Consider the following 57,671-nt stretch of genomic DNA (forward strand, 5'->3'; position numbering starts at 1 on the left):
AAGACTAAAGCAGAGGGGAGTCCCCTCTGCTTTAGAGCATTATCTAAAAGTACACACTGTAATATAAATTGAAACGCCGTATACGCGAACCGTACGTACGGTGTTGTGAGAGGGGCGAAAATAATACATTTATTTTCCCTCTACTCGATCTTTAACTAGCAGGGGGTATTTTTTATTGTCTATACTGCCTATTAATATGGTATAGATTGGAGAGAAACAGGTATAATCTTAACTGATGTATGGGGTTTATATAAGGCAGATAAGCAAATCCAAGGTTTATTCTCCACAAACATTAAAGGCCTATTACGTGCAATTTAACTTGTTAATCGCAAAACAAAATATAAAAATAAATGATCGTTGGGAAAATCATCAGGGTTTTAGCCATAATAAATCCAAATGATTAATTTTAAATGTCTGCGTATGAGGTGCTTTAGGTGAAGATTCGAGCTGTCTTTAAGGCAGCTTTTTCTTATGGAACCATCGAGGCAGTTTAGTTGAATATGGTAATATTTAGATTTAGATAGATATAAGTAGAAAAGTTAATAACAAGGGGTGGTGTTTTTTGAAGAAAAATATTGGGAATGTAGATTTTTTTTTTAACTAAGTAGTAAAAAGACTTTGCAAAAAAAAACAATATTTCCCCTTAGAAACCTAAATTTGAAATCATCGAGAACGTAATGGTTATTAGCATTAAGAACCATTTAAAAGATGGAGTAGACTTAGATTGTTTTAATATTGTAAATCTTATTTACCGAACAATTGGACCTTTAGAAGAGAGACGAACAAACAAGAAATAGAATTATTGAGGCTTATGCAGAGTGGCAAGGGATTTTATTTTGATTATAGCATTGAAATGAATACCATTTGGCGATTAATTATATTACTAAGTTTTTAATTTTTTTACTGATATATGCAATGTTAGCAGTACACTAATAAAGTAATAAGGTATACTTCAGTAAAATAAGGTATATTATATTTGTTGAATAGATCTCTTTAAAGACAAGAAAAGTGGTGAACAAAGTGGGAAAATATCAATTGGATACCAAAGGTAAGGTAGCTGTGACAAAGTTTCATGAAAAACAGAAGCCTGCCAAATTTGATAAAAAGCAGCAACTTGAAAAAATACGTGCAGAGTATTTGAAAAAGAAGCAAAAACAAACAGATAAATAATATGAATGAAAACATAGGAAGACTAAAATCTCCCTATGTTTTTTTATTCGAAGTTCTTTTTTCAATTGATGATAGAGTTTATTATTCCCATAAATTTCAGATTCGGTGACAAAAAACTTGTCATTTCAATTTTACGCTTAATATTCATATTTATTTACTTATCGATTTCCTTTCTTTCAAAATTTGAATAAAAAGCTTTCTATTCAAATTTTCTAGAAATATAATGAAACCGAAAGGAGGCAATATGAGCATTATGAGCTTGATGTAATTAGCAGGTGTAGCCTTGTTTGTAGCTATCATTAACCCCATTCCATCATTTTTTGTAACAATGAAGTTGTTAAAGGAATATTAGACAAAATTACTATAGGTAGCTCCCGTCAGAACATCTTCAATGAGTGGATTGTTTATATGGAGTACAAAGTCTTGGACCTGATCTCATGATGAATGGAACAAGCAAGTAAAATAAATTGGAAAGTGCAATTGAGTACCAAATAATTAAAGGCGAGGTTTGAATATGACAACATTCCTTTTAGTCATCATTTATTTGGCTTTTATTAGCTTAGGCTTACCTGATTCATTGTTGGGGGTAGCGTGGCCTGTGATGCAATCGGACTATGGAGCCCCGCTTGAGACTGCTGGATTACTTTTTATGACGATAGCTGGTGGTACAATTATTTCCAGTTTAGCTAGCGGAATGGTACTTAAACGGTTTGGAACCGGCAATGTTACATTTGTCAGTTGCTTACTGACTGCTGGTGCTTTGTTGGGATTTCATTTTGCTCCATCGCTTGTTTGGTTAATTGTATGTGCCATACCACTTGGATTAGGTGCAGGATCTGTTGATGCAGGATTAAACGATTATGTTGCTACACAGTATAAGGCACACCATATGAGTTGGTTACATTGTTTTTGGGGAGTCGGGGCTACTTTTGGTCCTATCATTATGGCTCAGTTTATCTCAGAACAACATTCTTGGAGAAATGGATATCTTGCAATCTCTGGAATTCAGTTCACGTTAACTATAATCCTTCTCTTCACTTTACCCTTATGGAATAGAGTGAAAAAAAACAGCAATATAAAATTAAATGAAGAGCAGGAAGATTCAAAAGGTGTATTTTATAATGAAGATGCTAAACATGTAAAACCTCTACAGATTAAAGGAGTTAAACTGGCTCTGATCTCCTTCTTGTTTTATTGTGGGGTTGAATCAACAGTGGGTCTTTGGGGAAGTAGCTTTCTGGTAAATGTCAAAGAGTTACCCGTAGCGGTTGCTGCACAATGGGTTTCCTTATATTACGCAGGGATAACAATGGGTAGATTTATTACAGGCTTCATTACCTTTAAAATGAGTAACCGTACTCTCATTCGGGTGGGGCAAATAATAGCTTTAGCTGGTGCCACACTTCTATTCCTACCATTGCCTTCCACTTTTTCGCTTGTAGGTTTTATTATGGTTGGACTAGGATTAGCACCGATATTTCCGTGTATGTTGCATGAAACTCCAACACGTTTTGGGAAGAAGCATTCCCAGACAATTATGGGGTATCAAATGGCTGTTGCTTATACAGGCAGTACTTTCATACCACCTCTTCTTGGCTTCATTGCATCTCATTCAACAATAGGAATCTTTCCATTTTGTATTGCTGTTTTTGTTGCAGCAATGCTCCTAAGTTCAGAAAAATTGAATACCTTACTGACAAAGAATGATTTATTAACGAGGAAAGATAAAAGCTCAAAAGCATTTTAAGTATCCTCGAAATCAATCACCTTAGATCGATTACCACCGAAGTAGTAGAAGCTGCACGAAATAGCTTAGTGCTTGGACGTATATAATAAAGAAACCCAGCTATTCTACTCATGTGAAGATAGCTGGGTTTTTAAAGAGGTATGGACTTGATTTTTGCTGGTGGCTACCCCTAATGCCCATGAGGTCCGTGGCTCTTTAAACAAACATACTGCCGCCGTACGAGCATATCGCCAGGCTTGACCAGGCCGCCGCTGCGATCTGGCCTGGTCAAGCCTGCTCACTACCCTGTTTTTAGTCCGCCCATTCAACATCGGTCGTGAACACAATTGTTAACCATCGATCAGTACTTTCCTCGCCGATGGCATTACCGATTTCATCACGGATTGCGTCCCACTCTTCAAGGCATTTTGCCGGCCACCCGCCAGGCACAATAAAGTATAGTTCAATTTGCTTTCCCCGGCCAACCTTTGCGACGTAAGCTCGGTAAGAAACGAAGCCGTAGCGCTTCACAAAGTCCTGTGCGACCTCGTCCACATGCTGCTTGAGTGATTGAGGGGTGATCAGCAGGACATCCGCCAAGGCCCGCTTTACCGTTGAAATCGGCAGCGGAATAATTACCAAACAGATCAGCACAAGTACTGCAGGATCAATATAGGGTGTAAGCCATTCCAAATTCGTTCCTTCAAAAGCGTATCCGATGCAAAAAGCGATCAAGAGCGCAGCGGTGATGCCACCGGTCATCATCCAGGCCTTAGCGTCAAGGGCAACAAAATCCGAGCTAAGTGTCTTGTTTAAGCGTGTTTCGAAAATCGCCATAAAACAGCATGCGATCATCGTCACAACGGCATAGACGATGGCGAAACCGAATTCGAGATTGCGACCGCCCGTCAGAAGACTACCAATTGCATTAATCAACGCGTAAACGGCCGCTCCCATGAGCATGACACCGTTGAGACCAAGGACGATTGGCTCCAAGTGCCAAAATCCCATTGTGAAGCGTTCACTCAATTTACCATTCTGCTTATTCGGTGCAGTGGACGAGGTAATCAACTTTGAGACAATGAGCGCCAAGACACTCATGATTGCATCGGTCAGAGAATAGAACCCATCAAAGGTGATAGAGAACGAACCTGATAGCAGGCCGAAAATGATCCCAAAGCAAGCAACGAAGATGGTAACGCCAATGGAGACTCGAAGTATTCTTTGTTCGGTATTCAATTTTTTTCCCCCTAGGATTGCAGCCAGAATAGCCGTAGTAGCGTTTCCTCTACTGGACGCCTACTTTAAGTGAAAACATCGCCATTATCTGCTCTTTAACATCATAATAATCTCCCAACCTTTCAAGTATCATTTTTGTCTTAAGGTTCAGAGTTTATACACCCTAAAACTGTCGTGCTCTTGACTGGTTTTTGGTTTATAAAAATCGATTAGTCTAATTTGCCTCGAACAGAGATAACTTAAAACTACTTTAAATATGATAAACGATGTGCAACCATTGATTTAACAGTGATTGTCAATTTGGCATACACAAATTATTACATAAATGGACATAGAGTGGAAGAGTGGGTTGACTAAAAGGTACATGGTATGCAAAAAGTGCCTTGGAGCATTGAATTAGCTGAGCCTATGAAATTAAAAGACGAATTAATAAAAAAAGGAGTTAAGGTATCATGAATGGAGTTGGATTTTACTCGAGCCCCAGTTAAGGATCGTCAAGATTGCAATCTTGAAGTTGGCAATGAAATTAAAATACATTTAACTAAAACTAAGTAGGCGCGTGTGTCCTTGATTCTTTAGTAAAAAGCTTCATGTTACTAACTGTTCAAATTAGCAGTGCTGGTGCAAAGGGGCGAAAAACATTTGACTCGATGATAAACAGAAAATGTGTATGAAAATGGTAACGAAGCCACAATTAAATGGGATATTTGGACATAGCAGACCATAATAGGTAACATCAAGCTGGTATTAGCCAATCGCGTATATGGTTAAGCCAAAGTTGATATGTCGTTATCTTGTAGATAGGGGCTATGAAAGAAAAGGAAGGTAAGCGAATAGATGATCTAATTCTATATGGGAAACAGAAGAATGGAAAAGGAAATCTTATCGCTATCCCTAACAACTTAAGGATAGGCTATACTCATCTAGACACAAAATTTCAGGTCAGACTACTACAGATACAACGAGTTATACAAAAGAGGCCCGATATGCGACGTGATATACAACTGAATGAACGAGCTTTCTCTTCCAAGGAAGTGGCAGAAGAAGTGGGGATTGCAACTCAAACTGTTCGAAAGTATGGTCAAATCTTGGAGCGGAATGGATATGAGTTTTTGAAGGATGAAGATCGACGTATCTTTGTTCAATCTGACATCGGAGCGCTTATAGCGCTACGCGATACGGACAAACCCCTAGACGATACAGCTAAAGACCTTGTATATCAACAAAAAGAAAGATTAGAAGGATCCAGTGAAACACAGATAGCGATACCCGATACATATGAAAAAAATTCATTTGCAAGTTATATCGTACAACGATATGAGACAAAAAAAGTGCCGGTCAATCCCTGTTCTGGAGGAACTCTAGTAAGGTTGACTCTTGTTTTTGAGTATAAGTTCTTAACCTTCTCAACTCCCATTAACCCATGTTCTCATTCAATTAAAAGAGAGCTAGATTATTAACCAATAAACTTGCAGCTACGTGTGAAATGAGCATCTACCTGACAAACGATATGTCACATTCAAATTTCAACAATTTCCCGAGAAATAACTACAAATTCTGAGCGGATATCGACAAAATTAGAAGCGCTTATTGAGTAAAATTGATATCTATGGAGTTTTTTAAAAAACTTATATACAAGTTGCAAAAGAGGATTCCTTATCGAGCATAACGAAGAGTTTAATATTTATGAAGTTAACGCATTGGTGTTACCAATTGAGCTGTTTTTTTCATTAATACTGTGGGATAACGGTTGTGAAAATGGGGAAAAATTGAATTGGGGATTCGATTTACATAATACTCACTATCGGATTTTTGCAAAAAGCCAGCCTTAGCAAAAATTACTGCATTTAGCTTCTATATTATTTAGCCTTATCAATTGACAGGCACCCGAGCCTCTAGGGTATAAGAAGTTTTCTTTCCTGCTCCTTTGAATGACAAAAAACAAAGCAGTGATCCCAATTTTCGGGTGCACTGCTTTGTTTTTTGTAGTATTCTACGCATTCATCATTAGCTCGATAACTTGTTATCATTCGTTAAATCAAAATCCGCATAATCCTGAACCCTTTCGATTTTACCAACCAAGAAAATGTAGGACATGGCTCCAGCAAAGGTTATACAAGCAATAAAGGTAAGTGCAGGAGCAAAATCACCGCCCTTTGCCAGGAAGCCAATCACAATCGGTATAATAATTGATGCTGTACCACCAATGAAGTTGAAGGTACCTCCAGCAATCCCAATCAGCCTTTTTGGGGCAAGCAATGAAACAAACACCCAGGTGATTGAAGCGAAACCGTTTCCAAAAAAGGCGATACACATGAATAAAATAACTAGATTAGTATTGTCAACGAAATTCGCTCCAATGATTGAAGTGGAAAGCAATAATCCTGATATTACAGGAACTTTCCTTGCAATATCTGCAGATACTCCTTTTTTAACAAGGAAATCAGATAGGAAGCCTGCTAGTAAAACTCCGACAAATGCCGCTAAGAATGGTAAGGAAGCCAGAAGACCAGACTTAATGAATGTTAAGCCCCTGTATTCAACAAGGTAAGTAGGGAACCATGTTAAGAAAAACCATAGTGTGGAGGCTACTGCAAACTGTCCTATATATATTCCCCATAGTTTTCTGCTCGTCAGAACAGCCAAGAAATCTTTTTTACCTATTTTTCTGACAGGTGAATCATCTTTTCGAGAAGAAGATTCAATGATTGCTCCACCTTTTTTGATATAATCCATTTCAGCCTTGCTTATGCTCTTACTATGCTGTGGATCTCTATATAAAACATACCATAAAATGGACCAAGCCACCCCTATGATCCCTGTTATAATAAAAAGCCCACGCCAGCCTACGGACTGCTGGAGAAACACTAATGTTGGAGTTAAAAAAGCCAGGCCTACAAATTGACCAGATGTGTAGATGGAGATGGCTCTTGCTCGTTCATTTTCTGGAAACCAGCTTGCCGCAACCTTACTGTTGGTCGGGAAGGCTGGAGCTTCGAACGCCCCAAGTCCGACCCGTAACAAGAAAAACCCTGAAAACCCGCTTGCAAATCCCTGTAGAAGCGTTGCGATGGAAAATCCCGCAATTCCGTATGCGTGAGTTCTGCGGTTCCCTAGTTTTTCTAAAATCCACCCGCCTGGAATCTGCAAAGCACAATAAGTCCAGCCGAACGCAGAAAAGATTAACCCCATACTTACGGAATCCAATCCTAGTTCTTTTGAAATAAAAGGTGCTGCTATGGAAATATTGCTTCGATCCATGTAGTTAATAATTACGGTGAAAAATAGCATCATTACAATTCCGTAACGAACTTTTGTCATTTTCTTATTCACTGTACTCACCTTTTTCATTTGGGATTTTCTTTTACCACTCCGCGATACTACCGTCCTTGTGTCTCCAAACAGGGTTTCTCCAATTATGACCAATCTCCGTCATTTTTCTCACATGGTCCTCATTTATCTCAATTCCCAGTCCTGCCCCATCTGGAATTTTCACATAGCCTTCCTCGTATTTGAACACTTGATTATCAACTATGTAATCCAGCAAATCACTACCTTGGTTATAATGAATGCCTAGGCTTTGTTCTTGGATAAATGCGTTATGGCAAGTAGCATCCACTTGTAGACAGGCTGCCAAAGCAATCGGTCCTAATGGACAATGAGGAGCAGCTGCCACATCAAAAGCCTCAGCCATCGAGATGATTTTCTTACATTCTGTTATTCCCCCAGCGTGCGATAAGTCAGGCTGAATAATATCAGCATATCCATCTGTAAGCAGCTTTTTAAAATCCCACTTAGAGTACATTCTTTCACCTGTTGCAATCGGAATCGCAGTATGATTCACAATATCCCGCAAAGCTTCATTATTCTCTGGTAATACAGGTTCTTCAATGAACATCGGTCTGTATGCTTCCAGCTCTTTTACAAGGATTTTGGCCATTGGTTTATGGACCCTTCCGTGAAAGTCAATTCCGATTCCAATATGAGGGCCTACCGATTCACGTACAGCAGCAATTCGCTCCATCACCTGATCAATTTTTTCATAAGAGTCCACATATTGGAGTTCTTCAGTCCCATTCATTTTAACCGCTGTGAATCCCTTAGATACAACTTCCTTAGCTGCTTCACCAACATCGGAAGGGCGGTCTCCGCCAATCCAAGAATAAACCTTAATAGAATCTCTGGCTTTTCCTCCAAGTAGCTGGTGGACCGGGGCGTTATAATATTTCCCTTTGATATCCCAAAGAGCTTGATCAATCCCGGAAATCGCACTCATTAGGATTGGGCCTCCACGATAGAATCCTGCTCTGTACATGAGATTCCAATGGTCTTCAATATCAAGTGGATCTTTACCAATTAGATTTTCCATTAATTCATCAACTGCAGCTTTTACAGTTGCCGCTTTTCCCTCAATTACGGGTTCTCCCCAGCCAACAATGCCTTCATCTGTTTCAATTTTTAAAAATAACCAACGAGGTGGTACTTGGAATAATTCATAGCTTTTAATTTTCATTGTTAATCTCTCCTTAGTAGTTTTTGCTGTGATTGATAGACATCTATGATTTTAAGATCGAATAGCAGAAACAAATGATTTAGCTTTTTGCGTCAATGCCGTTAAGTACTTTTCATTTACTTCCTGTTTTGCGTCGACAAGCGAGCTGCCAATTCCGAAACCAACAACTCCAGCTTTTTGGAACTCGGTTATATTGTCTAAAGTAACTCCCCCTGTAGGTAAAAGAGGGATATGAGATAACGGACCACGAATATCTTTAAAATAATTGGGACCGACACTTGCCGGGAAAACCTTGATAATATCTCCTCCATTTTCATATGCTGTTAGAATTTCCGTAGGGGTGAAAGCCCCTGGTATACTAACTGCACCATATCTTTTCGTCATTTTAATGGTTTCTAGATGTACGGTTGGAGATAAGATGAATTTTGAACCTGCGAGTAGGGCTGCCCGGGCTGTTTCAGGGTCTAATACCGTACCAGCGCCCACCACCATTTCCTCGCCAAGCTCTTGAGAAATTAGTTCAATAGATTCTAGTGCATTAGGAGAGTTAAGAGTGATCTCAATTAATCTGACACCACCATCCCGTAAGGCCTTTGCAATTTTTAATGTATCCTCTGGCTTTGCCCCTCGGACAATGGATATGATTTTATTTTCAAAAATGTGAGTAAGCGTATTCATTCTGAACACTCCTTTAACGGATTACATCCTCTTTATTGGTTTGGTTCATATATTCTTCAAGTGTTTCTTTATCTGGAAGCCCTTCAATATCACCATCTACAGATGTAACAATTGCTCCTATCGCACAACCACGTTTTACCGCTTCGTGAATGGGTATTTCATCCAATATTCCGGATATTACGCCGGCAGCGAATCCATCGCCAGCTCCAATGGGATCGATTACCCTTTCGACTTGATAAGGCTGAACATAACCAGAAGTATCAGAAGTGGAATAGTATGCTCCCTTTTCTCCCAGTTTCACTATTGCCATTTCGGCACCTAATTGTTTACATTCTTTCGCTATCTCTTCACAATCTGTTGACTTGAATAAGTAGTATCCTTCCGAGATTCCTGGAAGAATGATATCGGACTTTGCTGCTATTTCCAATAACGTTTCTCTCCCAGTTTTATCATCAAGAAGCGTCTTTCGTACATTGGGGTCAAATACGATTTTTTGACCATTTTTCTTGGCAAGCTCTATTGCATGTAAAACGGTGTTTTTACAAGAATCACTAAGTGCAGGTGTTATTCCAGTAAGATATAGGAACTTTGCTTTGGCTAAATAGCTTTCTTCCATATCTGCAGGGACCATTTTACTTGCAGCAGATTGATTTCGGTAATAGAAGACTCTTGAACTATTGATAGTCGTTCTTTCTCTTAAAAACAAACCCGTGGGTGCGCTTTCATCTTCTTTTACAAAAGAAGTGTCTACGCCTTCCCCCCGTATTTTTGAAAGGATACGTTTTCCAAGCTCATCCTTGCCTACTCTGCTCATCCATCCCGTTTGATAGCCAAGTTTCGCTAATCCAATAAGTGTATTTGTTTCAGCACCGGCAACTCTCGAAGTGAAATTCCGGTTGTATCGTAATTGACCTGTTTCTTCAGCAGAAAATATGATCATCGTTTCCCCTAAACTTACAACATCCATATGAACACCCCGTTTCATTAAAACTGACTATTCCCTGCATTTCCAATACTGGTTGCAACGTCTTTTGCCGTAGTAATCAATTTTTCTACGATAAAATCCTTTTGCTTAATCATCCTATCCTTTGGACCTGCAACACTGACGGCTGCTTGAATGGTATGGTTGGTTCCATAAATCGGAGCAGCAAGACAAAATAAACCGTCTTCATTTTCCTCATCATCTATCGAATAACCAAGCTCATTAAACAATGTTAGCTGCTGCTCAAGCCGCTTTTTGTCTGTGATGGTGTGCTCGGTGATAGGGTGTAATTCAAGACTATCCAGGATAGTGGTCCTTTGTTGCTGAGGTAAAAAGGCCAAAAAAGCCTTTCCGAGACCTGTGCAATATAAGGGTTTTTGACTTCCAGGCTGTGCAGTAGTTCTAATGGAACGGTTGTTATCAATTTTCGCAACATATACCAGTTCATTCTCTGATAACACGGCCATGAATACCGTTTCTTGAACATCCTCCATCAATTTTTTTAAATAAGGCATCCCTTGAGAGGAAATATCCAACGAATCCATAGCAGCGCTGCCAATTTGAATCAGCTTTGGTCCTAACTTATATTTATTAAAGGAATCGAGAGAGAGATACCCTTCATTTAACAACGTTCTAATGAGACCAGAAGTACTGCTTTGTGGAAAAGATAAGGATTCACTAATTTCCTTGATCGTTAAACCATTCTGATTCTGGCTTAATAATTCAAACACTCTTAAAACTCTTTCTGCAGATTTAACTGACATTTGTTTAATCTCCTTTAAATCACATATATGATTTGAAATCCTGTATGTGATTTGATGATTTAATATTATCATAGGGAAACTAAATATCAAGAATTAAATTTACAATTTTCTAAAAATATTAAATTTTAAGAATTGAAATAATTTAATTATTAGGTGAACAAGGATGCTTTGATCCCGAGGGGCAATGGAAGAAGCTAAGACCGTAGGTCCAAGCTTCTAGTGAGATAAAAATGGGGGCATTGAACAGCTTCAATAAATAGACTGGTCAGTTGATCGTTTATGAGATGGAGTCTATGAAAAGCAGTATTAAACCTCGAGTTGAAGGAACCTACATCTCTTTTGATGTATCAGAGGGAAGGCTTTAAAAAATTTCTGAAAAAGGAGTGAAGCGCAAGGTGGGAAATGCAGTGAAAAAAATAATACCAGGTATTCATTCATAAGTTATTTTTGCCCCAGAACCTTCTAAACTCCTAACAAACTTTGATTATATTGGCGAAAATCCGGTTGAATTCAAAAAGCTTGCATTATTTATTATTATTATTATAAAATACTTGTATACAAGTGTACTTGAACTCTATAAGAAGGTGAATTTATGGCTGAATCAAAGGAATTTCTTTATCCTGTAAAATGGCTATCAAAAGCTTCAGCCGGTGATCGCGTTACATCCGAGCTTAGAATGCGTATTATTTCGGGGATGATTGAAAGCGGTGCCATCCTTTCTGAAAATAAATTAGCTGCTGATTTCGGTGTAAGCCGCTCACCCGTTCGTGAAGCGTTAAAAATACTGGCCTCTGAAAATATCATCCGGTTAGAAAGAATGGGTGCGGTTGTCATTGGTTTAACAGAAAAAAAGTATGCGGAAATTTATGATGTACGTATTCTCATCGAAACGTTTGTATTTGAACGTCTAGTGAGGATGAACACGAATGAATTAGTAATGGAACTTAGTAAAATATTGGAAATGATGAAAGTGTCCATAAAATACCTGGATGCGGATGAGTTTTCCTATCAGGATGTTCTATTCCACGAAACGATCATTCGCTCCATCGATCATTCCTACATCCTGATGATCTGGGATAATTTAAAACCTGTAATGGAAAGTTTGATTCTTCTATCCATGCGCAGTCGTTTTAAAGAAAAGTATGAAGACTTTACACGGATCATAAATAATCATCAGCTTTATATTGATGCGATCAAAACAAAGGATCGAGACATCATGATTAAGTCGTTACATGAAAACTTTGATGATGTTCAAGGAAAAGTTGAAGACTTATGGATGGCTCAACAGATGCTTTCAAAAGGAGTCGAACAAGAAAATGACTAGCTATATGTTAGGAGTAGACATCGGTACAACAAGTACAAAAGCTGTATTATTCACGAAAAAAGGCGATGTCATCCAGCAAGAGAATATTGGCTATCCTCTTTACACACCGGATATGACAACGGCGGAACAAGACCCTGAGGAGATTTTTCAGGCTGTTCTGAAAGCCTTTTCAAATATAACGAAGCAGCATCCAGATAAAAAACCATCATTTATTTCATTTAGCAGTGCGATGCATAGTGTTATAGCTATGGATGAAAATGACCAGCCGCTAACCGCTTGCATCACTTGGGCAGATAATCGCAGTGAAGCTTGGGCCCATAAAATAAAGGATGAATTAGATGGGCATGAAGTTTACAAGCGAACCGGAACACCGATTCACCCGATGTCACCATTATCCAAGATCACCTGGATCGTGAATGATCGCCCGGAGATCGCAACCAATGTTAAAAAGTATATCGGGATTAAAGAATATATCTTTAAAAAGTTCTTTGGCCAATACGTTGTCGATTATTCCCTTGCTTCATCCATGGGCATGTTGAATCTTAAAAACTTGGATTGGGATGAGGAAGCCCTAAGAATTGCTGGAGTAAAGCGTGATCAATTATCTGAACTTGTACCGACAACAAAGATCTTTAACAACTGTGATGCGGATTTAGCCAAACAGATCGGGATAGACCCAAAAACCCCATTTGTCATTGGGGCAAGTGATGGTGTCCTTTCAAATCTTGGTGTAAACGCTATCCGGAAAGGTGAAATCGCTGTCACGATCGGGACAAGCGGTGCGATTCGGACAATTATTGACGAACCGAAAACAGACGAAAAAGGAAGAATCTTTTGCTATGCCTTAACGGAAAAGCATTGGGTGATTGGCGGGCCGGTAAACAATGGCGGGATGGTCCTTCGCTGGATTCGCGATGAATTTGCTTCTTCCGAGGTGGAAACAGCTAAAAGACTCGGAATCGACGCTTATGAAGTCTTGACCAAGATTGCCGAACGGGTAAGACCGGGCGCGGATGGATTGTTATTCCATCCATATCTTGCAGGTGAACGTGCACCATTATGGAACCCGGACGTAAGGGGTTCATTTTTCGGGTTAACACTGTCGCATAAGAAAGAACATATGATTCGAGCGGCTCTAGAGGGAGTCATTTACAATTTATACACCGTATTTTTGGCCTTAACCGAATGCATGGACGGTCCCGTGACCCGAATTCAAGCTACGGGAGGCTTCGCAAGGTCGGCTGTTTGGCGGCAAATGATGTCCGATATCTTCGAATCGGAAGTCGTGGTTCCAGAAAGCTACGAAAGTTCGTGCCTGGGTGCTTGTATATTAGGGTTATATGCAACTGGGGAAATTGATTCCTTCGAAGTGGTTTCTGAAATGATAGGCAATACCCACAAGCACACACCGAAAGCTGATTCTGTAAATGAATACAGACAGCTGCTGCCGATTTTCATTAACCTATCAAGGGTATTGGAAAACGAATATACACAGATTGCGAATTATCAAAGAAACTTAATAAATGCTGCAAAGTAAAGACATGGGGGGATTACAATGCCATTAGTCATTGTCGCTATAGGAATTGTCGCTTTATTAATTTTAATAATGGGCTTAAAATTAAACACCTTTATTTCCTTGATCATTGTATCGTTTGGAGTGGCTTTAGCACTTGGGATGCCGCTTGACGGAATTGTCAAAACCATTGAAGCTGGATTAGGCGGAACACTTGGCCACTTAGCATTAATCTTTGGGCTTGGGGCGATGTTAGGTAAGCTGATCGCAGATTCAGGCGGAGCGCAACGCATTGCCATGACCCTCGTTAAGAAATTCGGTGAAAAGAATATTCAATGGGCAGTCGTGGCAGCATCATTCATTATCGGTATCGCATTATTTTTTGAAGTGGGATTAGTATTATTGATTCCAATCGTATTTGCGATTTCAAGAGAATTAAAAGTCTCGATATTGTATCTTGGCATTCCAATGGTGGCGGCTTTATCCGTAACACACGGTTTCTTACCGCCGCACCCAGGACCGACCGTCATCGCTGGTGAATATGGCGCAGACATTGGTCAGGTTTTACTTTACGGCTTCATCATTGCGGTTCCAACCGTTATTTTAGCTGGACCGATATTTACGAAGATAGCTAAAAGATTAGTACCTGAATCATTTACGAAAACAGGCAGCATTGCTTCATTAGGGGAACAAAAATCTTTTAAACTTGAAGATACACCTGGATTTGGAATCAGTGTATTTACTGCATTACTTCCGGTTATATTAATGTCAATTGCTACGATCATCACTTTGATGCAAAAAACGATGGGATTTGAAGATAATGGTTTACTGGCAGCTATCCGTTTCATTGGTGAAGCCGGTACTTCCATGTTGCTTTCCTTATTATTTGCGGTCTATTCAATGGGAGTGGCAAGAAAGATTCCAATGAAGGATATCATGGAATCTTGTACATCAGCAATCCTGCATATCGGAATGATGCTCTTGATCATTGGTGGCGGCGGAGCCTTCAAACAAGTATTGATCGACGGCGGTGTAGGTGACTATGTAGCTGAATTATTCAAAGGAACATCATTATCACCAATCCTGCTTGCCTGGATCATCGCGGCAATCCTGCGTATTTCATTGGGATCTGCTACAGTTGCTGCCTTGACGACAGCTGGTTTGGTTATTCCGATGTTAGGTCAGACGGACGTTAATCTTGCTCTGGTCGTACTTGCTACAGGAGCGGGAAGTTTAATCGCTTCACACGTTAACGATGCTGGTTTCTGGATGTTTAAAGAGTATTTTGGCTTAAGCATGAAAGAAACATTCGCAACATGGACTTTGCTTGAGACGATCATATCAGTAGCTGGATTAGGATTCATTCTATTACTAAGCTTATTTGTATAGGCTTTCCCGGCAGTAAATCCCCGACTTATGGCAGGGATTTACTGCCTATTATTCTTACATAAGAAGGAGCAGAAATAATGTTCAATACAATTGGTGTCATTGGTTTAGGGGTAATGGGCAGTAATATCGCATTAAATATGGCTAGTAAAGGGGAAAAAGTAGCTGTCTATAATTACACAAGAGATTTAACGGATCAGCTTGTTGCTGAATTGGGCGGTCAGTCAATCCATCCGTATTACGAAATCCAAGATTTCGTTCAGTCACTGGAAACGCCAAGAAAGATTTTCCTGATGGTGACTGCGGGTAAACCGATCGACTCGGTGATCACTTCATTACTTCCTCATCTTGAATCAGGCGATATTATCATGGACGGCGGTAACTCCCATTACGAAGATACTGAACGCAGATATGATGAATTGAAATCTAAAGGATTCAGTTATGTAGGAATTGGGGTTTCCGGTGGGGAAGTCGGGGCGTTAAAAGGACCTTCAATTATGCCAGGCGGAGATAAGGACGCCTATGAAAAAGTAGCTCCAATCCTGACAAAAATCGCAGCTAAAGTAAATGATGCTCCTTGCTGTACCTATATCGGCCCAAAAGGGGCAGGTCATTTTGTGAAAATGGTACATAACGGGATTGAGTATGCAGATATGCAATTAATCGCCGAAGCATATACGTTTTTAAGAGAAAAATTGCATTTAGAGGTTAATGAAATTGCTGACATCTTTGAAACATGGAATCAAGGCGAACTGAAAAGTTATTTAATCGAAATCACAGCGGAAATCTTAAGGAAGAAAGATGAAGTGACGGGCTTACCCTTGATCGATGTGATTCTTGATAAAGCAGGACAAAAAGGCACGGGAAAATGGACCAGCATGCAAGCGATTGATAACGGAATTCCAGCATCGATCATTACAGAGTCTTTGTTTGCGCGCTACATTTCCGCTCTAAAAGAAGAACGGGTTCATGCGGAAAACATTCTAACAGGGCCTGAGAACGTTCAGCAAAAATTAGATAAAAATGAGTGGATTGACTATATTAGGCAAGCATTATATATGGGAAAGGTTTGTGCATACGCGCAAGGTTTCACTCAATATAAAATGAGTTCTGAACTTAACGGCTGGGATTTGCCTTTGAAGGATATTGCGCTTATTTTCCGCGGCGGCTGCATCATTCGGGCAGAATTTTTAAACGTCATTAGCGAAGCCTATCAAGAGCAGCCAAATCTGGCCAATTTATTGATTTCACCATATTTCGCTGAAAAGGTAGCAAAGTACCAGGTGGGATTGCGAAAGGTAGTCTGTGAGGGAATAAATTCCGGCATCTCGTTTCCATGTTTAGGCTCTTCACTTACTTATTATGATAGTTATCGAACAGGCATCTCAAATGCTAACCTTTTGCAAGCACAACGTGATTATTTTGGTGCGCATACCTATGAACGACGTGATTTAGCGGGGGTTTTCCACACGAACTGGCAGTGATGGAAAGTGACAAAAGAAATAGTCATTTGTAATACCGTTCATGAAGTTGAAACAGGTATTTTACTTCAAAAAAGAGTTGCTTTGGCAGCTCTTTTTTCTTATGTAACAAAAGGTGCAGGTAGTGGATAAAGGAATTTTAGTTAGGGAAAAAAGATTGATTGCGTTATTTCGAACCATGGGTGAACATCATAAATAGGAAAAGAGTGATGGGCAACAAATAATATTTTTGGGGGAGGTTTAATACTCAGGTTAAGTGGTATATAAATGATATCGGTTTATAGCATTTAATTCCCCTGCTACCTTAACTTTATAGTCAGGGTTCACTAACGTTTCTTGAATAATGTCGGCAAGTGGCACATATTCTTCTTTTGGATATTACCAAATTATTTCCGCGTGGAAAAGGAGTGATATATCATGAGGCAAATGTGTATTTACTGTTTTAAATGGGCTGACATAGATACGATGACACCAATTTTTGAACAAGGTAGAGAGTTCGTCAATTATTATTGTGAAGATTGTGTTAATGCTGCTATGGATAATTTGTTTAAGCTCCCATACAAACATGCATGCGAACCATCAAGAATCCACTAGCATCAAGATATGCGATTTAATAGTTAAGCGAGTGTGCTGGAACAGTATAACGAAAGGCCATCTCAAACGAGAAGGGCTTTTTTTGTTCGGATTTGTATAGGGGGAGGCATTGTAATCATCGGTGCTCACCTAGCAAGTGAATATCTTTAAAGTTGAAGGCCTCCCGCAGTTTACTGAGGGGAGGCCTTTTCTTATCAAGTAATCCGGAGGTTTACCCTAGTTATTTCAACCCACTTAAACAATATGATCATACCGAATATTATTAAGTGGTACTCATAAGGTAGTATATCGGATTGAGGAAAAATATGAATTCGGATTAGATATAAACAATAAAAACAGTTAAAGAAACTAAGCATTTAAGGGGAAGATTAACCTGTTAAAGGAATTCTATGTTTGTTATACTCTTGACGCTGATGTTAAGTGGGAGAAAATAAAAAAAGGATTGAGCAGTAAAAAAGAGGATGTTTTACAAGAAGTCTTGAAAAGGATGGAACACTGTGAGTATTTTATCGTGAAAAGTGAAAGTAGGCATCATATTATTCATACATCTTTAATACGTTATATACGTATTTTTGATAAGAAATAAGTAATCTCACTACTGATATCCTGGAATATAAGTTATGTTTGTATTCTCCTAACAGTCTATCTGGGAGGGGATTTTTCTATGGCAAAAAAGGGCAAACCTTTTCATACATATACAGAGCGAGTATGGTTGGTTAACACTTTTGAAAGGAGTGTAAAGATGAATAAAGAACGGGATGATGGTTTTATTGAGGCATTAATGGTTTCCCTTCAAGACGAAAGAGTCATTGAAAAGATACAAGCAATAGCAGAAGCGGGCTCGTTTAGTCAATTGGGGGAGCATAAGGAGCTGCTGAAAGAAAAAGAAAATGAAATAGCAAAACTTCAACAAGAGCTTGCCTCGAAAAAAACAGAAATTAGTGAGTACCAAAAAATGATCCACCATCTGAATGAGAAAATGGAATCCTATTACAATGAATTGCAAAAGAGAAGAGCGGACTATCGGGAAGCAGAAAAACTTTACGAAGCTGTTCAACAATTATCCGAAACCACTAAAAGTTCCTTGAAAGGAATCTTCAAGGGCGGTTCCGTGCAGGAATTTATAGTCTGTGGGGTGCAATATGAAAACATTTCATCTTTGTGGGATTTTATCAAAAACGAGATTATGGAAGGACGGGAGCAGGAAAGAGAGACTTTGCTCGCTCTTTTTCTGTTTTTCTTTCAAGAGTACAGTAAAACATACGATACCCCTTTATATAAAATACAGGAAGTGAAAATGAATGAGGTCTTCAGAGAGGACTTGTACATAAGGGCCCTCAATAGCAAAATATCCGGGAACATCATGGACGTCCTGCTGCCAGGATATATAAGCATTAATGGTAAAACCATTAAAAAATCCGTTGTGAGAATCTAGCAGGCGAAAAAGAGAATGATAGTAAAGGAGAAATACAATGACATCGATTATTATCCCAGAGATTGAAGAAGGCATTGAAAAAATCCTTCTTGTGCAATGGTATAAACAGCCAGGCGATTATATTACGGTGGGCGAAAGCTTAGCCAAATTCAGCTGTGAGGGCATCGAATTTGACCTCTTTTCAGAAAAAGAAGGTACCCTTAAAGAATTGAACGTAGCGGAGGACACTATAGTCAAGATTGGTGACCTGATATGTTATTTGGATTCTGGTGATGCAATTTCTGAAGAATTATTAAAAGAAGTTGAAAAACAAGAAACGATGGAAGATAAAGAGCCGATTGAGAGCGTAACAAGCTTAGCTGAAAAAAATAACATAGACAGTTCCATATACTTAATGAATAAGAACGAAGAGCAGGTTCTACTCTCACCTGATTCCCAAACTGTTCCGGTCTCTGCCATTTCAATGACTTATAAAGAAGTGAGATCGTTAATCAGCCATTTATATCAAAGTGCAGAAGAAACCTTCTTCAAGGATGAAGCGAGCTTCTTTCAAGACATTAAAAAAATGCTCCATTCCAGATGGGTTTACATGAATAATGGGAATATGATATATGATCACAATATCGCAGCGGTATTTCCTTATAGAAAATACTATGAATTAATGGACGAGGATTTTGACTACAAAAAACATCTGGACGTTTCAGGTTTTAAAGGTGATGCCATGACACGGGAAGAGGCTGCGAAAAGTTTCAATACAACCGATCACCCTGTATATAAGAGAATACTAACTTTAGACGATTATTCCGCGAGTAAAAATCCTTCCATTTCAAGGATATTTGCCAATCAAACGGCTAACTCTTCTAAATCGATAGCGTTTAAATCCAACGGGTACGACATTCAAAGCTACGATGTAGTAAATCAAAAAAACAATTTGCTGGGAAAAGGATTTTTCGTTCCCCTCTTCCGTTTAAATGGGGAAAATGCTTTTGAAATCAATGACCGAAAGGCTCTCCATCTTTGGCTGGAAAACCGGTTAGTTCCAAGCGGATTAAGCGCAGAACGCCAGAAGGAGTATGATTATTTGCTGGAATTGTATCAATTAAAGGAATTAGATCATGAAAGTTTTCTTAAAGAATTGCCATCGATCGCTATCGATTCCAACACGTTTTATGAGAAGCTTTTAAACTCTGAAAAAGTAAGAGCTGATATTGATACATATGATGAAAAGATGTTAACAGATCCAAACCGGGGACATTGGGATTTATGGCCTGTCACCTCTGATGAAAAACCTTTAACGATAAAACTGAACGAAGAAATAATGGCCAGAAACCCTAAAATGGATATTAGGGAGGACGGCATAGTCGGCATTGATTTTGGAACGAAAAGTACAGTTGTCGTTCATCAAGAAGAAAGTGATGTTACTCTTCCCATGCGTATTGGGGTTGGCTACCTAAACACGGAAGTACAAGACTGGCATTATGAAAATCCAACCGTGATAGAATTTATTGATTTAGAACATTTCCTGGAGCTATATCAAGAAAAAGAAGGAAGACCAGATACAAGGTGGCAGGATGTGACGGTTTCCCACAATGCACTTAACAACTTGATGAATGGAAAGAGTGACCATTATTATTCCATATTGAATAATCTAAAGCAGTGGGCTGGAGAAAAGAATAACGAACTCCGATTAAAAGACAAGAGAGGCTATGCCGTTGTGCTGCGTTCCTTTTTGGACTTAACCGATCAGGAAATCAACCCAATCGAGTTATACGCCTACTACCTCGGTTTGTATATCAATAACCAGAACAATGGGATTTACCTCGATTACACCTTATCTTTCCCGGTGACGTATGAAAAAGAGGTAAGGGAAAAAATTCTAAAATGTTTTGAACGCGGGTTAAAAAAGACGCTTCCCATGCCGATTCAGCAGGATGGAGAATTAATGAAAAAGTTTCGTGTCACTGCTGGGGCGAGTGAACCTGCAGCCTATGCCGTTTGTGCGTTACAGGAATACGGGTTTGAACCGGGAGAAGATGAAAAAACGTACTATGGTGTGTTTGATTTTGGTGGAGGAACGACAGATTTTGATTTTGGGATTTGGCGTGAAGCGGGCTTGAAAGAAAGCAGATATGATTATGTCATTGAGCATTTTGCAGCAGGCGGGGACCGGTATTTAGGCGGTGAGAACATGCTGGAGCTTTTGGCGTTCCAAGTGTTTAAAAACAACCAAAGAACAATGCGTGAGTTAAACATTCCTTTTACCCTCCCAGCGGAATGTGTGAAATTTCCCGGAAGTGAAACATTGATTAATGAGTCACAAGAAGCCTATTTAAATACGAAACAATTGGTGGAAAAACTAAGGCCGCTTTGGGAAAGACATGAACGGTATGAAGAACAGTTTGGAAAAGGCATGATCCGGGCAGATTTGTTTGACAAAGCCGGCCGCGCAAAACTCAATGTGGAACTATTGATCGATCAAGATGAAATGGAACAGTTGATTGAGGAAAGAATCGACAAAGGCATTAAAAATTTCTTTGAGTCTCTACGGCGCGCTTTTGCCCGGTCAGAACACAGCAAAATTAATAAAGTGAATATACTGCTTGCTGGTAATTCAAGTAAATCCCCGGTCGTCATGAATCTATTTAATAAATGGATTGAAAGGGAAGTGCAGAACACTCAAAACTGGGGAGAAGTGTCTGGTGCCCTTTTTGAGATTCTCCCGCCACTGGGGACAGAAGGAGCTTATTTAAAGCAAGAAGAGAGAAACAGAGTGGTTAACCGGGATATAATAACAGCCCCTACAGGAAAAACAGGCGTTGCCTTTGGGCTTGTACAAAGCAGAAAAGGCGGAAGTATAAAAGTTATTGACCGCGATATGGTGAATGGGGAATCAAAGTTCAAGTATTTTCTTGGCATCGGGAGAAAAGGGAAATTAAAAACAATGATTGATCAAGAAGAAGAGTATAACAAATGGCATCTTTTCATTGATGCATCAGAAGAAGATTTTGAAATTTATTACACAAGCCTGCCGGAAGCTAGTACCAACCAGCTTGATATTAAGCAGGCACAGAGGAAAAAGCTTCGGATTGAGAATGTAGATGATTCAGCTTTTGTTTATATTCGGACCATAAGCCCGACTGTCATTGAATATGTTGTTGCAGATGAAGGCTCGATTATAAGTGGGGATTATTTAAGTGAAATTACTAAAGTGGAATTAAGCTGATCTTTCGATAAAAAAATTTTTGAAAAGGTCTCTCACAGTATACTGTGGGAGGCCTTTTCATGCTCATCGTTATTCACAGCTAGGTGTTCAACCTGTGGATTCACTTCTTTGATCCTCCTGTTGTTCCATAATCATTAAGAGTTAATTTTACATCGTAGTTGATCGGAGTTTCACTAAATGTTTGGTCCCAATCCTTTTTGACCTTATTCCATACTTTGGGGTGCTCAATTCTCAATCGATTTCCGAAGCCGGCAACGTCCGTTTTGTATTCTTTTTGAATTTTTTCCAATACATTCCCCACCAAGCGTTTCACTTCTTTTTCAGATGATTTTTCTGCTTTTTTTAGAAATTCATTTTTAAAAGTATCTCCTGAAACTACCCAGTTTTCAGATAGTCTCCCCACTGATTCAATGTTTACATCAAAAGAGATGCTGTCTCCTTTAACACGTGGTATGATACTGCTTTTCATGGTCTCTATTTCATATACAATCGGCTCACCGGTTTCTTTATCAAAGCTTTTCACTACACCGCCTTTTCCCTTACCTGTTATCCATGTTACGCCCTCCAGTTCCTCTTCATTTAAAGTGCCAGTCATTTTGTGCGTCTTTCCATTGATTACGGCAGCCCCTGCAAATTTGACTTGCCCATCTGCTGATAGAACTTTTTGCATCAGAAAACTAGACCCTGATTTGATCTTGCTTTCTACTTTAATATGTGACATGGGGGGCAAAATCCTCGTTGTTCGATATTCATTTTCTACAATGCCAGCGAGACGGAACGCTGGAATTTCTCCTGCCTTCTTTGTTTCCAGTGTTTTGCTTGCTCTTCCTTTACTGATGAGCACAAGGCAGCTTGGTCTAAGCTCACTTTCCCGTAGATTTTGATCAAGTAATTGTTCCAACTTATACGATCTTGCAAGGTTTTCACCGATAACAACCACTTTCATATGGTGCGCGGTTACGGGTTGTTCACTTCTCAGTGATAATTCACGAACCATTTGATGCATGGAGTCTCCAGTTTCAGAAACATTAACATAAGATTTTTGTTGTGGTCCGGATTGTTTCGTTGTCGAACTCGCTACCTGTGGAGTGATAAATTGATAGGTTGCAGTAATCAGGTTCCTTTTTGAATAACCCCCCCCTTGTTCGTTTAACTTTTTCTCGATGGTGGACTGCTTGGCCTTATCGAATGCCAAACCTATACCTAAACTTTGCTCTTCAATTTCATGACTGCTCCAGCATCCTGTAAGGGATAAGAACAAAAGAATGGAGAGGGAAATGAAGAGGGGGCGTGTATTGCTATGTGATTGTTTCATATTTTTTCCCTCCCTTTATTCTTGAGATGATAAGCAGTAGAAGGGGGAGTAAACCAAATAAAAACATGGCGATATTGCCGACGAAATCTCCTTGCTTAAATAGGTCATTGATATTTTTCGGAATCATGGCAAGGATGTAGAGAATCGGAAGCAAACCAAACATGAATGGGTGAATGCTTTTTTTCGTAATTTGAGCTAGCCCTAAAGAGGCTGCAAAAAATGTGATCGTAAATGTGGCGAATATTTGCATGATCCAGACAACGAGCAATAAAGATTCAAACCGTTCAAAGATCAACCCGGCGACTTCAAAACTTCGGATAAGATCAAGTGTCGGCCATGTTCTCATGACCACTCCATCAACAGATAATGCCCCGATAACCATTACGACCGTTATCACGTAAAAAATCAATGGAATGGATACTCCAACAAGCAGGGCTTTTCCTGCTTTTTTTGGTGAATTCATAAATGGAATAAGCAGTAGCATGATTTCAGGCCCTGAAAAAGCGAGAGCCGTTGTTTTTACTCCTTTTAGTACAGGGACTATTCCTTCTCCTAATACCGGACGCAGATTATCGATCTCGAATATTTTAAAGCTCATGAAGGTAACAACCAAAAAAAGGATAACTGTCAAAGGTAAAATAATTTCAAAAAGACGGGCAATCGGGTTAATGCCGCCGATGATAAGATAAAGACTTACCCACATGAAAATCATAATAATTGCCCAAGTAGGCGTACCTTCCAGAAGTAAATACCTTATTACTTCCGCCATTGCGCGGAGCTGAAAACTGGAAGTGGTAAGAAAATAACATATTACAACTAAACTTAGTAACCCGCCCAGCCATTTTCCTACAATTTCATTGATGTATTGATAGAAGGTCTTTTCGGGAAACTGTTGGCTTAATTTGACCATGATCAGTCCCGCGGTTATAGTGATAACTCCGCCTAAAATAACGCTTATCCATGCATCTGGTGTTTGTACCTTCTCCGTAGATGATCTGGGTAGGGTGAGTAATCCTGTGCCGAGTATGAAGTTGATGACAATGACAGCTGCTTGTGGAGTTGTAATTTTGTCTTTCGGGCTGAGAATCATTCTTTAACCACCCTTTCACCGATAGGTTATCCTTTACGTATGGGGTTTTTTGTATGCAACATCTTTGGACGGCGTTTCATCATCATAAGTGGCATTCGCACTATCAGGTCTTTCCACTCACTTAAGCGATAAGGAACGGCTGGACTCAAGTAAGGCACACCAAAGCTTTTTAATTTCACTAAATGACTGACCATTAAAAGAAAAAAGAGAATGACCCCGTATAATCCAAATGTAGCAGCACAAATCATAGCTGGAAAACGCAGAATCCGTAATGTAATCCCAATACTATAGTGCGGAATGGAAAATGATGAAATGGCGGTTAAGGCTACTACAATGACCAAAACAGGGCTAACGATCCCTGCCTGCACAGCAGCTTCCCCAATGATTAAACCGCCGACAATTCCCATTGCGGGACCGATTGGCTTAGGCAATCGCAGTCCTGCTTCCCTCAAAATTTCGATGGCTATTTCCATGAATAATGCTTCGATAAGTGCCGGAAACGGAACCCCGGACCTGGTTCCGATAATGGAGATGGCCAGTTTGGTCGGAATCAACCCTGAATGAAATGAGATGAAAGCTATATACAAAGACGGTGTAAAAAGAGCCAGAATAGCTGCGAGGTAACGAAGCATACGAATGAATGTGCCAGGAATCCACCTTTCATAATAATCTTCCGGTGATTGCAACATCATGCTCAATGTAACCGGAACGATCAAAGCGAATGGCGTCCCATCTAACAAGATGGCCACTCGACCTTCCATCAAAGCAGCGATCACCCGATCAGGACGCTCTGTATTCTGTACCTGCGGAAAAGGACTAAGGTAATTATCTTCGATAAGTTGCTCTACATAACCTGATTCCGGCACACTATCGATATCAATTTTCTTAATTCGATTTTCCACCTCTTGCACCAATTCGGGATCAACAATATCTTTTATGTAAGCGACAACCAAATCTTTTTTTGAACGCTTTCCTACTTGGAATTTTACTAACGATAAATTCTCAATTTCACCACTGCACCTTAAAAAGGATGTATTATCACTCAATGATTCAGTGAAACCGACCCGTGGACCTCTGACTAATGCCTCTGATACCGGTTCCTCGATCGCCCTTGTTTTATGTTTTGCAGTTCCTAGGATCAGCGCATCCAATGATCCATCAATTAAAAGGGCGGCAGAACCTGTTAGCACTTTAGATGCTAACTCTTTAATGGAACGGACAGCTTCTATTTCACTAATGGATAACACTTCATTTTTTATGAATTCTTTTGAAATGCTTCCCTTGAGGTAGGGAAGGTTCTGTTTATATTCTGCTGAAAAATCAACCATCAATGATGGCATGATATGCTGATCAATGAGATCTTTATCCGATAGTCCATCCACAAAAATGATAACTGACCGTATACCGGTTCGCCCTAGATTAAATTCCCGAAAATGGACATCCCAATTATGGCCAATTTCTTGCTTGATACATTCAAGATTGAAAGGAAGATTATCGGTAAACTGACACGGTGTATCTTGTGAGGTATTTGCTTGTTCTTTGTCTTTATCGGTACCTTTTCCTTTATTACCAATCTTTGATAGCCACTCTTTCATCATCATCACTCATCCTTTGAGGTGCGAAGCAAATTAAACAATTTGCTGATTAGATACGGAATAACAAACACAATGAAAGCTTGTATAAAAACCTGCCATTCTGGAAGGTAGGAAACAATCGTTTTCCACATTTTCATCACCCTATACTTGTCTCAGATAGCAGCTGAAATTCCTTTATTTCTCAAATAGTATTAATATCTTCTGTGTTTATTATGCAATGAACTTAAAAGCCATTAGCCGAATTTTGCATCAATTTATACTTCACATTTACCTTGTGGAAAAAGTGATTTTAATCTAGTAGAGGAGAAATCGATGTCTGGGACTTATTCGAATGGCTCATTGATTATAGTGAGCTTTTATGAACATAGGCTTTACTTCTTTGAATGGGGGATGACTTATGATCAAGATTTGAAATATAATTTTAAAAATATCAAGATCAAATTGAAATGATGTTCGAAATAACATATACTGAAAATTGAGAATTATTTGTAAATATTATCCGATTTTGGGAAATATTCGCATTAATCAACTTAGAATAAGAGATCCGAATCGCAACCCGGAACATATTATCGAATTGTAAAGCCTGGTGAAAAAAGGACGGAATGAATGAGAATATTATCTTTCGGTTAAGTTTTTCTTTATTTTTTAAAGTGATTTCAAAGGAGTGGAAAATGATGAATATATGGACAAGCTGCACACTGAGTTCAATTCTGGCACTTTCCTTATTAGCACCTTCCGTGTCTTTTGCTAATGAAAACTCAAATCATGAAGCCGCTGTGAGTAAGGAGACTGCCAGTCAGTATTCAATATTAAAGAAAGTAAATAAACCGGAAGAAGCGGGATTTTCGTCTGAAAAGCTGGAAAAAGTGGATCAGCTCATTGAAATGGAAGTGACGGCCGGTTTCCCCGGTGCTGCCTTGATTGTCATAAAGGACGGAAAGATCGTTAAAAATGAAAGCTACGGGTACAAACAGAAGTTTAATGAACATACACCTCTTAAGAAGTTCCGAAAAATGGAAAATGACACGTTATTTGACCTTGCTTCAAACACGAAGATGTATGCAACCAATTTTGCCATTCAGAAATTAGTCAGCGAAGGCAAGCTGGATACCCAGGCAAGAGTGCAGCAATACATTCCTGAATTCAAAGACACGGAGGAGGATGTGATCAAAGGAAAGGACAATCTGAGGGTTATTGATGTTCTGCATCATACTGCAGGGTTTAGACCCGATCCGCAATACCATAATCCAAAGGTTTCGAAAGAACTTTATTCCCAGGAGCGGGATAAAACCATCGAGTTCATTTCCAAGACACCGCTGACATATGTACCTGGAACACAGAATGTCTACAGTGATGTCGATTATATGCTGCTTGGTGCCATTGTTGAAGAAATAACGGGTCAGCAGCTTGATGTCTATGTTGAAAATGAATTGTACAAGCCGCTTGGGTTGAAAAATACTAAGTTCAATCCTCTGCGAAAGGGCTTTAAGCCAAAGGATTTTGCCGCAACCGAATTGCTTGGCAACACCCGGGATGGCGTGATAGATTTCCCTAACATTCGCACATACACACTTCAAGGGGAAGTGCATGATGAAAAAGCCTTTTATTCGATGGGGGGCGTTTCAGGGCATGCCGGCCTTTTCTCCAATACGAAAGATATGGCCGTCCTTCTGCAGGTGATGCTGAATGGCGGGGGATACGGTAAACATACGTTGTTTGATCAAAAAACAATCGATGAATTCGTCGCACCTTCCGAGATGAATCCTACATATGGTCTTGGGTGGAGACGGAATGGCGATGCTAGCATGGAGTGGATGTTCAGTCCTCATGCAAGCCACAGTGCCTACGGTCATACTGGATGGACCGGGACGGTCACGATCATTGATCCGGAAATAGATTTAGGGATCGTTTTACTTACTAATAAAAAGCACTCTCCGCTCGTCAATCCTGTAGCCAATTCCAATCAGTTTTTTGGCGACCTCTTCAAAACAGGAAGCTATGGAAGTGTTGTAACTGCGATTTATGAAGCATTGGAAACGAATGAATAAATGGATATCTCCATAAAATCTAAGGCCTCCCATTAATGTCGGGAGGCCTTTTTTCTTGTTCTATCAGAATGTCTGGAAGCTTTATTCTATACAGTTTGGGCAAGAATCAGGTTTTTATATGCGCCGTCTTGATGGAGCAAATTATCATGTGCACCTTGTTCGATGATTTCCCCATTTTGTACAACGATGATGCGATCGGCATGTTTAATTGTCGCTAATCTATGTGCAATGACAAGTGTAGTCAGATTTATCGAGAGTCGCTCCAATGCTTTCTGCACGGCTTTTTCGGTCTCGGTGTCCAGAGCTGAAGTGGCTTCATCAAGGATTAATATCGGCGGGTTCTTCAGGAATATACGAGCGATCGAGACACGCTGCTTTTGCCCTCCCGATAATTTCACTCCACGTTCTCCAATCAACGTTTCCAAGCCTTCGGGCAATTGTTCGATCAAGTCATTTAATTGAGCATCTTCAATGGCTTGGTACAATTGGGCTTCGGTTGCCTCGGTATTGCCGTACATGATGTTATCCCGAATCGTTCCATCAAATAAAAACACATCTTGTTGTACGATCCCGATATGTTTTCTTAATGAAGTCAATTTGTAGTCCCTGATATCAATGCCATCAATTTTAATACTGCCTGACTGGATATCGTAGAAGCGGGGCAGCAGGCTGCATAATGTTGTTTTACCACCACCTGAAGCACCTACCAATGCTATCGTGTTACCTGCCGTTACTGAAAATGAGATATCTTTTAGGATCGTTCTGTCCGCTTCATAGCCAAAAGAAACATTCTCGAAAACGACATCACCTTTTACGGAATCAACTTTGATTGCGTCCTTGACATCATGGATATCCGGGAACATATCAACCAATTCCAGGTATCTTTTAAACCCTGCATAACCCTTCGGCAAGGTTTCCAGAATCGAGCTGATTTGTTTGATGGGTGCTATGAAAATATTGGAAAGCATGATGAATGCCACGAATTCCCCATAGGTCATTTTTCCATGGATGACATACCAAGCCCCGCAGCCCAGCACGGTTAAGGCGACCAATTTCATGAGAATGAAATTCATCGACGTACTCCACGCCATGATTTTATAAGCCATGAGCTTTGTCAGGCGGAATTCTGAGTTGCTGCGATTGAATAGCTGGATTTCATGAGCCTCTTTAGTAAAGGATTGGACAACACGGATGCCGCTAATATTGTTTTCGATCCGGGCATTATAGTTCGCGATATCACCAAACATCCTTTTGAACGCCCTTGTCATTTTACGGCTGAAATAAACGGATAAGACTATTAAAAAGGGAACAACCGTAAATACGATAATGGCTAATTGCCAATTAATTTGGAACATGACGAAGAAGGCGCCAAAAATGGTCATGAACGCTATGAATAAATCCTCTGGACCATGGTGTGCGATTTCCCCGATGTCCATTAAATCATTCGTCATCTTGGATACTAAATGCCCTGTAGAGGTGGCGTTACACCTGTAAAGCTTGCTTTGGCCGGCTCGGCCATTACATCCTTGCTTAGCTCACTATCTACGGCAGTAGGGATTAAATTCAATATTTCAAAGGATATAAGCTATTGGTTTGCTGGGGGAGTTTCAAGTGTGCAGCCGCAGCATATTCTATTTACGCTTCCATTTATATTGGCTGGACTATTGTTAGCTTTAGCGCTTTCCCGTTCTATTTCCATTCTCAGCCTAGGTGAAGAAGTGGCAAAAGGTCTTGGACAAAATACAGGCATAGTGAAACTGATAGGAACGATTGTAGTGTTGTTGCTGACGGGGGCTGCAGTATCGATAGCGGGAATGATAGGATTCATAGGTTTGGTCATCCCCCACATTACAAGGTTTTTGGTAGGGAATGATTATCGACTGATCATTCCATGTTCTGCAATATTGGGTGGCGTTCTATTGATTGTGGCCGATATCGTCGGGCGGATGGTGAATGCCCCGTTCGAGACGCCTGTTGGAGCGATAACGGCCGTTATCGGCGTCCCCTTTTTCCTTTATTTAGCACGTAAGGAAGGGAGGGGATTATGATGCCCAAGCATTCAGACCCAAAAGAGGGAATGTTCAAGAAGCTGCTTTTATTAACTAGCGTTTTAACCGTCATAGTCTTTTTCATTAGTATTAATGCAGGCTACATTAAGATTCCGTTGATTGACGTCATAAGCACATTATCGGGAAATGGCACTGCTCAAAACGAATTGACGATGTTGGAATTTCGTTTACCACGAATCGTTTTAGCTATTCTCGTTGGTATGGGAATCGCCATTTCAGGGGCCATTTTGCAAGGCATCTCTCAAAATCCCCTAGCTGACCCTGGGATCCTTGGCATCAATGCAGGAGCAGGGTTCACAGTTGTACTATATATGTTCTTCTTCCAAGGCACTGCATTTTTCAATGGATGGTCATCGGTATTCATCATGCCTTTCACTGCTTTAGTGGGTTCATTCCTTGCCGCTTTTTTAATTTATGCACTATCTTGGAAAAAAGGGCAGGTGACGCCTGCGAGACTATTATTGGTAGGCATAGGAATTAATGCAGCTTTCGGTGCAGGTCTGGTCATCTTCCAGATGAAAATGGAACCGAACAATTTCATGAAGGCATTAATCTGGTTATCCGGGACGATCTGGGGGACGAATTGGACCTTTGTATGGGCGTTATTGCCGTGGTTGGTCGTATTGATTCCTCTAGCGATTTATAAATCCAAAGTATTGGATGTTTTGCGCTTGGGTGACCCGATTGCCATTGGAGTTGGTGTACAGATAGAAAAGGAACGCAGGCTTTTATTGCTGATTTCAGTCGCATTGGCAGGTGTATGCGTTTCGGTGGGCGGAGGCATTACGTTCTTAGGCCTGATCGCCCCGCATATAGCCAGGAGATTAGTTGGGGCGAGACATGCAAAACTACTGCCACTGACTGCAATCTTAGGTTCCTTATTGCTGTTATCTGCCGATACATTAGGAAGAGTCATCATGGCACCGATGGAATTGCCGGTGGGGATTATCGTTTCGATTTTAGGAGCGCCGTATTTTATCTACTTACTCGTGAAAAACATTTAATTATAGTTTTCAGAAAAAAGCCCATTTTCCAGGACGCTAGTGAAGATGGGCTTTTTTGCAGGAATGGTTGTTCCTTAGAAAGGATATAGATGATGGCTGTACGGCTGCTTTCGGGAGTGATGAATCATCCCCTAAAAGAACTATTTTAAAAAATATATTGACCGAACAGCTTGTATCCGCTTACAATGATATTTAGTTATTAGTGTATTTAGAAAATTGTAAAAGAGGTACCTGCATGACAAAGGAATTCGACAGAAGAATTGGGCGCCATGCAATCATGTACGCGTTTGCGGACGAAGAGGAAGAAGTCATATTGACGAATGAACTTAAGCGGATGGATTGGCTTTATGGAAAAGGTAAAGTCGGTTCAATGGAGCTGCAGAAAATAGTTGCGGCCATTGAGACATCAGCGAAAAGACTTGGATTGGTCAATCCCGATATGTATCGTGAAATGCATGCGCTGTATCATGCGATCATCGAAGCACTCCAAGGAGTGACACGCGGCCAAGTCGAGCTTGGCGGTCTTTTGAGGACTGCGGGCCTTCGGTTTGCAATCGTTCGGGGCAGGCCGTTTAAAAACGGGGCCGAAGGTGAATGGATTGCTGTCGCCGTGTATGGAACGATTGGAGCACCGGTTCGGGGATTTGAACATGAAGCCGTCGGCTTGGGAATTAACCACATTTAAATAATTAAAAGCCTATAGTTATTTAGTGAAATAGGGGGCTGTATTGATAGACTGGATAAGTCTGTCAATATGGCCTCCTTTTGTGTGTTTTAAAAAAGAATAGGGGTGCAGGAAATGATTATGTTAACGGGTCAAACTTTAACGATTGAAGAAGCGAAAAAAGTATTGTATGGAGAAGCATTTGTCTCTGCTTCAGCCGAGAGTGTTAAGAAAGTGGAAAAAAGCCGCGAAGCGGTTGAAAATATCGTGAAACAAAAGAAAGTCGTCTATGGCATCACAACAGGCTTTGGAAAGTTCAGCGATGTTTTGATTGATGCAGAGGACGCAGAGCAGCTACAGTGGAATTTAATTCATTCCCATGCGTGCGGAGTCGGGGAACCATTTCCAGAGGTGGTTTCGAGAGCTATGGTCCTTCTCCGTGCCAACGCGCTATTAAAAGGGTTTTCCGGCGTCCGTCCTATCGTCATTGAACGTTTGATCGATCTTTTGAATGCTCATATCCACCCGGTCATCCCTCAGCAAGGTTCTCTTGGGGCAAGCGGGGACCTGGCGCCGCTTTCGCATTTGGCGCTAGTATTGATGGGAGAAGGGGAAGTGTTTTATAAAGGAGAGCGAATGGAGGCCATCGCAGCTTTATCGAAAGAAGGCATTCTTCCAGTGACACTTAAAGCAAAAGAAGGTCTTGCGTTAATTAACGGAACACAGGCCATGACGGGGATGGGCCTCGTAAATTATATTGAAGCCGAACAGCTGGCCCATCAAACTGAAGCGATTGCTTCACTGACTTTAGAGGGATTACGCGGCATTGAAGATGCCTTTGATCCGGATGTTCATCTAGCACGCGGTTACCGCCAGCAAACAGAGGTCGCTGAACGGATTAGCCGCATGATCAGCGGCAGCCAGCTCATCACCAAGCAAGGAGAATTGCGGGTTCAGGATGCTTATTCCCTCCGCTGCATCCCGCAAGTGCATGGGGCGTCATGGCAAACTCTTGATTATGTAAAAGAAAAATTGGAAATTGAAATGAATGCCGCGACGGATAATCCGCTTATTTTTGACGATGGGGAAAAGGTTATTTCAGGGGGGAACTTCCATGGCCAGCCGATTGCATTTGCGATGGACTTCATGAAAATCGCTGTTGCCGAGCTTGCGAATATTTCAGAGCGCCGGATTGAGCGACTCGTCAATCCTCAGCTGAATGATTTACCGCCATTCTTGAGTCCGTCACCTGGCTTGCAGTCTGGAGCGATGATCATGCAATATTGTGCAGCTTCCCTAGTCTCTGAGAATAAAACACTCGCACATCCTGCAAGTGTTGATTCCATTCCATCTTCAGCGAACCAGGAAGACCATGTAAGTATGGGAACGATTGGGTCACGGCACGCACATCAAATCATTCAAAATGTTCGCCGTGTTTTGGCGATTGAGCTCATTTGTGCCTTACAAGCGGTTGAATACCGTGGAATAGAGAAGATGGCCCCGTTTACAAAAGAGTTTTATACGGAAGCAAGAAAGCTCATTCCAAGCATTACACAAGATCGTATCTTTTCAAAGGATATTGAAGCAACGGCAAGCTGGTTACTGCAAATTGACTGGAATTCATTTATTCATAGGAGTTTACCTACAACTTAATATGAAGCTCGGAATACCCGAATGAACGTTAGGCTTATAGCCCTATGACTTGGGTTTTAAGCCTAACATCTTTATGTAAATGCTACATAGATCCCAGAAATCCAAAAAAGGTCTAAGCATTAGAGAAAATGACCTTGAAATAGTAATATATGCAGGAAATTACTATTGATGGAATGATCGACTTTACCTATTCGTGCTAGCTTAAATATGCATTTTTGGAGGGGAATCTAATTTGGAAAATCGGCAATTGCAACCACCTGTCATAAATGAAAAAAACCAGCCTTCAAATACTTTACAAAGGAAGCTAAAAGCACGCCACCTTACGATGATTTCGCTGGGCGGTGCAATTGGAACAGGGCTGTTTCTCGGAAGCGGGCCAGCCATTCACTCTGCGGGGCCTGGCGGTGCTTTGGTCGCTTATACCGTAATAGGCATAATGGTTTATTTCATTATGACAAGCCTTGGAGAACTGGCATCATTTATGCCGGTCAGCGGCGCTTTCAGTACCTATGCTACACGTTTCATCGACCCGGCATTAGGGTTTGCGCTTGGTTGGAACTATTGGTTCACATGGGCAATGACTCTTGCCGCGGAACTATCTGCCGCAACGATGGTTATGAAGTTTTGGTTTCCTGACAGCTCGTCTTTTTTATGGAGTTCTTTGTTTTTAGTTTTGATATTCTTATTGAATTACGTATCCGTTAAAGGATATGGCGAAGGGGAGTATTGGTTTTCCCTCATCAAAGTGGCGACCATCATCATTTTCATTGTTGTCGGAATATTGATGATATTCGGGATCATGAACGGAGAGGCGATTGGTTTTAAAAACTTCACAGTAGGTGACGCTCCGTTTGCCGGTGGTTTTTTGGCAACATTGGGTATTTTCATTGCTGCTGGATTTTCTTTTCAAGGTACAGAAATAGTCGGTGTTGCAGCCGGTGAAAGTGAAGACCCGGCAAAAAATGTACCACGTGCAGTTCGCAGCATTTTTTGGAGAATCTTCCTCTTTTATATCCTGGCCATACTGGTTATCGGATTGATCGTTCCTTATACGAATGGCAGTCTGCAGGGACACACGATCATGGTTAGCCCATTTACGATGGTGTTTGAAAAAGTGGGACTGGCATTCGCTGCTTCCGTGATGAATGCCATCATTTTGACAGCCGTATTATCCGCAGGTAATTCGAGCCTTTACGTGACAAGCCGAATGTTGTACTCCATGGCAAAAGAAGGGCTGGCACCGCGTATTTTTGGCAAGCTTAACAAACGCGGCGTTCCCATTTGGGGATTGGTTGTCACTTCACTTGTAGGGATGTTGGCCTTTTTTGCTTCCATTTTCGGTGATGGAGTCATTTATATTTGGCTTATGAATGCGGTTGGAGTCACTGGATTTATATTTTGGCTCGGTATAGCGGCAAGCCATTACCGGTTTAGAAAAGCTTATATTGCTCAAGGGCATTCACTGGACGATCTTCCCTATAAATCAAAATGGTTTCCTTTCGGGCCGATATTTTCCTTTGCCCTTTGTTTCTTCGTATTATTGGCGCAAAATTATCAAGCCTTTATTGGCGATGACATTAACTGGGCCAGTGTGTTCGCTGCCTATCTTGGCATCCCGTTCTTTTTGGTAATGTGGCTTGGTTATAAGTTCATAAAGAAAACGAAAGTAACTCCGCTAGAGGAATGCCAAATCGATTTTGATGAACATAGGAATGCTAAATAGTTTGTATCGATGATATGCATGAACCTTGAAATGAAATGGTTGTTTCAAGGTTTTTTTTCTGTATATGTGACACATTTTCAAATATGGCTGCATAAAACATACCAATAAAAAAATGTGTGAAATCCCAATCTTGCCATGTGATTTTTAAGCGGAAAATCACCTTTCCCACTTTTTGGATGATTTTAGAATTAAAAAAAACTGAAAAAAATTGCGGCCGATGTTGGGAGTTTATGATTATAGGAAGCCGAAGTGTTGGTATATCAAGGTTTTTGGAGTCTTCCGTAACCTTTAGAATCGATGGGGAAAATGGGCTTTTTAGGCAAGAATTCCGTCCCGCATCATTTGAACTTATATTCATTCTTTGTTAAGGTAATGAAGTACTTTAGGGATACAGGTTCATTCCGTGTGTTGGGACTGAACAAAACTCTAAAATAAAAAACCATTATATTTCAGTTGGTATATGCTGTGCCTGTTAGTTTCCTCAGTTGTATTGCACCTCTTTTCCCTGCAAAGCTCATTAGACCTATTGGGAATCCCATAATCATATTTCTATGCGTTTTGGTGTTATACTGCACTGCAAGTATCATTCCACCTGGTAAAGGAAATGAAGTACTTTAGAGGGTAGTCGTAAGTCCATCATCAGGACAAAACTCTAAGTGGAAATCGTTTATATTACAGTTGGTATATGTTGTGCCTGCTAGTTTCCTCAGTTGTGATTGCACCTCTTTTTTCCTACTTGAAATGCTCAATTTATCACACAAAATATAATCCAAGTAAAGAATTGCTTCTTGGGAATAATAAATATAGATTATTTTTCTATACACGTATGCCCTGTGCCACTAAATAAGTGTCACTTCCGCTTTTTTGAAGGGGTAGAATTTCGGTTATTTCAAGATACTTGTGCATTAATAATCATCACTCGCATAAAACGGGGGAATTCAGCAAAACTGAATATCATATGGGCAACTATTAGAATGAGGTGACTTGATGAAGCCGTATGTAGAAGTCAGAAATGTCTCGAAAATTTTTGGCAAATCTCCAAAAGCAGCAACAGACTTATTGAAGCAAGGCAAATCGAAAAAGGAAATCTTGAAAGAAACGGGACAAACGGTCGGAGTGAATAATGTTAATTTCGAGATTTATCCCGGCGAAATTTTTGTCATCATGGGCCTATCCGGAAGCGGGAAATCAACTTTAATCCGCATGTTCAATCGTTTGATCGATCCCACTTTGGGGGAAATCTTAATTGATGACGAAGATATCGTGAAGATGAATGCTGCCCGGTTAAGGGAAGTCAGACAAAAGAAAATAAGCATGGTATTTCAGAACTTTGCTTTATTCCCGCATAAAACGATATTGGAAAACGCTGAATTCGGGCTCGAAATTCAAAAAGTAGATCCTGCGAAACGTCATGAAAATGCGATGAAGGCTCTTGAGGCCGTTGGATTGAAAGGCTACGAAAATCAGCTGCCATCACAGCTTAGCGGCGGTATGCAGCAGAGGGTTGGGTTAGCCCGGGCACTCGCCAGTGATACGGATATCCTACTGATGGATGAAGCGTTCAGTGCCCTTGATCCATTGATTCGTAAGGATATGCAGGATGAACTGATTCAAATCCAAGATCAATACAAAAAAACGATCATTTTCATTACCCATGATCTTGATGAAGCATTAAGAATCGGGGATAGAATTGCCCTTATGAAAGATGGAAGCGTCATTCAATTGGGTACCCCTGAACAAATCATGATGAATCCAGCCAATGAATTCGTCGAGAAGTTTGTGGAAGATGTTGATCTATCAAAAGTATTGACAGCGTCTCATGTGATGATACGCCCAGAGAAGATTGCGGTGGACAGAGGCCCGAGGGTTGCCTTGGAAATCATGCGCAAACAAGGGTATTCCAGCATTTTCGTTGTGGATAGGAAGCAGAAGTTATTGGGGGCCGTGACTGCTGAACAGGCACGTCAGGCAATGAGTAATAACCAATCGATTTCTGAAGTGATGACAACTGATATCCCAACTGTAAAAGAGGATGAATTACTTGGAAACCTCATGGATGTGATGGCGACTTCAAGCTTGCCGATCTCAGTGATTGATGATCAGAACAGAATTAAAGGAATTCTTCTTCGCGGTGCCGTCATCGGTGCTTTGGCTGGAAATAAAGATTCCTTGAATGAAATGGAGAGTGAATAATTCAATGAATATGCCGAAAATCCCACTAGGAGCATGGGTCGATTCTTTAGTGGATTGGATAACTATTGTATTTGCTGGATTATTTACACTTATTACGAATGTGATTGAGGGACTACTGGATATCCTGGTCGATGTAATGAGTGCAGGGCCTTCGATCATTTTAATCATCGTCCTGACCCTTCTGGTTACCTATACAAGCAGATGGCCATTAGGATTATTTACATTAATTAGCTTACTATTGATCGATAATCTTGGTTATTGGGAATCAAGCATCCAAACACTGGCAATCGTTATATTGTCAGGAGTCTTAACGATAGTGATCGGGATACCGATCGGAATATGGTGTGCCCAAAATAACACGGTACGTAAGATCGTTACCCCGATCTTGGATTTCATGCAAACGATGCCTGCCTTCGTTTATTTGATTCCTTCGATTTTATTCTTTGGAATAGGGGTAGTGCCTGGAATCATCGCGTCATTCATTTTCGCGATTGCACCGACAATCCGAATGACCAATCTTGGGATTCAGGAAGTGCCTAATGATCTGATAGAAGCATCTGATGCTTTTGGTTCAACCAGCAGCCAAAAGTTATTCAAGGTACAAATACCATTGGCTACTCCAACAATTATGGCAGGAGTTAACCAAAGCATCATGCTGGCACTATCCATGGTAGTTACAGCTTCATTGGTTGGAGCACCCGGACTTGGGGCGGATGTCTACCGGGCTGTCAGCCAAATTAATGTTGGGCAAGGATTTGAAGCAGGATTATCCATCGTAATCATTGCAATCATACTCGATCGTATCACGCAAAACCTTCGTAAACCAGCTTACGAGCATGTCGTAAGCAGGAAAATCATTTTTACAATATTGGCCTTACTAGTTGTGGGTACTGCGCTATTCGGTACTTTTACAAAAGATACGGCTGTGAACGGGGATAAAAATAGTTTTGCTGCCAAAACCGATTATGAAATCATCGGTATTGAACCTGGAGCAGGATTGATGAAGTTGACTAAAACGGCTATAGATGATTATAAACTGGATGATTGGAAGTTGGTTGAAGGGTCTTCGGCGGCAATGGTTGCTGAATTGAAAAAAGCAATCGATAAAAAAGAACCAATCGTCGTTACAGGATGGTCACCGCATTGGATGTTCTCGAAATATGACTTGAAATATCTTGAAGACCCGAATGAATCCTTTGGCGGGGCTGAAAATATTAATTCGATTGCCAGAAAAGGACTTGAACAGGATGCCCCTGGCGCTTATAAAATCCTTGATCAATTCTTCTGGGATACTAAAGATATGGAAAATGTAATGGTCCAAGTTTCTGAAGGGATGTCTCCTTCAGAAGCAGCAGAAAAATGGATAAAGGAAAATCAGGACAAAGTATCCAAATGGACCCAAGGTGCACAAACAGGAAATGGTGAAAAAATCAAACTGGTTTATGTTGCCTGGGACACTGAAATTGCCAGCACAAATGTGATTGGCAAGGTTCTGGAGCAGAATGGTTATGATGTAACATTAAGTCAAGTTGAAGTGGGACCAATGTTTGCCGGCGTTGCAAACGGAAGTGCGGACGCCATGGTGGCCGCATGGCTCCCTGGAACACATCTTGAATACTATAATAAGTACAAAGCTGAAATGGTTGACCTTGGACCAAACTTAAAAGGAACAAAGAATGGTCTGGTCGTTCCTGATTACGTCGATATTGATTCGATTGAAGACTTAAAATAAGAAAGAAGAGGGAATTCCAGTAATGGAATTCCCTCTTTTTTAAGTTTATATGGGCCGCTGGGAATCAATGGATGGAAACGAATTTATTCCTCAATTCCTCTTCCGTTACTTCGATCTTTCCTTTCAAATCTTCTGCCAGTAATACATAACTTTTCACGCCAATGAATTCAGAATGCGATATTAAAAAGAATTTTGTTCCTTTTTTATACGCTGATGGAACATCTTCAATCAACTTAAACATTTTCATCCTTTTTCCACCTTGGATATCATAAATTCGTACGCATGTATTCATAACTAATTCGTGGTACAACTTCTTCTTTTCACTTTTTATATCATTGATATTTATGGGCGGTCAACTATTTTTACTGGGTAGATACAAGTACCGCCTGTACTTGTCATTTGTTTGTGAATTATGAGTATTCCTAACTTTCTGTGGAACTGGGCTATCGTTGAATGTTAAAATTCAGTTGGAAAACAGTGTTTCTTTATACATAAGGAAGAGATAAGAGAAGCAATGAGTTGTTAAAGCAAAAAGTGATTTTGGAAGGTGTGGAAAAATTGAAACCAATCATATTTGATGTAGATACGGGGATAGATGATGCCATGGCGATGGCATATGCTTTAAATTCCCCTGAATTGGAAGTGCTCGGATTCACCACTTGCTTTGGTAACGTGCCCGTTGTTGATTCGACCCGTAATACACTTGCCGTCTTGGAGAAATTAAATAGGCGCATACCAGTATATGAAGGTGCTGACCAAACTTTGGTACGCGGAAGGAAGAAGCGGTATCCCAAGCATGTTCATGGGGAAGACGGGTTAGGAAATACCCTTCGGTTTGAACCAACCATCAAAGCATCACAAGGAAATGCAGCAGATTTCATTATCGATCAAGTGCAAAGCCGACCGCATGAAATTACGGTCATTGCAGTTGGGCCACTGACTAACATCGCATTGGCGATCAATAAAGCGCCGATGATCATGTCGCTTGTAAAAGAGGTCGTAATTATGGGCGGTTCCGTAAACGTACCAGGAAATGTAACCCCTTATGCTGAAGCGAACATAATATCAGATCCAGAAGCGGCCCATCAGGTATTGACTTCAGGACTGCCGATCACCCTAGTGGGGCTTGATGTGACCCTGCAAACATACCTACTGAAATCGAAGCTTGATGATTGGCGTGCCACTGGTAAGGAAAGCGCCGAATTTTTAGCCGAAATGACCGATTATTATATGAAAGCATATGAAAACTCCCATCCAGGTTTGGGTGGTTGCGCCCTTCATGATCCGCTTGCAGTCGGGGTTGCGATTGATTCAAGTTTTGTCAGGACAGAATGGATGAGCGTCAAGGTGGTGACCGAGGGTGAAGAAGCAGGCAGGACAATCGGTCAAAAGGATGGCGAACCTAGAATCCGTGTCTGTACGAATGTGGAAAGTGAGCGGTTTTTGAAGCATTTTTTGGAACGGGTTATATGACTAAGCAACGTAATTGAATCATTGGGAAAAGCTGGCCTGTTTCTGTTGGATATATCGATTCTCGCTATAGGACAAGGATTCCTGTCAGAATAAAGTTGAAAATAGCATGGTACAAATGGTCTTCCATTCATTCTGATGTCCTTTTGTAAATGGTTTATATTCGATCAATTATAAAAATTGCTTTTCAGAGTTTAATCAAACGTTTGATTAATTTCGTAGAAAAGAAAGTCGAAAGTCACTATTATTATGGTGAAAACCATATTAATGGATAACGGTTCAGAAATATTGGGTATAAGGTACTTTTTTTACCATAAAAAAGTAAAATATTAAAAATTAATTAAAAAATGGGTTTAAAGGTTTGGGAAAACAGGTACATAGACTTTCATAATGCCATATTTAGGTTTTTTTGCATAATTATAATTTACCATTTTTCGACTTTGCGCTTATTTATATGGCAGAAAATGTATGGTTCTATTAAAATGTACTATATAAGATAAAAGGAGGATTTTTTCTATGTCACAAATTCGCGTAACACCTTCAGAACTGAAAGATGTAGCTAGACAATATGATAATGAGAGCCAACAAGTAACGGATATGATTGGTCGTTTAGATAGAATGAGAGATCATTTAACTGGTATTTGGGAAGGTTCCTCCAGTGAGGCTTTCGTAGGTCAGTACGAAGAATTAAAGCCTTCATTCATGGATATGGCTCGCTTGTTGAATGAAGTTTCTCAACAATTGAATAAATCAGCTCAAATCCTTGAAGACACAGATAATCAGATTGCTAGTCAAATTCGCGGATAATCATTAGGTAAATGAGAAAAAGAATTTCTAGGAAAAAGCGCCGCGACTCTTTTTGAAGATCGTGGTGCTTTTTTGCTTTAAAAGAGGTGGTTTCCATATATATTCAACTAACGATCGATTTAAACAGGTATACAGGGGAAGTATTTGATTTGCAAGTGTCGAATTACCGCTCCATCAAGAAGGTTGTGGAGATAATATGGCAGGTAAAGGATATTGCCAGTGCACCTAAAGAAGGCTATTGGGTGCGGGTTCAGAATAAAGAGTTCGTATGTTCAGGTTATGAAACCCTGCTTGATAGCGGAATTACGACGGGGGACCGCCTTGAGATCCTCTAATGGATAGGTGTGGACTCTTTATAGGAAAAAAGTCTAAAGCCCTTTAGCAGGGGTAAAGGAGTTACATAAAATGGATGAGAAACCATATCTGGAGAAAAAAACAGAAGCTGCAATGATGAAGGATGATAAGGGGCATTCGTTCGTTTTCCAACGGGCAAAACTATCGATGCAGGACCCACTGGAATTACAGCTTATTCATGAAGCGGATGATGCTCTCCAGAAACATATAGAAGTGACAGAGGACGAGGTGAAGATCAGAGTAAATCCACCAGCCTCTTTTTTTGTTTTTTCCAAAGCTAAAGATAAAAATCCATTGAGTAAATGGTTATCGTCTTATCAAATCCTGAAGAAAATAAGGAATCATGAATTGAATCGCCTGCAACTAGTCGTCTGTCCGGAAAATATCGTTTTTGATTCAAGCTTAACCCCATATTTCCTGCATTATGGCGTAAAAGACAGTTTGCCTCCTTATGAGCATAATCAAGATGAGTTATTTAAAGAAACGAAGGCAACGATTTCGGCGCTTGTGGATGGGCAGCATACATTCGAAGAGTATCTGCTTTACCATAAAACACTGAAACTATCGAACGAATCACAAAGTATATTGTCATCGGGGACCTGGGATGAACTTTCCACGGTCATTCAAAACCGGATAGAAGCTTTAGAGAAGGAAGAAAAGGCATTTGTACATATCCCTGAAAAGAAATGGAAAACGGGCCGTTATACACTTTGGGGTACGGTGATCGTTCTCGTGCCACTGCTATTGTTTACGATTTACACACTATTCTTCTCACACCCTAAGCAGGAAGCATATGTAGAAAGCGGTGAAAGCTTCTTAAAACAAAAATACAGTGAAGTCATTGACCGTTTGGAAAACTACGATCCGAAAAAGATGCCGTATGTCGTTCAATATGAACTGGCGAAGTCCTACGTCACTTATGAACCATTGGAGGGAGTGGCCAGGAAAAACGTGGAAAATGCAATCACGTTGCAAACGGATAGTCAGTATCTCCTATATTGGATTTATATAGGCAGGGGCATGAGCGAGGAAGCGATCGATTTGGCGAGAATCATGGAGGATCGCGAATTGATTATGTATGGGCTGGTAAACCAGAAAGAACAGATTAAGTTGGACGATAGCCTATCTGGGGAAGAAAAGGAAACGCAAATTAAAGAAGTCGATACTGAGCTGTCCCAATATGAAAAGGAAAAAAAGGAATTGGATAAGCAAATGGAGGAACAGCAAGGTCAGAACCCTGCTGCAACAGATTCGAATGTAGAGGATAAAGGCGCAGCGGAAGCAAAACCTGCTGTAAAAGAAGAAGTGGAAAACGAACCTGCTTCTGGGGGAAAAGAAGAAAGTAAGGATTCCTCCAAAAAATCAACTGAAGAAAAAGAGAAAAGCAAAGAGTGAGCAATGGGCCTTTTGCGGAGGTGAGATTTAATGAGTTTATTATGGATTTATTCTAGTGGGACCTACCAATCCTTTACGATCAAGGATAATCATAACGGTCCAATTTCGATTGGGCCATCAAAACAGGATACGATCACCGTTTATTCCATTCCTTTTGAACAAGGTCCTATCATGCTGAAAAAAAATGAGGGACTTGATGAATATGAGGTGTTTAGAGAGGGCAAGAAGCTTGGCGATGTAAAGCCATTCCATAGCTTCACCTTTCAAGAAGGAGAAGAAACGGTCGAGATTTTTTATACGTCAGGGGAATTGGAAGAAAGCCTCTATTATATAGGCAACTTGAAAGAAATCACTTTATCGGACAAGGCGGGAGCGACCATTCGTAAAGAAGGACCCGTTTCCGGCAATGACTTTTCCCTTGTGCTGCATAAAGGGCAGTGGCACCTCATGCCAGAGGGAAATGGCAGGATATTCCTGAATGGTGAAAGGGTAACGAAGGCTGTTCCCATCCAAAATGGTGATCTGGTTTGCTGGCCGCATATGGTGCTGAGGTTGATTGAAGGCGACTTATTGATGATTCATAGCGCCGAAAGTTATGAAACATCATTAGCTAAAATGAAGAAGCCAATCTCTGAAATGAAAAAAAACTATCCACAGTATCGCCGGACACCAAGGATGATCTACGAATTGCCGGATGAGAAAGTGACGATATCTTTTCCGAGCCAAGAAGCAGAAGATAATAATAGAGGGTTATGGTTAATCCTTATGCCGCCCTTAATGATGCTGATCGTCATGGGGGTCATCACGGTCATTCAGCCGCGGGGCATTTTCATCATCATATCGATTGTGATGTTCACGACGACTTTAGTTACCTCGACGGTACAATACTTTAAAGACAAAAAGAAGCAAAAATTCAGAGAAGAAAAACGCCAACGTGTATATACCAGGTATCTAGAGCAGAAGAGGGAAGAACTTCAAGAGCTGTCTGAAAAACAAAAGAATGTGCTGTTCTATCATTACCCCTCCTTTGAAAGGATGAAGCTTCTAACTGATGGTATTAGCGATCGTATATGGGAACGAACTCTGGAAAGTGAAGATGCTCTGCACTTTAAGATCGGAACGGCGACCATACCCTCAAGTTATCAGGTGTCGGTAAATAGCAGCGATATGTCCAATCGGGATATAGATGATTTACTTGAGCAGTCGCAGGAACTTGTGGATGTGTACAAAAACCTGGAAGATCTTCCGTTATCGATCGATTTATCAAGCGGATCGATGGGCCTGGTCGGAAAGGAATCGATTGTTAAACGGGAGCTGCAGCAATTGATTGGGCAACTGGCCTTTTTTCACAGTTATCATGATGTTCGATTTGTCGCCATCTTTCCGGAAAAGGATTATCAGGAATGGGAATGGATGAAATGGCTCCCTCATTTTCAATTGCCGCATGCCTATGCAAAAGGATTCATATATAATGAGCAATCACGTGACCAGCTGCTGACCTCGATTTATCAGCTATTAAGGGAAAGAGATTTGGATGAGAACAAAGGGAAAGTGAGATTCACTCCCCACTTTGTCTTTATTGTCACGGATCGTAATTTAATTGCTGAGCATGTCATATTGGAATATTTAGAAGGCAAAACGGACGATTTAGGCATCTCGACGATTTTTGCAGCGGATGCAAAAGAAAGTTTGACAGAAAATGTCCATACGCTTGTTAAGTACATTAATGATTTTGAGGGTGAGATTCTCATCCAGCAAACGAAGGCCGTTCATACTCCTTTTAAACTTGATGCACATTCAAAAGAAGGAAATGAGCGTTATGCACGTACGCTCCGTTCATTAGATCATCAAAAAGGCATGAACAATTCCATACCAGAAACGGTTTCATTCCTTGAATTATTGAAAGCTCGTGAAGTGGAAGATCTGCCCATCAGCCAAAACTGGCGGACCAATCTGTCTTCCAAATCCTTGGCAGTTCCGATTGGATTGAAAGGGAAAACGGATAGGGTTGAATTGAACTTGCATGAAAAGGCGCATGGCCCCCATGGATTGGTTGCCGGAACGACAGGATCGGGGAAAAGTGAATTACTGCAAACCTACATCCTATCATTAGCCGTTCATTATCATCCACATGAAGTTGCCTTTTTGCTCATTGATTATAAAGGCGGTGGAATGGCACAGCCATTCAGGCAGATTCCGCATCTGCTGGGAGTCATTACGAATATTGAGGGAAGCAAGAACTTCAGTGCCAGGGCACTAGCATCCATCAATAGTGAATTGAAGAAACGCCAGCGCATGTTTGATCGATACGAAGTCAATCATATCAACGATTACACGGACTTATACAAAGAAGGCAAAGCGGATGAACCGTTACCGCACTTATTTTTGATATCAGATGAGTTTGCGGAACTTAAAAACGAAGAACCCGATTTCATCCGCGAATTAGTGAGCACTGCGCGAATTGGACGGAGCTTGGGAGTTCATTTAATTCTTGCTACACAAAAGCCGGGCGGTGTAATTGATAACCAGATTTGGAGCAATGCTCGTTTTAAAATTTCCTTGAAAGTGCAGGATGCCAGTGATAGTAAGGAAATTCTTAAAAATAGCGATGCGGCAAATATTACTGTTACCGGACGGGGATATTTGCAGGTAGGAAATAACGAGGTTTATGAATTGTTCCAGTCTGCGTGGAGCGGTGCCCCATATTTAGAGGATACGGTTGGATCTGAGGATGAAGTGGCACTTGTCACGGACCTCGGTCTTGTTCAAATCTCAAATGTATCGGAACAGGTCACTAATAAGAGGAAAGAAAAGATTAGTGAAATTGAAGCCGTGGCGGATCGAATTGTGGCGATACAGGAAGAAATGGAGATTAAGAAGTTGGCAAGCCCATGGCTGCCGCCTCTTTCTGATCGTTTATCAAGAAACCCTGAGAGAAGCCTGACGATGAATCAATTCCACCTGGGAATGAAGGATGAGCCCGAATTGCAAAGCCAGACCAATTATGTCTATAACTGGATTGACGATGGGAATATTGGGGTTTTTGGTTCTTCCGGGTACGGCAAGTCAACCACCGTTTTGACACTTCTCTTTAGTTTTGCAGATCAATTCACTCCTGAAGAACTGCATTATTATATTTTCGACTTCGGGAATAGCGCTTTACTGCCAATGCGCCAGCTGCCTCATACTGGGGAATACTTTAGGTTCGATGAGTTAAGGAAAATCGAAAAATTCATGTTATTCATGAAGGCGGAAATGGAAAGGCGTAAGCAGCTTTTTTCAGAAAAGGAGCTTAGTAACATAAAGCTCTATAATGCATTGGTGGAAGATAAATTGCCGATTATTTATATCGTGGTCGACAATTTTGACATAGTGAAGGATGAGATGCAGGATCAGGAAGCCCAATTCGTTCAGTTTGCACGTGATGGACAATCACTTGGAATCTTCATGATTTTAACGGCAACGAGAATCAATGCGATTCGCCAGCCGTTAATGAATAGCCTTAAGACGAAGGTCGTCCATTACTTAATGGACAGTTCGGAAAAATATTCAGTTTTGGGGAGAACCCCTTATGAAAATGAACCTGTTCCTGGCAGGGCGTTGGTGAAAAAGGACCAAACCTATCTCACCCAGATTTACTTACCAGCCGATGGAGCGGATGATATAGCCGTTTTGGAAGAAATGAAACAAGCTGTGGCAGAACATAAGGTTAAATATAAGGAAATGGACAAACCGCCGGCGATTCGGATGTTACCGGCACGTCTTGATTCCAGCAGCTTCAAGAGTTACTGCTCACAAACGATTAAGAAGGATACCATTCCAATCGGGCTTTCAGAGGAAAGCGTTACACCTGTATTCGTGGAGTTGAATTCCAATCCATTCCTGCTTGTCGTAGGACAGTCACGTAAAGGGAAAACGAATGTCCTTAAAGTGCTGCTGGAATCGTTGCTTACACAGGCGGTCGGCGAAATTGGATTATTTGACGGAGTGGATCGCGGCCTATCTTCTTATGCTTTTGAGGAGAAGGTGAGCTATGTGGAAACAAAAGAGCGGATAACCGAATGGCTCGATCATATCACTGGAATATTTGAAGAACGTGAGCGAAGTTATCTTGCGGCATTGGAATTGACACCGATGAAGCAACTGGAATTCCCACCGGTCATATTTGTCATAGATAGCATTTCAAGGATCCAACAAACGATAGACGGCAGGATTCAGGATAGGATCAGCAGTTTGATGAAACAATACAGCCATCTCGGGTTTAGTCTGATTGTCGCTGGAAATGCCAACGACTTCACGAAGGGGTATGATTCGTTGACAACCGAACTGAAACAAGTCAGACAGGCTGTTTTGCTTCTTAAAAAATCGGACCAAAGCTTGTACACCCTCTCCTATTCCAGAAAAGAAGAAGAAATACAGCCGGGTTACGGATACTTTGTGCTGAATGGCCAGGAGTGTAAAATCCAAATTCCGCTAAGTGAAGAAAGAAGGAGAGTGCAAGAGAGTGTCTGAAAAAATAAAACCGATGCTGTTAATCGGTAAAATACTGGTGATCTTAGCGCTGCCAATCTTGTTTTTTTCTTATATTGGCCAAAATCCAATGAAAAAGACGGAAACGGCTTCTCGCGAAATCGCCATTGTAAATGAAGATAATGGGACAGAATTTAACAATAACCCCATTTACATGGGCTCAGAGCTTGTTACTACACTGGACAAGGATTCTGAATATGAGTGGTTTGTGGTAAATAGAAGTACGGCGGAAAGTGGACTTGCAAATGAAAAGTACGATGCAGTCATATATTTTCCATCCGATTTTTCAGAGAATATTTATACGTTCGATGATGAACAGCCTGTCAAGGCGGGGATAAAGTACAAGGTACAACCCAGTTTGAATGCAGAGAACATGGAAAAGGTACAAAAGGAATTAGAGAAAACAAAGAGCAAAATGAATAAGCATATTTCCACACAGTATTGGAGCTATGTTTCCCAATCAGTCGAGGACATCCGTAAGAAGTTCGATAATGTCCTTGCTAAAGAAATCGCTTTTCAAAACACGATGTATGAGTTTTATACTCCAAGCTCGGAAAGTCTTGCAGGCGAAATCAAGCAGCATAAGGACATGCTTGAAGGAGTTTTTGCCGAGACGAAAGATGCTGGCAAAACAAGTACTGAAACAATGGGTGAAATAGGGGACACGAAGACTCAAATGGCTTCATTTGTGAAAGATGTTGTTTCTTTTGAGGAATATCAAAAAGCTCAAAGTATCCTTTTTGAGAAGGCCTCTGCCCAAAATCAACAGCTTGTCATGGAGAGTGTGCAGTCATACGACAAGGTGCTGAATGAGGGGAATAAATCTATACCAGAGATTCAGCAAGGGATGAATACGAAATACAGCCTTAATGATCAAGGCATTAGAGAAAATGTTGGAATCATGCAGCAGAAACTTGATTCCAGCAGTAATGAATTGGAACAATTTTCAACAAGCATGAAAGACAAACAAGTAGAACAAATTACGAAAATCACCCAAGATCAACAAAGCTCGATTGAACAATTGAAACAATCGGAAGAGGCGGGTCTTGATAACCTTCAGTCAACCTTGCTTATGCAAAGAGGAAATCTTGCAAGCAGCTCTGGTGATGGGGAGGATATAGGTGAAGGAACGACGCCTATAGAGGATATTGAAACGGAAACGGGAAAAGGTGAATCAGCTGCTGCACCTGACAAGAAGGACCCGGTTGATGAACTGTCTCTGCAGGTATTGCTGGATCAAATCAATGGGATCAACACGGCACTTGAAAGTTTGGTGCCGGCAGAAGGAAGTGAAGGAGCTGCTGAACAACTCAACATCCTTACAGCGGAACTCCAAACGGAAATCAATAATCTCAGCGGAACGGTAAGCGGCAGAACGGGGAATTATAACCAAGTGATAACGGAGTTTAATACACTGGTAGATTCATATAATGACCTGCTGGCGCAGTTTACGCAATTACAAGCTGATTATAATGAACTCGGCACGAATTATAAGGATTTAGGCGACCAATGGAAAAAGTCACAGGAAGATATTCAAAAATTACAGGACATCCAGAGTATGACAATCGAAGAGGCCGTCGCAGAAATCAAGACTCTCGAACAGTCACTTCTAGAAAAGGTGGGGGGAGAAAGGCGAGCGGTGCTTGTGAAGGCCTTCGAGAATCCTATCATCAATCGGGATTCAACTACCCTCCTTGCCTATTACGGTTCACTCTCATCTTATGGTGAATTGGCTGAAAGAGTCACCGAAGCAAATGTAGATAAGATATTTGCAGCCAATATAAAAGAATTGGAAAACTTGAAAAATGGGGTTTCCGGAAATGTAGATGAAGAAGCGAAACTCGTTAAAGCCAGTTTAGCAGGAGTCAATGAGAACTTCGGGATGTTCTCGGAATCCATTATGGGTTATATGAAAGAATATGATGCTAACGTTGAAACGGGGCAAAAAGCCACTTTAGCTGAATTGGCGGCAATTTCCGGCAAGGCTCAAGAAGTGTCTGCCAATTTGTCGGGTGATATGGAAGTTCCTGAGATGGAGGCCGAACCGCCAGTTAACCTTGATGGAGAAATGTTTGTATCACTTCAAGACAATACGGCAACAACTGTCGGCTTCATTTCCGAGCTTGTCAATTCTGTAGCGGAAAGACAGGAAACGGTCACGAAGGATACAGCAGACCTGCAAGCGAAAGTGGGGTCCGTGCAGGAAAGGGCCGATCAGCTTAATGATAATTGGTCCCAAAATGTAGACTCAACCGAAAAAATCAAGACGGACGTATATAGCGTCTTGAACAACACTCTAGTCGATGATCAGGAGAACGGGTATGTGTACGAATATTTAGCGAATCCCGTACAAATCAGCGGGGAGGTCCTTCATCAGGAAAAGGTTAATATCCCGCCGATCGTCATGTTGGTGATCATACTCATTTCTGGGATATTGATCGGTTTCTTCCTGCATCATTATGAAACCATTCCAATGATGGTCCATGCAGCCTTGTTTACCTTATTGAATCTGATCGTAGGTTTAATCATCAGCATGTATGGCTTGAAAATCTATCCACTGGGAGATATGCAGGAGATTAAATGGACCGTCTTCACCGTCCTGCTTTTATTCTTCTGTTCAGCGTTTACCCGACTTGCCTTCTCGATTGGGCCGTTTGTCGGTGCTATCCTGGTGATTGGTTTGATCAGTTTCTTTACCATTCCATTATTGGATTTAATCATGCCTAATTTCAATGTAGACCACCCTGTTGCGGACGTATACATGTCCATTCAATTCGGTAATCAGTCGGCATTCATTCCGGCTAGTATCATCTTGATTGTACTGACGCTTATCGCAACGGTCATTCCATATATAGTGAAGCGTCTTGCAGAAAGAAGAGCAATGGCCCATGAAGTGGAATAAATACGTAATGCCTGTCTTGCTCATCCTGTTTTTTAGCCATGCACCTCATGGCGGGGCGGAAGAGGAACCGATGGTGGAGCCCAATGAATATCAAGAAAACGATATTGATATTCAAACGGAGTATTTCCATGAAGAAGGATTGTTGGAACAGAAGCGGAAACTGCCTGAAGAACAAAAGGACCTCACTTTTGAAAGAGGGAAATATGATGCCATTGACTCGGTGAAGGACTCACTGTTTCAGTCTCCTGTAATGGAGAATCAAAATAATACCATCGCTTCAAAATCAGAACAGCTTGGATTATTCTCGGAGGTCCGCATTCCAACGAGAAACGAAGAAGAAACAGAGCCTTCGCTTAATTTTGACCTGACGATATTGCTAGGCATCGTTTTGGCACTTTTGGTCGTTTGTTTGTTTTTTATCCTTATCCCGAAAATGGGGAAGCTGAATGGAGAGGTTAAACGAAAATGAAAACAGCCCGATTCCCCTCAGGAATCGGGCTGTTTTAACTACATATCCATAACGGTTTTAATAAGCCCTAAAAGAAGGGCGGCTGCGAAGATCAAAATGAAGAATTTTTTATACATGATCAGTACCTCTTATATCTTAGGAGTGGATTGCATTCATTTTAGCATAAACAAGACAGAATAGAAGTTAACTTAAGAATATACAGATCGGAAGGCCATGGCTTCATTGCCCTGATGACAGGAGCGGGAAATTATGAAAAGGTGGACGATTTATTGGAGTTTGCCTGCCGTTTATTTATGGCTTGTACAATTTGGACGTTGATCTCCGCTCCAGGCACTCGCTTTCCGAGGGCGGTCCGCCCTCGGCTTGCGCCTGCGGGGTCTCCCTAAACGCGCTTTTCCCGGCCCAATTCTCTTAACTGCCAAAATTGGAATTTCAAAAGGGTTTCGGAATTTTTTAATTCCGAAACCCTTTTGTCTACAAACTGCGATGCGCCGATTTATTGGCGTATCCTATCAGTTATTTGAACAAGTCAGGTTGAACAGTCTGCGAGTTCAACAGCTTCCCCAATCCTTGGTCATGGCGTGATAGGACCTTTTTCAATAAACAAATGGACGTCATCATTGGTTCATATTCACTAAGCAAACAGTTAACCCTGCCTTTTTCAGTAAACCGCTTTAATATTTTAGAACAAATTCGTTTATGGTTTTCCGATAATCTAGTAAACTTACAATGTAAGGTTCAATTGGGTCTTAATGTAAAATATGTGATATAGAGAAGACATGAAATAATAGTGATAATGTGAATCCCGGGAGGTAGAGAATGATTTATAAGCAGGTCAATCAAAAACTGGAAATGGTTCTGGGGAATATCGAAAAGGTGATTATCGGAAAACGGGATATAGCAGAACTAAGCATCGTGGCACTCCTTTCCGGCGGACATGTCTTATTGGAGGATGTTCCGGGTGTGGGAAAGACAGTCATGGTAAGGGCATTGGCAAAATCAATAGGTGCAAGCTTCAAGCGAATTCAATTCACGCCTGATTTACTTCCTTCGGATGTTACTGGCGTTTCGATCTTCAATCCTAAGGAACAAGAATTCATCTTTAGGCCAGGTCCGATAATGGGCCATATTATTTTAGCTGATGAAATAAACCGGACCTCGCCGAAAACCCAGTCTGCATTGCTTGAAGCGATGGAAGAGGCAAGTGTGACGATTGATGGTGTCACAAGAGGATTGGAGAAGCCCTTTTTCGTAATGGCGACACAAAATCCAATCGAGTACGAGGGAACATATCCGCTGCCGGAGGCTCAATTGGATAGATTCCTATTAAAAATGAAAATGGGCTATCCAGGTGTGGAAGAAGAGATAGAGGTTCTACATAGGGCTCAATACACGGCACCGCTAGAGGAATTGGAATCCGTCATCACCTTGGATGAATTGATAGAATTACAGGCTGAGGTGAAAGCGGTGATAGTGGATGACACAATAAAACGGTACATTGTTGAATTGGCGAATCAAACACGTTCACATGAAGGGGTCTACTTAGGGGTGAGCCCTCGTGGATCGATAGCATTGATGAAGGCAGCCCAGGCTTACGCGCTGATCCAGGGCAGGGACTATGTTCTGCCTGACGATGTTCAATATTTAGTGCCTTTCGTATTTTCCCATCGGCTTATTTTGAAGCCTGAAGCGAATTATGAGGGCTTCGATGCTGGAATGGTGATACATGAAATTGTCGCGACAACAAAAGTGCCTGTGAAGCGGGCTGTGACCTAATGCGAAGATTCATCAACATTCTAAGGGGAAATATCAGTGTGATCGGACTTGTATTACTCATGACTGTTTCCTTTTGCTATGCAATGTTTCAAGGCGGTTTTGTCAGTTGGTTCATTTTTTATTCATTTTTGCCGTTTTCTGTGTACGCTTTGATCCTGCTGTTTTATCCGCTGCATGATTTTACCGTTGAGAGAAAGGTCAATAAAAGGGAATGCCAGGCTGGTGAATCTGTTGAGATAGCATTGACGTTTACGCGTGAAAACCGGCTGCCCCTATTATTTATGGTGGTAGAGGAGGAATTTCCTCAGCAGATGGAAGATAGGGGACTACAAAGGAAAATAATTATCTTTCCGGGATTCAAGCGTACCTTCAGCATGTCATATACCTTGGAAAACTTGCAGCGGGGAGAGCATTCGTTTCAATCGATCCGCTTTTGGATTGGGGACTTTTTCGGGCTGGTCGAAAAGGAAGCGATATATAGTTCACCTTTGAAAATAACCGTTTTTCCTCGTTATCACGAGCTTGCCTACAGTGATCTTGATCGAGTGTTCAATCAGGGGGCAGTGGTTTCAACAAAGAAAACACAACGGGAACATTCAGTGGTCTCCGGTGTAAGGGAATATCAGCCAGGCGATCAATTGTCTTGGATTAACTGGAAGGCGACTGCCAGGACGAGTGAAATCATGACGAAGGAATTCGAGGTGCAGAAAAACCGGGATGTATTCATCATGCTTGATGAAAAGCCTTCTGATTTATTCGAAGAATCCATTGAAATGGCAGCTTCTATTGCCCATGCCATGTTAAAGAAAGGCATGGAAATTGGGTATGTGAGTATGGGGTCGAGGTTAATCATACCGGCAGCAGCAGGCAACAAACAGAAACGAAAGATTTTTTACCGGCTTGCTAAAGAAGAGCCGGGTGTTGTAAACGCATTGAACGAAAATGTCCGGGAGGGAATTCTTCCGGCAAACGCTGCTGTGATATTCATCGTTTCAGACTTAACCTTAGAAAAGGTGGACTTATTGAGTGCTTTCCGGCCTAATCAGGGATTGATGTTATGCGTGAAGAAACAGGCAGATCTTACTGATGAGGAAAGGTTTTCAATGTCTACAGCTGTTTCGAGGGGGATAAAGATTAGCTTTTTTGAACATGGTCATCTAAAGTTTGGCAGATCAGAGGTGATGGTGAAATGAATGTCACTACCGAAAAATTGGAAAGGTTCATGCACGTCCTCATGTATGTATTTGGTTTGTTGTTGATTACTGAATGGTTAAGGCCTGTCGATAGACTTACCGATACAGGTAATATCATCATTTTTATCTTATTTTTGTTCTACTCCCTGCTACTGCATTATTTCCGCATACATTGGTCGATCCGATTTATTCTCATTAGTGCTTATATAATGATTTCATTACAGTTCCTCCATTCAAAAGAGGCTTTATATCAATTGTCATGGCTGAAAGGGTTTCTAGCAGATTTTAAGGGCAATCTTGGTTTTATATATGATGGGAATTGGGAGTTGATCACAAATCCATTTCGAACGTTTCTATTTTTTGTCCTTCTTTGGCTTGTGACATATTTGATCCATTACTGGGTGATGGTGAGGCAAAGCATCTTTTTCTTTTTTATGTTAACGGTGATTTTTATATCTGTACTCGATACATTCACTCCTTATGCGGGGGATAGGGCAATGATAAGAATCATCATCATCGGGTTTTTGATGCTCGGCTTGCTTTCCCTGCTGCGGCTAACGATACAGGAGAGGATTAAGTTCCCGATGGCTTCCATCAATAAGTGGATCTTGATGCTGACCGGCATGATATTGGTAAGTGTCCTTGTCGGTTTCGCTGCCCCAAAGCTCTCTCCACAGTGGCCGGACCCGGTGCCTTATATTACTTCCTATTCTGATAAAGCTGTGAAAGAAGACGGTGATTCGAAGCGTAAAAGTGTCGGATATGATGAAGACGATTCGGATCTTGGCGGTTCGATAGAGCCGGATAGTTCCATCGTTTTTTATAATAATGCTTCTGCAGGACATTACTGGAAAGTCGAGAACAAGAATATTTATACCGGTAAAGGGTGGGTTTCCATACCGGAAACGGAATTTCACACTTTTTCCAACGGGCAGGATATGGCAACTTTAGATATTTACGACGTCCCTGAATTGGTGAGGACTGAAGAAATGACGGCAAAAGTATCCATGACGGAATCATATTCACATATCCTTCATCCGCAGTCCGGATATGTAAAAAAGATTGAGGGCAAAAACGGGCAGGATTTCAAATATTATCAGGAGAGGGACAAATTTATTTCTGAACAGGGTAATGGCGAACGACTTTCCATGAAAGAGTATGAACTGGTTTATGATATGCCAAGTTTTGATATAGCTGAGTTAAGGAAGGTGACGGAACCCGACGATTCCATGGATTTATTAATGGAAAAAAACACTCAGCTTCCAGAGGGATTGCCAAACCGGATATTTGAATTGGCCTCCCGGCTGACAAGGAATGAAACGAATTGGTACGATAAAGCAAAAGCCATTGAGGATTATTTTGACGGAGCTGAATTCATTTATTCCAAGGACGATATTCCGTATCCAGAGAGCAATCAAGATTATGTCGATCAATTTTTATTCGAGACACAGATAGGGTATTGCGATAATTTTTCAACTGCCATGGTCGTTTTACTAAGGGCCGCCAATATACCTGCAAGGTGGGTAAAGGGCTATACCGAAGGGGAAAAATCAATACTTGATGGCGAATCCGTTTATAAAGTGACCAATAATAATGCACATTCCTGGGTCGAGGTTTATTTTTCAGGGATAGGCTGGATTCCCTTCGAGCCGACAAAGGGTTTCAATGGAGAAGTTGAATTTTACGATTCGGAATTGAAACAGGAAGCAATCAAGAAACCTGAAGAAACCCCGACTAATGAAGAGCAAACAAAGAAAGAGACCAGGGAACGCCAGGATACACCAGATAGGGAAACTCAATCCTCCGTGAAAACGGGTTTTGGGAACATAAAAGGGTTCTTAAAATGGTCTGCAATCACATTATCAGGTGGATTGATTTTTGCTTCTATCGGTTATTTCCTCAGAAGGAAGTGGATTCCTCATCTGCAGATTCTTCGTTATAGAAAGAAAACCGATGCTCATTTCTCGACAGCTTATTTAATATTATTGAAACAATTAAAACGGGCTGGTTTAGTTCGGCCGGAGGGGCAAACCTTAAGGGAGTACGCCGCCTATGTGGATGCAGTGTACGCTACAGATGAGATGAGTGAATTGACGGCTGGATACGAGTTAATGATATATCGTGGAGACGCGGAAGATGGGGAATGGAAACACTTTCAAAAGGGTTGGGAAAGCTTAATGAGAAAAACTAGCTCTTGACCAGGTTTTTATTATATTGATACAATAACAAAAACTAACTTAAACTAATATATCCTTCATATATCCTCGATAATATGGATCGAAAGTTTCTACCGAATCACCGTAAATGATTTGACTATGAAGGCGGATTTTAACAGGAAAGCTGAAAATCTGCCTTCGTCTGTACTTTTTCTGTATTTTTGAGGGTGGATTTTTAGTTTTTCTTTTTTTATGATAATATTTTTTATAAGAATTATCACTCGATTTTATGAGTGAATTACATTGATAGAGGTGACGTTTGTGCCGGGGAAAACAGAATTGCAAAAAAACCAGGAAATGATCGTAGTACTTGATTTCGGAAGCCAATATAATCAATTGATCACTCGTCGTATCCGTGAATTTGGTGTGTACAGTGAGCTTCATCCTCATACAATTACTGCAGAAGAAATTGAGAAAATGAACCCAACGGGAATCATCTTCTCAGGGGGCCCGAACAGTGTTTATGATGCAAATGCATTTGGTTGTGATGAACGTATATTCGAAATGGGTCTTCCGATTTTCGGTATTTGTTATGGCATGCAGCTTATGACCAAACATTTTGGCGGTAAGGTGGAGCCAGCGAAGAACCGTGAATACGGAAAAGCGACACTTGCTATCCAAAATGAGTCCAAGTTATTCAGTGACCTGCCAAAAGAACAAATCGTCTGGATGAGCCATGGTGATTTAGTGGTGGAAACGCCTGAAGGTTTCCAAATAGATGGGACGAACCCGTCTTGCCCAATTTCGGCTATGAGTGACGAGTCTCGTAAATTGTATGCTGTGCAATTCCATCCAGAAGTCCGTCATTCCGTATACGGTAATGACATTTTGAAAAATTTCGTATTCGGCGTTTGTGGCTGTAAAGGTGACTGGTCAATGGAGAACTTCATTGAAATCGAGATGGAGAAAATCCGCCAAACGGTCGGAGATAAAAAAGTGTTATGCGCATTGAGCGGCGGGGTGGATTCATCCGTTGTTGCTGTATTGATCCATAAAGCGATTGGCGATCAGCTGACATGTATTTTCGTTGATCATGGATTACTTCGTAAAGGGGAAGCCGAAGGTGTAATGGAAACATTCAGGGAAGGTTTCAATATGAACGTAATCAAGGTCGATGCAAAAGAACGTTTCCTATCGAAGCTTGCTGGCGTTTCAGATCCTGAACAAAAACGGAAAATCATCGGTAACGAGTTCATCTACGTATTCGATGACGAAGCAACGAAGCTCGAAGGAATTGATTTCCTTGCACAGGGTACACTTTACACAGACATTATTGAAAGTGGTACGGCCACTGCACAAACAATTAAATCACATCACAACGTTGGCGGTCTGCCGGAAGATATGCAATTTAAATTGATTGAGCCTTTGAACACACTATTCAAGGATGAAGTGCGTGCACTTGGAAGTGAAATGGGCATTCCGGACGAAATCGTTTGGCGTCAACC

At 40.9% G+C, this 57,671-nt stretch carries 38 protein-coding genes, 2 pseudogenes and 1 riboswitch (1 of these 41 running past the window's edge); of the genes and pseudogenes, 29 read left to right on the forward strand and 11 right to left on the reverse strand.

Features of this window, described 5'->3' with window-relative positions; all coding sequences use genetic code 11:
* Positions 1-1,020 precede the first annotated feature (1,020 nt).
* Positions 1,021-1,170 (forward strand): hypothetical protein, encoded by a 150-nt coding sequence (locus AC1DIV_RS20905; RefSeq protein WP_048680414.1) that lies wholly within the window; start codon positions 1,021-1,023, stop codon positions 1,168-1,170.
* A 514-nt stretch (positions 1,171-1,684) separates the two neighbouring features.
* Entirely contained in the window at positions 1,685-2,917 is a 1,233-nt protein-coding gene (locus AC1DIV_RS20910) for an MFS transporter (protein WP_340878396.1), read from the forward strand.
* A gap of 291 nt (positions 2,918-3,208) precedes the next feature.
* On the opposite strand, the gene AC1DIV_RS20915 is transcribed toward AC1DIV_RS20910, so the two are convergent.
* The gene (locus tag AC1DIV_RS20915) at positions 3,209-4,135 is read right to left on the reverse strand and encodes a cation diffusion facilitator family transporter (protein ID WP_323599181.1); all 927 of its coding nucleotides are present in this window, start codon (positions 4,133-4,135) and stop codon (positions 3,209-3,211) included.
* A gap of 986 nt (positions 4,136-5,121) precedes the next feature.
* Between AC1DIV_RS20915 and AC1DIV_RS20920 the strand changes: the two genes are divergently transcribed.
* Complete coding sequence (locus AC1DIV_RS20920; protein WP_340878398.1) at positions 5,122-5,595, forward strand: hypothetical protein; 474 nt, start codon at positions 5,122-5,124, stop codon at positions 5,593-5,595.
* 547 nt (positions 5,596-6,142) lie between these two features.
* Here AC1DIV_RS20920 and AC1DIV_RS20925 read toward each other — a convergent pair.
* From AC1DIV_RS20925 to AC1DIV_RS20945, 5 genes are read right to left on the reverse strand one after another with little or no spacing between them, the layout of a single operon-like run.
* Positions 6,143-7,468 (reverse strand): MFS transporter, encoded by a 1,326-nt coding sequence (locus tag AC1DIV_RS20925; protein WP_323599183.1) that lies wholly within the window; start codon positions 7,466-7,468, stop codon positions 6,143-6,145.
* A 31-nt stretch (positions 7,469-7,499) separates the two neighbouring features.
* On the reverse strand, positions 7,500-8,648 hold the full coding sequence (dgoD, locus tag AC1DIV_RS20930) for a galactonate dehydratase (RefSeq protein ID WP_340878401.1): 1,149 nt from the start codon (positions 8,646-8,648) through the stop codon (positions 7,500-7,502).
* A 51-nt stretch (positions 8,649-8,699) separates the two neighbouring features.
* Positions 8,700-9,326, reverse strand: a complete 627-nt coding sequence (locus tag AC1DIV_RS20935) for a bifunctional 4-hydroxy-2-oxoglutarate aldolase/2-dehydro-3-deoxy-phosphogluconate aldolase (protein WP_249596695.1) — start codon at positions 9,324-9,326, stop codon at positions 8,700-8,702.
* 13 nt (positions 9,327-9,339) lie between these two features.
* The gene (locus AC1DIV_RS20940; protein ID WP_340878402.1) at positions 9,340-10,293 is read right to left on the reverse strand and encodes a sugar kinase; all 954 of its coding nucleotides are present in this window, start codon (positions 10,291-10,293) and stop codon (positions 9,340-9,342) included.
* Between the two features lie 17 nt (positions 10,294-10,310).
* Complete coding sequence (locus AC1DIV_RS20945; RefSeq protein ID WP_202316477.1) at positions 10,311-11,072, reverse strand: IclR family transcriptional regulator; 762 nt, start codon at positions 11,070-11,072, stop codon at positions 10,311-10,313.
* A 592-nt stretch (positions 11,073-11,664) separates the two neighbouring features.
* Here AC1DIV_RS20945 and AC1DIV_RS20950 point away from each other — a divergent pair.
* From AC1DIV_RS20950 to AC1DIV_RS20980, 7 genes are all read left to right on the forward strand, one after another.
* Positions 11,665-12,396, forward strand: a complete 732-nt coding sequence (locus tag AC1DIV_RS20950; RefSeq protein WP_048687535.1) for a GntR family transcriptional regulator — start codon at positions 11,665-11,667, stop codon at positions 12,394-12,396.
* Complete coding sequence (gene gntK / locus AC1DIV_RS20955; RefSeq protein ID WP_340878403.1) at positions 12,389-13,933, forward strand: gluconokinase; 1,545 nt, start codon at positions 12,389-12,391, stop codon at positions 13,931-13,933. Before AC1DIV_RS20950 ends, gntK begins: the two co-directional genes overlap by 8 nt.
* A gap of 18 nt (positions 13,934-13,951) precedes the next feature.
* Positions 13,952-15,298, forward strand: coding sequence for a GntP family permease (locus tag AC1DIV_RS20960; protein WP_340878404.1), 1,347 nt, complete (start codon positions 13,952-13,954; stop codon positions 15,296-15,298).
* 77 nt (positions 15,299-15,375) lie between these two features.
* Complete coding sequence (gene gnd, locus AC1DIV_RS20965) at positions 15,376-16,779, forward strand: decarboxylating NADP(+)-dependent phosphogluconate dehydrogenase (RefSeq protein WP_477577343.1); 1,404 nt, start codon at positions 15,376-15,378, stop codon at positions 16,777-16,779.
* A 6-nt stretch (positions 16,780-16,785) separates the two neighbouring features.
* Positions 16,786-16,908, forward strand: coding sequence for a hypothetical protein (locus tag AC1DIV_RS20970; protein ID WP_318292634.1), 123 nt, complete (start codon positions 16,786-16,788; stop codon positions 16,906-16,908).
* A 1,204-nt stretch (positions 16,909-18,112) separates the two neighbouring features.
* Complete coding sequence (locus AC1DIV_RS20975) at positions 18,113-18,805, forward strand: hypothetical protein (protein ID WP_477577345.1); 693 nt, start codon at positions 18,113-18,115, stop codon at positions 18,803-18,805.
* Between the two features lie 37 nt (positions 18,806-18,842).
* Positions 18,843-22,028: a biotin/lipoyl-containing protein gene (locus AC1DIV_RS20980; protein WP_477577346.1), complete on the forward strand. Its 3,186-nt coding sequence runs from the start codon at positions 18,843-18,845 to the stop codon at positions 22,026-22,028.
* Positions 22,029-22,128: 100 nt separating this feature from the next.
* Here the strand turns inward: AC1DIV_RS20980 and AC1DIV_RS20985 are convergent, their stop codons facing one another.
* Genes AC1DIV_RS20985 through AC1DIV_RS20995 form a run of 3 tightly spaced genes read right to left on the reverse strand, consistent with a single transcriptional unit; the run spans position 22,129 to position 26,028 of the window.
* Complete coding sequence (locus AC1DIV_RS20985; protein WP_477577348.1) at positions 22,129-23,343, reverse strand: Ger(x)C family spore germination protein; 1,215 nt, start codon at positions 23,341-23,343, stop codon at positions 22,129-22,131.
* The gene (locus tag AC1DIV_RS20990; RefSeq protein ID WP_340878411.1) at positions 23,327-24,433 is read right to left on the reverse strand and encodes a spore germination protein; all 1,107 of its coding nucleotides are present in this window, start codon (positions 24,431-24,433) and stop codon (positions 23,327-23,329) included. The genes AC1DIV_RS20985 and AC1DIV_RS20990 overlap by 17 nt, the downstream gene beginning before the upstream one ends.
* Positions 24,434-24,459: 26 nt before the next feature.
* Positions 24,460-26,028, reverse strand: a complete 1,569-nt coding sequence (locus AC1DIV_RS20995) for a spore germination protein (RefSeq protein WP_406594458.1) — start codon at positions 26,026-26,028, stop codon at positions 24,460-24,462.
* Positions 26,029-26,702: 674 nt separating this feature from the next.
* On the opposite strand from AC1DIV_RS20995, the gene pbp4b reads away from it, so the two are divergent.
* Entirely contained in the window at positions 26,703-28,076 is a 1,374-nt protein-coding gene (gene pbp4b / locus AC1DIV_RS21000; protein ID WP_340878624.1) for a penicillin binding protein PBP4B, read from the forward strand.
* Between the two features lie 86 nt (positions 28,077-28,162).
* Here the strand turns inward: pbp4b and AC1DIV_RS21005 are convergent.
* A pseudogene (locus AC1DIV_RS21005) lies at positions 28,163-29,548 on the reverse strand (ABC transporter ATP-binding protein); the annotation flags it as partial.
* On the opposite strand from AC1DIV_RS21005, the pseudogene AC1DIV_RS21010 reads away from it, so the two are divergent.
* The 7 genes and pseudogenes from AC1DIV_RS21010 to AC1DIV_RS21040 all read left to right on the forward strand — a co-directional run.
* Positions 29,549-30,124: pseudogene (locus AC1DIV_RS21010) on the forward strand (FecCD family ABC transporter permease); the annotation flags it as partial.
* Complete coding sequence (locus AC1DIV_RS21015) at positions 30,121-31,149, forward strand: FecCD family ABC transporter permease (RefSeq protein WP_340878412.1); 1,029 nt, start codon at positions 30,121-30,123, stop codon at positions 31,147-31,149. The pseudogene AC1DIV_RS21010 and the gene AC1DIV_RS21015, both read left to right, overlap by 4 nt.
* 235 nt (positions 31,150-31,384) lie before the next feature.
* Positions 31,385-31,834 (forward strand): hut operon transcriptional regulator HutP, encoded by a 450-nt coding sequence (gene hutP / locus AC1DIV_RS21020; RefSeq protein WP_054398152.1) that lies wholly within the window; start codon positions 31,385-31,387, stop codon positions 31,832-31,834.
* Between the two features lie 114 nt (positions 31,835-31,948).
* On the forward strand, positions 31,949-33,466 hold the full coding sequence (gene hutH, locus AC1DIV_RS21025; protein ID WP_034306584.1) for a histidine ammonia-lyase: 1,518 nt from the start codon (positions 31,949-31,951) through the stop codon (positions 33,464-33,466).
* 325 nt (positions 33,467-33,791) lie between these two features.
* On the forward strand, positions 33,792-35,189 hold the full coding sequence (locus AC1DIV_RS21030) for an amino acid permease (protein ID WP_081088805.1): 1,398 nt from the start codon (positions 33,792-33,794) through the stop codon (positions 35,187-35,189).
* A gap of 987 nt (positions 35,190-36,176) precedes the next feature.
* A complete protein-coding gene (locus AC1DIV_RS21035; protein ID WP_318292626.1) occupies positions 36,177-37,382 on the forward strand; it encodes a quaternary amine ABC transporter ATP-binding protein in 1,206 nt (401 codons plus the stop codon).
* 4 nt (positions 37,383-37,386) lie between these two features.
* Positions 37,387-39,114, forward strand: coding sequence for a glycine betaine ABC transporter substrate-binding protein (locus AC1DIV_RS21040; protein WP_318292625.1), 1,728 nt, complete (start codon positions 37,387-37,389; stop codon positions 39,112-39,114).
* Between the two features lie 64 nt (positions 39,115-39,178).
* Here AC1DIV_RS21040 and AC1DIV_RS21045 read toward each other — a convergent pair whose 3' ends face one another.
* Positions 39,179-39,361 carry a hypothetical protein gene (locus AC1DIV_RS21045; RefSeq protein WP_048689530.1) on the reverse strand — a complete coding sequence of 61 codons (183 nt, stop codon included), beginning with the start codon at positions 39,359-39,361 and terminating at the stop codon, positions 39,179-39,181.
* A gap of 311 nt (positions 39,362-39,672) precedes the next feature.
* Here AC1DIV_RS21045 and AC1DIV_RS21050 point away from each other — a divergent pair, with 311 nt between their 5' ends.
* The 11 genes from AC1DIV_RS21050 to guaA form a co-directional block, all read left to right on the forward strand.
* Positions 39,673-40,587, forward strand: a complete 915-nt coding sequence (locus AC1DIV_RS21050) for a nucleoside hydrolase (RefSeq protein WP_477577358.1) — start codon at positions 39,673-39,675, stop codon at positions 40,585-40,587.
* Between the two features lie 513 nt (positions 40,588-41,100).
* On the forward strand, positions 41,101-41,391 hold the full coding sequence (locus tag AC1DIV_RS21055; RefSeq protein WP_034306171.1) for a WXG100 family type VII secretion target: 291 nt from the start codon (positions 41,101-41,103) through the stop codon (positions 41,389-41,391).
* Positions 41,392-41,486: 95 nt separating this feature from the next.
* Positions 41,487-41,726, forward strand: a complete 240-nt coding sequence (gene yukD / locus AC1DIV_RS21060; protein WP_053537134.1) for an ESX secretion system protein YukD — start codon at positions 41,487-41,489, stop codon at positions 41,724-41,726.
* 70 nt (positions 41,727-41,796) lie between these two features.
* Positions 41,797-43,140, forward strand: a complete 1,344-nt coding sequence (gene essB, locus AC1DIV_RS21065) for a type VII secretion protein EssB (RefSeq protein WP_340878416.1) — start codon at positions 41,797-41,799, stop codon at positions 43,138-43,140.
* 30 nt (positions 43,141-43,170) lie between these two features.
* Positions 43,171-47,652 (forward strand): type VII secretion protein EssC, encoded by a 4,482-nt coding sequence (essC, locus tag AC1DIV_RS21070; protein ID WP_477577350.1) that lies wholly within the window; start codon positions 43,171-43,173, stop codon positions 47,650-47,652.
* Positions 47,645-50,572, forward strand: coding sequence for a type VII secretion protein EsaA (gene esaA, locus AC1DIV_RS21075; protein ID WP_477577352.1), 2,928 nt, complete (start codon positions 47,645-47,647; stop codon positions 50,570-50,572). Before essC ends, esaA begins: the two co-directional genes overlap by 8 nt.
* A complete protein-coding gene (gene essA, locus AC1DIV_RS21080) occupies positions 50,559-51,041 on the forward strand; it encodes a type VII secretion protein EssA (protein ID WP_052137216.1) in 483 nt (160 codons plus the stop codon). Before esaA ends, essA begins: the two co-directional genes overlap by 14 nt.
* 819 nt (positions 51,042-51,860) lie before the next feature.
* Positions 51,861-52,817, forward strand: a complete 957-nt coding sequence (locus AC1DIV_RS21085) for an AAA family ATPase (RefSeq protein ID WP_063595380.1) — start codon at positions 51,861-51,863, stop codon at positions 52,815-52,817.
* A 38-nt stretch (positions 52,818-52,855) separates the two neighbouring features.
* Entirely contained in the window at positions 52,856-54,010 is a 1,155-nt protein-coding gene (locus tag AC1DIV_RS21090; protein WP_323599202.1) for a DUF58 domain-containing protein, read from the forward strand.
* The gene (locus AC1DIV_RS21095; RefSeq protein WP_477577354.1) at positions 54,007-56,208 is read left to right on the forward strand and encodes a DUF4129 domain-containing transglutaminase family protein; all 2,202 of its coding nucleotides are present in this window, start codon (positions 54,007-54,009) and stop codon (positions 56,206-56,208) included. Before AC1DIV_RS21090 ends, AC1DIV_RS21095 begins: the two co-directional genes overlap by 4 nt.
* A gap of 36 nt (positions 56,209-56,244) precedes the next feature.
* Positions 56,245-56,346: riboswitch (purine riboswitch) on the forward strand.
* Positions 56,347-56,487: 141 nt separating this feature from the next.
* Positions 56,488-57,671, forward strand: the 5' portion of a protein-coding gene (gene guaA / locus AC1DIV_RS21100; protein WP_048689550.1) for a glutamine-hydrolyzing GMP synthase. 373 nt of this gene lie beyond the right edge of the window; the window shows 1,184 of its 1,557 coding nt (coding positions 1-1,184); the start codon lies at positions 56,488-56,490; its stop codon lies off the right edge, out of view.

This window comes from Peribacillus sp. 05N428, assembly GCF_056397085.1.

Bases quoted from the DNA above. Each gene is read 5' to 3' on its own strand.
- AC1DIV_RS20910 (WP_340878396.1), top strand. From the start codon at position 1,685: ATGACAACATTCCTTTTAGTCATCATTTATTTGGCTTTTATTAGCTTA.
- AC1DIV_RS20920 (WP_340878398.1), top strand. From the start codon at position 5,122: ATGCGACGTGATATACAACTGAATGAACGAGCTTTCTCTTCCAAGGAA.
- dgoD (WP_340878401.1), bottom strand. From the start codon at position 8,648: ATGAAAATTAAAAGCTATGAATTATTCCAAGTACCACCTCGTTGGTTA.
- AC1DIV_RS20935 (WP_249596695.1), bottom strand. From the start codon at position 9,326: ATGAATACGCTTACTCACATTTTTGAAAATAAAATCATATCCATTGTC.
- AC1DIV_RS20940 (WP_340878402.1), bottom strand. From the start codon at position 10,293: ATGGATGTTGTAAGTTTAGGGGAAACGATGATCATATTTTCTGCTGAA.
- AC1DIV_RS20945 (WP_202316477.1), bottom strand. From the start codon at position 11,072: ATGTCAGTTAAATCTGCAGAAAGAGTTTTAAGAGTGTTTGAATTATTA.
- AC1DIV_RS20950 (WP_048687535.1), top strand. From the start codon at position 11,665: ATGGCTGAATCAAAGGAATTTCTTTATCCTGTAAAATGGCTATCAAAA.
- gntK (WP_340878403.1), top strand. From the start codon at position 12,389: ATGACTAGCTATATGTTAGGAGTAGACATCGGTACAACAAGTACAAAA.
- AC1DIV_RS20960 (WP_340878404.1), top strand. From the start codon at position 13,952: ATGCCATTAGTCATTGTCGCTATAGGAATTGTCGCTTTATTAATTTTA.
- gnd (WP_477577343.1), top strand. From the start codon at position 15,376: ATGTTCAATACAATTGGTGTCATTGGTTTAGGGGTAATGGGCAGTAAT.
- AC1DIV_RS20975 (WP_477577345.1), top strand. From the start codon at position 18,113: ATGAATAAAGAACGGGATGATGGTTTTATTGAGGCATTAATGGTTTCC.
- AC1DIV_RS20980 (WP_477577346.1), top strand. From the start codon at position 18,843: ATGACATCGATTATTATCCCAGAGATTGAAGAAGGCATTGAAAAAATC.
- AC1DIV_RS20985 (WP_477577348.1), bottom strand. From the start codon at position 23,343: ATGAAACAATCACATAGCAATACACGCCCCCTCTTCATTTCCCTCTCC.
- AC1DIV_RS20990 (WP_340878411.1), bottom strand. From the start codon at position 24,433: ATGATTCTCAGCCCGAAAGACAAAATTACAACTCCACAAGCAGCTGTC.
- AC1DIV_RS20995 (WP_406594458.1), bottom strand. From the start codon at position 26,028: ATGAAAGAGTGGCTATCAAAGATTGGTAATAAAGGAAAAGGTACCGAT.
- pbp4b (WP_340878624.1), top strand. From the start codon at position 26,703: ATGAATATATGGACAAGCTGCACACTGAGTTCAATTCTGGCACTTTCC.
- AC1DIV_RS21015 (WP_340878412.1), top strand. From the start codon at position 30,121: ATGATGCCCAAGCATTCAGACCCAAAAGAGGGAATGTTCAAGAAGCTG.
- hutP (WP_054398152.1), top strand. From the start codon at position 31,385: ATGACAAAGGAATTCGACAGAAGAATTGGGCGCCATGCAATCATGTAC.
- hutH (WP_034306584.1), top strand. From the start codon at position 31,949: ATGATTATGTTAACGGGTCAAACTTTAACGATTGAAGAAGCGAAAAAA.
- AC1DIV_RS21030 (WP_081088805.1), top strand. From the start codon at position 33,792: ATGATTTCGCTGGGCGGTGCAATTGGAACAGGGCTGTTTCTCGGAAGC.
- AC1DIV_RS21035 (WP_318292626.1), top strand. From the start codon at position 36,177: ATGAAGCCGTATGTAGAAGTCAGAAATGTCTCGAAAATTTTTGGCAAA.
- AC1DIV_RS21040 (WP_318292625.1), top strand. From the start codon at position 37,387: ATGAATATGCCGAAAATCCCACTAGGAGCATGGGTCGATTCTTTAGTG.
- AC1DIV_RS21045 (WP_048689530.1), bottom strand. From the start codon at position 39,361: ATGAAAATGTTTAAGTTGATTGAAGATGTTCCATCAGCGTATAAAAAA.
- AC1DIV_RS21055 (WP_034306171.1), top strand. From the start codon at position 41,101: ATGTCACAAATTCGCGTAACACCTTCAGAACTGAAAGATGTAGCTAGA.
- essB (WP_340878416.1), top strand. From the start codon at position 41,797: ATGGATGAGAAACCATATCTGGAGAAAAAAACAGAAGCTGCAATGATG.
- essC (WP_477577350.1), top strand. From the start codon at position 43,171: ATGAGTTTATTATGGATTTATTCTAGTGGGACCTACCAATCCTTTACG.
- essA (WP_052137216.1), top strand. From the start codon at position 50,559: ATGAAGTGGAATAAATACGTAATGCCTGTCTTGCTCATCCTGTTTTTT.
- AC1DIV_RS21085 (WP_063595380.1), top strand. From the start codon at position 51,861: ATGATTTATAAGCAGGTCAATCAAAAACTGGAAATGGTTCTGGGGAAT.
- AC1DIV_RS21095 (WP_477577354.1), top strand. From the start codon at position 54,007: ATGAATGTCACTACCGAAAAATTGGAAAGGTTCATGCACGTCCTCATG.